General features: G+C 61.9%; 60 protein-coding genes and 4 tRNA genes (1 of these 64 running past the window's edge). 22 read left to right on the top strand and 42 right to left on the bottom strand.

Annotated features, from left to right (window positions below; genetic code table 11):
- From nuoE to AC1RLZ_RS26345, 9 genes are all read right to left on the bottom strand, one after another.
- Window positions 1-226, bottom strand: partial view of an NADH-quinone oxidoreductase subunit NuoE gene (gene nuoE / locus AC1RLZ_RS26385; protein ID WP_493191037.1) — the 5' portion only. It extends 572 nt beyond the left edge of the window; 226 of the gene's 798 nt are visible here — the first part of the coding sequence; its start codon is at window positions 224-226; its stop codon lies off the left edge, out of view.
- A gap of 10 nt (window positions 227-236) precedes the next feature.
- Complete coding sequence (locus AC1RLZ_RS26380; RefSeq protein WP_493191036.1) at window positions 237-1,205, bottom strand: FkbM family methyltransferase; 969 nt, start codon at window positions 1,203-1,205, stop codon at window positions 237-239.
- Window positions 1,202-2,395 (bottom strand): NADH-quinone oxidoreductase subunit D, encoded by a 1,194-nt coding sequence (locus tag AC1RLZ_RS26375; protein ID WP_371423624.1) that lies wholly within the window; start codon window positions 2,393-2,395, stop codon window positions 1,202-1,204. The genes AC1RLZ_RS26380 and AC1RLZ_RS26375 overlap by 4 nt, the downstream gene beginning before the upstream one ends.
- Window positions 2,396-2,444: 49 nt before the next feature.
- Entirely contained in the window at window positions 2,445-2,825 is a 381-nt protein-coding gene (locus AC1RLZ_RS26370) for a four helix bundle protein (protein ID WP_493191035.1), read from the bottom strand.
- 37 nt (window positions 2,826-2,862) lie between these two features.
- Window positions 2,863-3,468, bottom strand: a complete 606-nt coding sequence (locus AC1RLZ_RS26365; protein WP_371423626.1) for an NADH-quinone oxidoreductase subunit C — start codon at window positions 3,466-3,468, stop codon at window positions 2,863-2,865.
- 41 nt (window positions 3,469-3,509) lie between these two features.
- Window positions 3,510-4,097, bottom strand: a complete 588-nt coding sequence (locus AC1RLZ_RS26360; protein ID WP_089264564.1) for a NuoB/complex I 20 kDa subunit family protein — start codon at window positions 4,095-4,097, stop codon at window positions 3,510-3,512.
- Window positions 4,088-4,453 (bottom strand): NADH-quinone oxidoreductase subunit A, encoded by a 366-nt coding sequence (locus AC1RLZ_RS26355; RefSeq protein ID WP_068730894.1) that lies wholly within the window; start codon window positions 4,451-4,453, stop codon window positions 4,088-4,090. The genes AC1RLZ_RS26360 and AC1RLZ_RS26355 overlap by 10 nt, the downstream gene beginning before the upstream one ends.
- Window positions 4,454-4,684: 231 nt before the next feature.
- Window positions 4,685-4,894: a hypothetical protein gene (locus tag AC1RLZ_RS26350; RefSeq protein ID WP_493191034.1), complete on the bottom strand. Its 210-nt coding sequence runs from the start codon at window positions 4,892-4,894 to the stop codon at window positions 4,685-4,687.
- Window positions 4,882-5,073, bottom strand: coding sequence for a hypothetical protein (locus tag AC1RLZ_RS26345; RefSeq protein ID WP_493191033.1), 192 nt, complete (start codon window positions 5,071-5,073; stop codon window positions 4,882-4,884). Before AC1RLZ_RS26345 ends, AC1RLZ_RS26350 begins: the two co-directional genes overlap by 13 nt.
- Before the next feature lie 75 nt (window positions 5,074-5,148).
- On the opposite strand from AC1RLZ_RS26345, the gene AC1RLZ_RS26340 reads away from it, so the two are divergent.
- Window positions 5,149-5,424: a DUF3072 domain-containing protein gene (locus AC1RLZ_RS26340; RefSeq protein ID WP_371423629.1), complete on the top strand. Its 276-nt coding sequence runs from the start codon at window positions 5,149-5,151 to the stop codon at window positions 5,422-5,424.
- Between the two features lie 99 nt (window positions 5,425-5,523).
- Here the strand turns inward: AC1RLZ_RS26340 and AC1RLZ_RS26335 are convergent.
- Window positions 5,524-5,600 (bottom strand) — tRNA-Asp (locus AC1RLZ_RS26335).
- Window positions 5,601-5,854: 254 nt separating this feature from the next.
- Between AC1RLZ_RS26335 and AC1RLZ_RS26330 the strand changes: the two genes are divergently transcribed.
- The 5 genes from AC1RLZ_RS26330 (at window position 5,855) to AC1RLZ_RS26310 (ending at window position 9,373) form a co-directional block, all read left to right on the top strand.
- The gene (locus AC1RLZ_RS26330) at window positions 5,855-6,175 is read left to right on the top strand and encodes an HU family DNA-binding protein (RefSeq protein WP_371423630.1); all 321 of its coding nucleotides are present in this window, start codon (window positions 5,855-5,857) and stop codon (window positions 6,173-6,175) included.
- A gap of 98 nt (window positions 6,176-6,273) precedes the next feature.
- Window positions 6,274-7,533, top strand: coding sequence for a peptidase T (pepT, locus tag AC1RLZ_RS26325; RefSeq protein ID WP_493191032.1), 1,260 nt, complete (start codon window positions 6,274-6,276; stop codon window positions 7,531-7,533).
- Window positions 7,534-7,756: 223 nt separating this feature from the next.
- Window positions 7,757-8,491 carry a helix-turn-helix transcriptional regulator gene (locus AC1RLZ_RS26320; RefSeq protein ID WP_493191031.1) on the top strand — a complete coding sequence of 245 codons (735 nt, stop codon included), beginning with the start codon at window positions 7,757-7,759 and terminating at the stop codon, window positions 8,489-8,491.
- A gap of 82 nt (window positions 8,492-8,573) precedes the next feature.
- A complete protein-coding gene (locus tag AC1RLZ_RS26315) occupies window positions 8,574-9,188 on the top strand; it encodes an acyl-homoserine-lactone synthase (protein WP_371423635.1) in 615 nt (204 codons plus the stop codon).
- The gene (locus AC1RLZ_RS26310) at window positions 9,188-9,373 is read left to right on the top strand and encodes a hypothetical protein (protein WP_371423636.1); all 186 of its coding nucleotides are present in this window, start codon (window positions 9,188-9,190) and stop codon (window positions 9,371-9,373) included. The genes AC1RLZ_RS26315 and AC1RLZ_RS26310 overlap by 1 nt, the downstream gene beginning before the upstream one ends.
- Window positions 9,374-9,407: 34 nt before the next feature.
- Here AC1RLZ_RS26310 and AC1RLZ_RS26305 read toward each other — a convergent pair.
- From AC1RLZ_RS26305 to AC1RLZ_RS26270, 8 genes are all read right to left on the bottom strand, one after another.
- Window positions 9,408-9,484 (bottom strand) — tRNA-Val (locus AC1RLZ_RS26305).
- A 65-nt stretch (window positions 9,485-9,549) separates the two neighbouring features.
- Window positions 9,550-9,966 carry a GFA family protein gene (locus AC1RLZ_RS26300; RefSeq protein ID WP_493191030.1) on the bottom strand — a complete coding sequence of 139 codons (417 nt, stop codon included), beginning with the start codon at window positions 9,964-9,966 and terminating at the stop codon, window positions 9,550-9,552.
- A 21-nt stretch (window positions 9,967-9,987) separates the two neighbouring features.
- Window positions 9,988-10,263, bottom strand: coding sequence for a hypothetical protein (locus AC1RLZ_RS26295; protein WP_493191029.1), 276 nt, complete (start codon window positions 10,261-10,263; stop codon window positions 9,988-9,990).
- 104 nt (window positions 10,264-10,367) lie between these two features.
- Window positions 10,368-12,794, bottom strand: a complete 2,427-nt coding sequence (gene lon / locus AC1RLZ_RS26290) for an endopeptidase La (protein WP_371423639.1) — start codon at window positions 12,792-12,794, stop codon at window positions 10,368-10,370.
- A 306-nt stretch (window positions 12,795-13,100) separates the two neighbouring features.
- Window positions 13,101-14,375 (bottom strand): ATP-dependent Clp protease ATP-binding subunit ClpX, encoded by a 1,275-nt coding sequence (clpX, locus tag AC1RLZ_RS26285; protein WP_089264575.1) that lies wholly within the window; start codon window positions 14,373-14,375, stop codon window positions 13,101-13,103.
- Window positions 14,376-14,822: 447 nt separating this feature from the next.
- Window positions 14,823-15,458, bottom strand: a complete 636-nt coding sequence (locus AC1RLZ_RS26280; protein WP_371423641.1) for an ATP-dependent Clp protease proteolytic subunit — start codon at window positions 15,456-15,458, stop codon at window positions 14,823-14,825.
- A gap of 408 nt (window positions 15,459-15,866) precedes the next feature.
- The gene (gene tig, locus AC1RLZ_RS26275; protein WP_371423642.1) at window positions 15,867-17,216 is read right to left on the bottom strand and encodes a trigger factor; all 1,350 of its coding nucleotides are present in this window, start codon (window positions 17,214-17,216) and stop codon (window positions 15,867-15,869) included.
- A 170-nt stretch (window positions 17,217-17,386) separates the two neighbouring features.
- Window positions 17,387-17,471, bottom strand: a tRNA-Leu gene (locus AC1RLZ_RS26270).
- Window positions 17,472-17,624: 153 nt separating this feature from the next.
- Here AC1RLZ_RS26270 and AC1RLZ_RS26265 point away from each other — a divergent pair.
- On the top strand, window positions 17,625-18,938 hold the full coding sequence (locus AC1RLZ_RS26265) for a multicopper oxidase domain-containing protein (protein WP_493191028.1): 1,314 nt from the start codon (window positions 17,625-17,627) through the stop codon (window positions 18,936-18,938).
- A gap of 68 nt (window positions 18,939-19,006) precedes the next feature.
- Here AC1RLZ_RS26265 and AC1RLZ_RS26260 read toward each other — a convergent pair whose 3' ends face one another.
- Window positions 19,007-20,503, bottom strand: coding sequence for an NAD(P)H-hydrate dehydratase (locus AC1RLZ_RS26260; RefSeq protein ID WP_493191027.1), 1,497 nt, complete (start codon window positions 20,501-20,503; stop codon window positions 19,007-19,009).
- 429 nt (window positions 20,504-20,932) lie between these two features.
- Here AC1RLZ_RS26260 and AC1RLZ_RS26255 point away from each other — a divergent pair, with 429 nt between their 5' ends.
- On the top strand, window positions 20,933-21,271 hold the full coding sequence (locus AC1RLZ_RS26255) for a P-II family nitrogen regulator (RefSeq protein ID WP_143573288.1): 339 nt from the start codon (window positions 20,933-20,935) through the stop codon (window positions 21,269-21,271).
- A 215-nt stretch (window positions 21,272-21,486) separates the two neighbouring features.
- Complete coding sequence (gene glnA / locus AC1RLZ_RS26250; protein WP_493191026.1) at window positions 21,487-22,896, top strand: type I glutamate--ammonia ligase; 1,410 nt, start codon at window positions 21,487-21,489, stop codon at window positions 22,894-22,896.
- Between the two features lie 66 nt (window positions 22,897-22,962).
- On the opposite strand, the gene AC1RLZ_RS26245 is transcribed toward glnA, so the two are convergent.
- A complete protein-coding gene (locus AC1RLZ_RS26245; protein WP_493191025.1) occupies window positions 22,963-23,649 on the bottom strand; it encodes a hypothetical protein in 687 nt (228 codons plus the stop codon).
- Between the two features lie 123 nt (window positions 23,650-23,772).
- Between AC1RLZ_RS26245 and AC1RLZ_RS26240 the strand changes: the two genes are divergently transcribed.
- Window positions 23,773-24,912 carry an AI-2E family transporter gene (locus AC1RLZ_RS26240; RefSeq protein WP_493191024.1) on the top strand — a complete coding sequence of 380 codons (1,140 nt, stop codon included), beginning with the start codon at window positions 23,773-23,775 and terminating at the stop codon, window positions 24,910-24,912.
- 140 nt (window positions 24,913-25,052) lie between these two features.
- Here the strand turns inward: AC1RLZ_RS26240 and AC1RLZ_RS26235 are convergent, their stop codons facing one another.
- The 6 genes from AC1RLZ_RS26235 to AC1RLZ_RS26210 form a co-directional block, all read right to left on the bottom strand.
- On the bottom strand, window positions 25,053-25,349 hold the full coding sequence (locus AC1RLZ_RS26235; RefSeq protein ID WP_092142187.1) for an antibiotic biosynthesis monooxygenase family protein: 297 nt from the start codon (window positions 25,347-25,349) through the stop codon (window positions 25,053-25,055).
- Between the two features lie 78 nt (window positions 25,350-25,427).
- Window positions 25,428-25,664, bottom strand: coding sequence for a hypothetical protein (locus AC1RLZ_RS26230; protein ID WP_493191023.1), 237 nt, complete (start codon window positions 25,662-25,664; stop codon window positions 25,428-25,430).
- A gap of 36 nt (window positions 25,665-25,700) precedes the next feature.
- Window positions 25,701-26,945, bottom strand: coding sequence for a GGDEF domain-containing protein (locus AC1RLZ_RS26225; protein ID WP_493191022.1), 1,245 nt, complete (start codon window positions 26,943-26,945; stop codon window positions 25,701-25,703).
- A gap of 245 nt (window positions 26,946-27,190) precedes the next feature.
- A complete protein-coding gene (gene rpsI / locus AC1RLZ_RS26220) occupies window positions 27,191-27,667 on the bottom strand; it encodes a 30S ribosomal protein S9 (RefSeq protein WP_371423650.1) in 477 nt (158 codons plus the stop codon).
- Window positions 27,667-28,131 (bottom strand): 50S ribosomal protein L13, encoded by a 465-nt coding sequence (gene rplM, locus AC1RLZ_RS26215; protein ID WP_371423651.1) that lies wholly within the window; start codon window positions 28,129-28,131, stop codon window positions 27,667-27,669. The genes rpsI and rplM overlap by 1 nt, the downstream gene beginning before the upstream one ends.
- 151 nt (window positions 28,132-28,282) lie before the next feature.
- Window positions 28,283-28,714: a PaaI family thioesterase gene (locus AC1RLZ_RS26210; protein WP_371423652.1), complete on the bottom strand. Its 432-nt coding sequence runs from the start codon at window positions 28,712-28,714 to the stop codon at window positions 28,283-28,285.
- Between the two features lie 76 nt (window positions 28,715-28,790).
- Here AC1RLZ_RS26210 and AC1RLZ_RS26205 point away from each other — a divergent pair, with 76 nt between their 5' ends.
- The 3 genes from AC1RLZ_RS26205 (at window position 28,791) to AC1RLZ_RS26195 (ending at window position 31,776) form a co-directional block, all read left to right on the top strand.
- On the top strand, window positions 28,791-29,612 hold the full coding sequence (locus AC1RLZ_RS26205; protein ID WP_493191021.1) for an enoyl-CoA hydratase: 822 nt from the start codon (window positions 28,791-28,793) through the stop codon (window positions 29,610-29,612).
- 125 nt (window positions 29,613-29,737) lie between these two features.
- Window positions 29,738-30,334 (top strand): CoA-binding protein, encoded by a 597-nt coding sequence (locus AC1RLZ_RS26200; RefSeq protein ID WP_493191020.1) that lies wholly within the window; start codon window positions 29,738-29,740, stop codon window positions 30,332-30,334.
- Between the two features lie 161 nt (window positions 30,335-30,495).
- Window positions 30,496-31,776, top strand: coding sequence for an O-acetylhomoserine aminocarboxypropyltransferase (locus AC1RLZ_RS26195; protein ID WP_493191019.1), 1,281 nt, complete (start codon window positions 30,496-30,498; stop codon window positions 31,774-31,776).
- Window positions 31,777-31,838: 62 nt separating this feature from the next.
- Here the strand turns inward: AC1RLZ_RS26195 and AC1RLZ_RS26190 are convergent, their stop codons facing one another.
- Window positions 31,839-32,648 (bottom strand): FTR1 family iron permease, encoded by an 810-nt coding sequence (locus AC1RLZ_RS26190; protein WP_493191018.1) that lies wholly within the window; start codon window positions 32,646-32,648, stop codon window positions 31,839-31,841.
- Between the two features lie 219 nt (window positions 32,649-32,867).
- Here AC1RLZ_RS26190 and AC1RLZ_RS26185 point away from each other — a divergent pair, with 219 nt between their 5' ends.
- Complete coding sequence (locus tag AC1RLZ_RS26185) at window positions 32,868-33,680, top strand: class I SAM-dependent methyltransferase (RefSeq protein ID WP_493191017.1); 813 nt, start codon at window positions 32,868-32,870, stop codon at window positions 33,678-33,680.
- Window positions 33,681-33,706: 26 nt separating this feature from the next.
- Here the strand turns inward: AC1RLZ_RS26185 and AC1RLZ_RS26180 are convergent, their stop codons facing one another.
- Complete coding sequence (locus AC1RLZ_RS26180; protein WP_493191016.1) at window positions 33,707-34,798, bottom strand: COX15/CtaA family protein; 1,092 nt, start codon at window positions 34,796-34,798, stop codon at window positions 33,707-33,709.
- 153 nt (window positions 34,799-34,951) lie between these two features.
- On the opposite strand from AC1RLZ_RS26180, the gene AC1RLZ_RS26175 reads away from it, so the two are divergent.
- Window positions 34,952-35,173 carry a DUF2842 domain-containing protein gene (locus AC1RLZ_RS26175; protein WP_493191015.1) on the top strand — a complete coding sequence of 74 codons (222 nt, stop codon included), beginning with the start codon at window positions 34,952-34,954 and terminating at the stop codon, window positions 35,171-35,173.
- Window positions 35,174-35,276: 103 nt separating this feature from the next.
- Here the strand turns inward: AC1RLZ_RS26175 and AC1RLZ_RS26170 are convergent, their stop codons facing one another.
- Window positions 35,277-36,314, bottom strand: a complete 1,038-nt coding sequence (locus tag AC1RLZ_RS26170; protein WP_493191014.1) for a polysaccharide deacetylase family protein — start codon at window positions 36,312-36,314, stop codon at window positions 35,277-35,279.
- A 127-nt stretch (window positions 36,315-36,441) separates the two neighbouring features.
- Between AC1RLZ_RS26170 and AC1RLZ_RS26165 the strand changes: the two genes are divergently transcribed.
- Window positions 36,442-37,623, top strand: a complete 1,182-nt coding sequence (locus AC1RLZ_RS26165) for a GNAT family N-acetyltransferase (RefSeq protein ID WP_493191013.1) — start codon at window positions 36,442-36,444, stop codon at window positions 37,621-37,623.
- A 52-nt stretch (window positions 37,624-37,675) separates the two neighbouring features.
- On the opposite strand, the gene AC1RLZ_RS26160 is transcribed toward AC1RLZ_RS26165, so the two are convergent.
- Complete coding sequence (locus tag AC1RLZ_RS26160; RefSeq protein WP_493191012.1) at window positions 37,676-39,997, bottom strand: GumC family protein; 2,322 nt, start codon at window positions 39,995-39,997, stop codon at window positions 37,676-37,678.
- 231 nt (window positions 39,998-40,228) lie between these two features.
- Between AC1RLZ_RS26160 and AC1RLZ_RS26155 the strand changes: the two genes are divergently transcribed.
- From AC1RLZ_RS26155 to AC1RLZ_RS26145, 3 genes are all read left to right on the top strand, one after another.
- A complete protein-coding gene (locus AC1RLZ_RS26155) occupies window positions 40,229-41,362 on the top strand; it encodes a glycosyltransferase family 4 protein (RefSeq protein WP_493191011.1) in 1,134 nt (377 codons plus the stop codon).
- 108 nt (window positions 41,363-41,470) lie between these two features.
- Entirely contained in the window at window positions 41,471-43,009 is a 1,539-nt protein-coding gene (locus AC1RLZ_RS26150) for an undecaprenyl-phosphate glucose phosphotransferase (protein WP_493191010.1), read from the top strand.
- Window positions 43,010-43,114: 105 nt separating this feature from the next.
- Complete coding sequence (locus AC1RLZ_RS26145; protein ID WP_493191009.1) at window positions 43,115-44,377, top strand: O-antigen ligase family protein; 1,263 nt, start codon at window positions 43,115-43,117, stop codon at window positions 44,375-44,377.
- Between the two features lie 70 nt (window positions 44,378-44,447).
- Here the strand turns inward: AC1RLZ_RS26145 and AC1RLZ_RS26140 are convergent, their stop codons facing one another.
- Complete coding sequence (locus AC1RLZ_RS26140; protein ID WP_493191008.1) at window positions 44,448-44,708, bottom strand: hypothetical protein; 261 nt, start codon at window positions 44,706-44,708, stop codon at window positions 44,448-44,450.
- A gap of 594 nt (window positions 44,709-45,302) precedes the next feature.
- On the opposite strand from AC1RLZ_RS26140, the gene AC1RLZ_RS26135 reads away from it, so the two are divergent.
- Window positions 45,303-45,584 carry a hypothetical protein gene (locus AC1RLZ_RS26135; RefSeq protein WP_493191007.1) on the top strand — a complete coding sequence of 94 codons (282 nt, stop codon included), beginning with the start codon at window positions 45,303-45,305 and terminating at the stop codon, window positions 45,582-45,584.
- Window positions 45,585-45,711: 127 nt separating this feature from the next.
- On the opposite strand, the gene AC1RLZ_RS26130 is transcribed toward AC1RLZ_RS26135, so the two are convergent.
- The 8 genes from AC1RLZ_RS26130 to AC1RLZ_RS26095 form a co-directional block, all read right to left on the bottom strand.
- The gene (locus tag AC1RLZ_RS26130) at window positions 45,712-45,849 is read right to left on the bottom strand and encodes a hypothetical protein (RefSeq protein ID WP_493191006.1); all 138 of its coding nucleotides are present in this window, start codon (window positions 45,847-45,849) and stop codon (window positions 45,712-45,714) included.
- Between the two features lie 441 nt (window positions 45,850-46,290).
- A tRNA-Pro gene (locus tag AC1RLZ_RS26125) sits at window positions 46,291-46,368 on the bottom strand.
- An 80-nt stretch (window positions 46,369-46,448) separates the two neighbouring features.
- Entirely contained in the window at window positions 46,449-47,279 is an 831-nt protein-coding gene (locus AC1RLZ_RS26120; protein WP_493191005.1) for a MerR family transcriptional regulator, read from the bottom strand.
- Between the two features lie 49 nt (window positions 47,280-47,328).
- Window positions 47,329-47,664 (bottom strand): integration host factor subunit alpha, encoded by a 336-nt coding sequence (locus AC1RLZ_RS26115; RefSeq protein WP_493191004.1) that lies wholly within the window; start codon window positions 47,662-47,664, stop codon window positions 47,329-47,331.
- 134 nt (window positions 47,665-47,798) lie between these two features.
- A complete protein-coding gene (locus tag AC1RLZ_RS26110) occupies window positions 47,799-48,776 on the bottom strand; it encodes a beta-ketoacyl-ACP synthase III (RefSeq protein ID WP_493191003.1) in 978 nt (325 codons plus the stop codon).
- Entirely contained in the window at window positions 48,773-49,834 is a 1,062-nt protein-coding gene (gene plsX / locus AC1RLZ_RS26105) for a phosphate acyltransferase PlsX (RefSeq protein WP_371422885.1), read from the bottom strand. Before plsX ends, AC1RLZ_RS26110 begins: the two co-directional genes overlap by 4 nt.
- Before the next feature lie 201 nt (window positions 49,835-50,035).
- The gene (locus tag AC1RLZ_RS26100; protein WP_493191002.1) at window positions 50,036-50,626 is read right to left on the bottom strand and encodes a YceD family protein; all 591 of its coding nucleotides are present in this window, start codon (window positions 50,624-50,626) and stop codon (window positions 50,036-50,038) included.
- Window positions 50,623-51,165 (bottom strand): ubiquinol-cytochrome C chaperone family protein, encoded by a 543-nt coding sequence (locus tag AC1RLZ_RS26095; RefSeq protein ID WP_371422884.1) that lies wholly within the window; start codon window positions 51,163-51,165, stop codon window positions 50,623-50,625. Before AC1RLZ_RS26095 ends, AC1RLZ_RS26100 begins: the two co-directional genes overlap by 4 nt.
- A gap of 107 nt (window positions 51,166-51,272) precedes the next feature.
- Between AC1RLZ_RS26095 and AC1RLZ_RS26090 the strand changes: the two genes are divergently transcribed.
- Window positions 51,273-51,743 carry an outer membrane protein assembly factor BamE gene (locus tag AC1RLZ_RS26090; protein WP_493191001.1) on the top strand — a complete coding sequence of 157 codons (471 nt, stop codon included), beginning with the start codon at window positions 51,273-51,275 and terminating at the stop codon, window positions 51,741-51,743.
- A gap of 168 nt (window positions 51,744-51,911) precedes the next feature.
- Window positions 51,912-52,916 (top strand): Bug family tripartite tricarboxylate transporter substrate binding protein, encoded by a 1,005-nt coding sequence (locus AC1RLZ_RS26085; protein ID WP_493191000.1) that lies wholly within the window; start codon window positions 51,912-51,914, stop codon window positions 52,914-52,916.
- Between the two features lie 74 nt (window positions 52,917-52,990).
- Here AC1RLZ_RS26085 and AC1RLZ_RS26080 read toward each other — a convergent pair whose 3' ends face one another.
- The 3 genes from AC1RLZ_RS26080 to AC1RLZ_RS26070 all read right to left on the bottom strand — a co-directional run bounded on the left by AC1RLZ_RS26080 (window position 52,991) and on the right by AC1RLZ_RS26070 (window position 54,411).
- On the bottom strand, window positions 52,991-53,233 hold the full coding sequence (locus AC1RLZ_RS26080; RefSeq protein ID WP_493190999.1) for a DUF2171 domain-containing protein: 243 nt from the start codon (window positions 53,231-53,233) through the stop codon (window positions 52,991-52,993).
- A gap of 83 nt (window positions 53,234-53,316) precedes the next feature.
- Window positions 53,317-53,472 carry a hypothetical protein gene (locus AC1RLZ_RS26075; RefSeq protein ID WP_493190998.1) on the bottom strand — a complete coding sequence of 52 codons (156 nt, stop codon included), beginning with the start codon at window positions 53,470-53,472 and terminating at the stop codon, window positions 53,317-53,319.
- Window positions 53,473-53,580: 108 nt separating this feature from the next.
- Window positions 53,581-54,411, bottom strand: a complete 831-nt coding sequence (locus AC1RLZ_RS26070) for an arylamine N-acetyltransferase family protein (protein WP_493190997.1) — start codon at window positions 54,409-54,411, stop codon at window positions 53,581-53,583.
- Window positions 54,412-54,584: the final 173 nt, after the last annotated feature.

Genomic DNA, 54,584 nt, shown 5'->3' with positions numbered 1-54,584 from the left:
CGCGGATATATGGCATTTCCAGCATGTCGGCGACGAAGCGGATGGCCGCCTCCGAGACCCAGCCGGCATTCTGTTCCTGCGCACGCCACAGGATCGCGATCACCGCCGAGGCCTGACGGCCGGGCGGATAATGCGTGATCTGCTCTTTCGCCCACGCCAGATTCTCGGGCGTGAATTCAAACGAAGCGGGCTGAACTTCTTTCGGAGCCAAACGGCGGACGGACATGTCTAGTCTCTCAATGAGTGCGGCGCGCCGCGCTCGCATTCAGGCTGTTGAAACGATCGAGCCAGAATGCACTCGATGTGCCGAACACATTGTAGCCAACGTGTGTGGACACCTTGATGCGATCCAGGATCGACAGTTCGGTCACGGTTTCAAAACGGTTGGTGGCGGGATCATGCACGATCAACTTGAGCGGCGTTTGATCCAGGATAAAGCGCGAGACCGTGTGGGCGGGGTCGTTGCCATGCTCTTCGCACATGATGACCGAGTCGCCCTGCAGCAATCGCGCGCCGCCCTTGATGGCCTCGATCTCGACGCCTTCGACGTCGAGCTTGATCAGATATTTGCCAGACATCGACACCCTGCCATCGTCGAGCAGGTTGTCGAGCGAGATCACCGGCACTTCCTCGCCGCCCGCATTGGGATCGCCGGCAATGCTGAAAGCTTCGTGCTTGGTGCCCGACAGACGTGCCGTGCCGCGCTGCGAGCCGATCGCGCATTTGATGACTTCGAACCGGTCACCGTTGATCCTGGCATTGTTGGCGAGCTTGGCGAAATTGTCGAACGACGGCTCGATGGCGATCGCCTTGTGCGAGCCGAACGGCGCGCTCGACACTAGCACCGACCAGTAGCCGTAATTCGCGCCGCAATCGAGCAGCGTGTAATCGACGCTCACCGAATCCTGAAGCAGCAATTCGAGTTCATCTTCATAGGAGAAGGTGCGGTTGAGCAGCTTGCTCCAGTAGCCGTCGCCGAACGGGAACGCGAACAGTGCATCCGCATTCAGCTTCACCACGAGATCGCGCACCGGCAGCACCGTCTTGCGCATCAGATTGGCGCACATGTTGTAGCCGCGATGCGAGAACGACGACGAGATCTTCGAGCCAACCACCAGCGCACAGGCCATCGCACGTTCCCAGAGATTCACGCTCTGGAGAACGCCGGACGCCCGGTCAAACTGGATGGGAGGCGTCAGCGTCACCGATCGACCTCTCCGAACACGATGTCGAGCGAACCGAGAATGGCCGAGACGTCGGCAAGCAGATGGCCGCGGCACATGAAGTCCATGGCCTGCAGATGCGCAAAGCCCGGCGCGCGGATCTTGCACTTGTAGGGCTTGTTGCTGCCATCGGAGACGAGATAGACGCCGAACTCACCCTTCGGCGCCTCGACGGCGGCGTAGACTTCGCCTTCCGGAACACGAAAACCTTCGGTGTAGAGCTTGAAGTGATGGATCAGCGATTCCATCGAGCGCTTCATCTCGCCGCGACGCGGCGGGAAGATCTTGTTGTCTTCGACAGCGACAGCGCCCTGCCCGTCCGCCGCGCGCATCTTGGCGATGCACTGCTTCATGATCTTGGTCGACTGCCGCATCTCTTCGACACGGATGCAGTAACGATCGTAGCAGTCGCCGTTCTTGCCGACCGGAACGTCGAAGTCCATTTCGGCGTAGCATTCATAAGGCTGCGCCTTGCGCAGGTCCCAGGCGGCGCCGGAGCCGCGCACCATCACGCCGGAGAATCCCCACTTCCAGGCGTCTTCCAGCGAGACCACGCCGATATCGACGTTGCGCTGCTTGAAGATGCGGTTGCCGGTGAGCAGCGTCTCGAGATCGTCGAGCACCTGCGGGAAGGCATCGCACCAGGCGTCGATGTCGTTGATCAGCTTCGGCGGCAGGTCCTGATGCACCCCGCCGATACGGAAGAACGCGGCATGCATGCGCGAGCCCGAGGCACGCTCGTAGAACACCATCAGCTTCTCGCGCTCTTCGAACCCCCACAGCGGCGGGGTGAGCGCGCCGACGTCCATCGCCTGCGTGGTGATGTTGAGAAGATGCGACAGGATACGGCCGATTTCCGAATACAGCACGCGGATCAACTGGCCGCGGCGCGGCACGGTGATGCCGAGCAGCTTTTCGGCGGCCAGACAGAACGCGTGCTCCTGATTCATCGGCGCGACGTAATCGAGCCGGTCGAAATACGGGATCGCCTGCAGATAGGTCTTCTGCTCGATCAGCTTCTCGGTGCCGCGGTGAAGCAGGCCGATATGCGGATCGACGCGCTCGACGACTTCACCGTCGAGCTCCAGCACAAGACGAAGCACGCCGTGCGCCGCCGGATGCTGCGGTCCGAAGTTGATCGTGAAATTGCGAACGTTGGGTTGGTCGGTCATCGGGCGCTCCGCGCCAAGGCGAATAGCGAATGGCGAATGGCGAATGGCATTATCTGGCAGCCTTGTCCTGCAAAGACCGTATCAAGGCCCGCAGCATTTTGCCCAAGCTGTCGCACTGGGCGAGGGTTGTTTGCGAAGTGGCCAATGGAAGAATCCCGACGCGCTCCGCCAAAATCAGATGTGTCTCGAGTTCTTTCAGAGATCCCTGCGAGATGCGGAGATACTGAACGAAGCTGCCGGTATTGTCCCGGCCGTGTCCCTCGGCGATATTGGCAGGGATCGAGCCAGCCGAACGCCTGATCTGCGATGTCAGTCCGAACAGCTCGTCGCGCGGAAACGCCTGCGTCAGACGATAGCACGCCTCGGCTACGGCCATGGCATCCTGCCATACCCGCAAATCCCGATACGAACTGATCGTCGACTCGCTCAACGTTCATCCCTATTCGCCACTCGCTACTCGCCATTCGCTAATTCGCCTTCTCGTCACCGGGCAACACGGGGTAATCCGCGCCTTCCCAAGGCGAGAGAAAATCGAATTTACGGAATTCCTGGTTGAGCCGGACCGGCTCGTAAACCACCCGCTTCTCCTGGTCGTCGTAGCGAACCTCGACGAAACCGGTCAGCGGGAAGTCCTTGCGCAGCGGATGACCGTCGAAACCGTAGTCGGTCAGCAGCCGGCGCATGTCGGGATGGCCGACGAAGATCACGCCATAGAGGTCATAGGCTTCACGCTCGAACCAGTCGGCGCCGGGAAACACCGAAATGATCGACGGCACCTGCGTCGTTTCGGATGCCAGAGCCTTCAGGCGAATGCGGGTGTTCAGCACCGGCGACATCAGGTGATAGACGACGTCGAAGCGCTTCTCGCGACCGGGATAATCGACTGCCGTCGCATCGGTGAAACTGACGAAGCGGCAGCGCGGATCGTCGCGCAGGAATTGCGCGACTTCGACGATCTTCGATGTCTCCACCGCGATCGTCAGCTGGCCGAACGCCACCTCATGCGCGAGCGCGGCACCAGGAAGGGCGCCGACAATCGTCTGACCCAGTGTGTCGAGCCTCACATCGTCCATGACAAAGCCTTAAGCGTTCGCGAGTCTTAGCGTTCTTGGTCTTAACGTTCGATCGTGCCGGTGCGGCGGATCTTCTTCTGCAGCAGCAGCACGCCGTAGAGCAGCGCTTCTGCGGTGGGCGGGCAGCCCGGCACATAGATATCGATCGGAACGATACGGTCGCAGCCGCGAACCACCGAATAGGAATAGTGGTAGTAGCCGCCGCCATTGGCACAGGAGCCCATCGAGATGACGTAGCGCGGCTCGGGCATCTGGTCATAGACCTTGCGCAGCGCCGGAGCCATCTTGTTGGTCAGCGTGCCGGCGACGATCATCACGTCGGACTGGCGCGGCGACGCACGCGGCGCGAAACCGAAGCGCTCAACGTCGTAACGCGGCATCGAGACCTGCATCATTTCGACTGCGCAGCAGGCGAGACCGAAGGTCATCCACATCAGCGAGCCGGTGCGCGCCCAGGTGATCAGATCGTCGGTCGCGGCGACGAAGAAGCCCTTGTCGGACAGCTCGGCATTGACCTCGAGAAAATACGGATCGTTCGCGCCGACCGGCTTGCCGGTGGACGGATCGATAATGCCTTTCGGCGCCTGCGCGATGGCGGGAGCCGAGGCTATGACTGGGCTCAATCCCATTCGAGCGCGCCTTTCTTCCATTCGTAGGCGAAACCGATGGTGAGCACGCCGAGAAACACGATCATCGACCAGAAGCCGGTTGCGCCAAGCTTGCCGAAGGCCACTGCCCACGGAAACAGAAAGGCGACTTCCAGATCGAAGATGATGAAGAGAATCGCCACCAGATAGAACCGCACATCGAATTTCATGCGTGCGTCGTCAAAAGCGTTGAATCCGCATTCATAGGCGGACAGCTTTTCCGGATCCGGCTGCTGGTAGGCGACGAGAAATGGCGCGATCAGCAAGGCCAGACCGATAACGGATGCGATGCCGATGAAGACCACAAGTGGGAGATAATTATGCAAGATGCCGTTCATCGGCGAGCCTTACCCCTGCGGCCCTGACTTTGCCACAGATTCGAACATTGGAATGGTTCTGAGGCTTAGCGCAGCGCAACAAGCCATGCAAGACAAGGGATGTTGACAGTTTCATGCCCTGCCATGCGCGGCGCGACGATTGAAACGCAACCTTGCCGATGCATCGCCGGCCGCGACAAACCCGCCGCAGATTCCCAAAAATCCGGCATGACTTCTCAATGACCGGGACCGTCAAACCTCGCCTGTCGGCGGGTCGGACCTGGCGCTCCTTCCCGGCAGCATCAAGCCCTCCAGTTCGGCGCGTTTCCGCACCAGCAGCAACTCCGCGGCGGCGTTGTCCATGCCCGCCTGTCGCAACAGGCGGATCGCCGCGCCGAGCTCCGCGATCTGCGCCCGCAATGTGATGATCCTGAGCCGCGGCGGCTCGCTCACGCCGGACATACCAGCGCCTCACGCTCCGCAATGAGCGCCAGCAGATCGGCCTGCATCCGCCGCAGGCGCCCGGAGGCATTGGCGCAGTCCAGTCCGGCATTGGTCAGCAGCCGGATATCCGACTGCGCCGCCTTCATCTGGTAGCGCAGCCGGGCGATTCTGAAATTCAGGTTGGCGAGCTTGGTCATTTGCGATATAGAACAAAAAGAGAACAAATTGACAAGCCACTGTTTCGACCCAGATCGGATTTTTTGGAGGTTCCCATGACCCTTGCTTTAAAGACCCTGGCTTTGAAGACTCCGGCCTTGAACACCCAAAGCGAGGTCGCCGTTCCCGCGATGGCGGCATCGGTATCGTCGTATGAGAGCCTGCCGGATCGCCTCTCCGGCCCGATGACCCGCGGCCAGGCGCTGACGCTGAAATCGCTGGCGATCGAGGCCTATCAGCCCAGACAATTCGAAAAGGACCTGACGCGCGCGGAAGCCGCGCGGCGGATCGAGGCGTTGAAGCAGGAAATCGCGTTGGCAGATTCGTTCTGAGCGCCGGCACGTCAAATGCTGCGCGAGACGTCTGCAGTTCTGTTGGGGAAACCTGTGGGGTGACCGCGGATGGACCTAAATCCGCCATTCCCGATGGAATGGCGCGAGAGACGGGACTCGAACCCGCGACCTCTGCCGTGACAGGGCAGCGCTCTAACCAACTGAGCTACTCCCGCGTGGATCGTCTGCAATCCCGCAGTGGGGCTGGACATAAAGGGACGTCCTTTTGAAGTCAAGGACGTTGCAGAACCATTCCCGAGAACATCACAGAACAACGTCGCTGCAGGCCGCGCGAGAAGGCCGTTTTAAGGCCGGAAATGCAAATAAGCCCCTGTTTGCAGGCAAAACAGCGGGGCGGCATCGCTTCGAATCGTTTAAGCCCTGCTGCGTCACAGGTTTAAGACCGACACCAACGAGAAGGGCCAGATTCATGGCAAAAGCTGCAACCACCGCCGTCGCGAAAGCGGCCACTCCTCCCACCGTCACGCTGAAGCATCTCGCCGCGGCCCTGGCTGAAGATCACGAGCTGTCGAAGAAGAAGGCCGAAGAAATCCTCGGCGACATGGTGGAACGCATCACCAACCACCTCAAGAATGGCGAGCGTATCCGAATCGTCGGCCTCGGCATCCTTCAGGTTCGCACGCGTGCCGCCCGCACGGGCCGCAATCCTGCGACGGGTGAGCAGATCGAGATCAAGGCGAGCAAGAAGGTCGCGTTCCGCCCGGCCAAGGAACTCAAGGAAGCCGTCTGATCGATCGACTGAACTGACCTCATTCCGGGCCGCGTCCTCGTGACGGCCCGGAATGAAACTTCTAAGCTGTCAGGACTTCTGCAATCAGATGGTGCCCTTTGACAGCAACTCCCCCCTTCGATTTCGCCCATGACGTGACTGCGCGTTTCCTGCGCTACGTAGTGATCGACACCCAGTCCGATCCCGCCTCCCCCACCTGCCCGTCGACCGACAAGCAGAAGGATCTCGGCCGGCTGCTTGCGTCCGAACTGCGTGATCTGGGGCTCAGGGACGCGCATCTCGACGAGCACGGCTACGTCTATGCGACGATCCCGGCGACATCGGACAAGAAAGTGCCGGTGATATGCTTCTGCTCGCATATGGACACCTCGCCCGACTGCAGCGGCAAGGACGTCAAGCCGCAGATCGTCAAGAACTATCGGGGCGGCGATATCGTGCTGCCGGCGGACAAGACACAGGTCATCCGCGTCGCCGACAATCCGGCGCTAAAGGACCAGATCGGCCATGACATCATCACCACCGACGGCACCACTTTGCTGGGTGCGGACAACAAGGCTGGCCTCGCCGAGATCATGGATGCAGCGCGCTTCCTGATCGCCAATCCTGACATCAAGCACGGCACCATCAAGATCCTGTTCACGCCCGACGAAGAGATCGGCCGCGGCGTCGACAAGGTCGACCTGGCAAAACTCGGCGCCGACTTCGCCTACACCGTGGATGGCGAGACCGCCGGCCATATCGAGGACGAAACCTTCTCGGCCGATGGTGCCGTCATCACCATCGAAGGCGTCAGCGCGCATCCCGGCTTTGCCAAGGGCAAGATGGAGCACGCCATCAAGATTGCGGCTGCGATCGTCGAGCGGTTGCCGAAGGACACCTGTTCGCCGGAGACCACCGACGGCAAGCAAGGTTTCCTGCATCCGATCGGCATATCGGGCGCGCTTGAAAAGGCGACGCTCAGTCTCATCGTGCGCGATTTCACCGATGATGGCCTCGCGGAGAAGGAAGCGCTGCTGCAATCCATCGTCGATGACGTGATGACGGCCTATCCGCACTCGACAGCGACGCTCGAGATCAAGCCGCAATATCGCAACATGAAGCAGGTGATCGACCGCTATCCGCACATGGTCGAATACGCCGTGGAAGCGATCCAGCGCGCCGGGCTCAAACCCGTCCGCAGCAGCATCCGCGGCGGCACCGACGGATCGCGGCTGTCCTTCATGGGCCTGCCCTGTCCCAACATCTTCGCCGGCGAACACGCCTTCCATGGCCGTACCGAATGGGTCAGCGTCCAGGACATGGAAAAGGCCGTGCAGACCATCGTGCATCTGGCGATGATCTGGGAAGAGCGGGCGTAATGGTAACAAAGAACCGCTCGTCTCACTGCGTAAAGGAGCGAGGGCCAAGCATTCCAGTAATGGCGCAACTGTGTATAGTTCTGTCGTCAAACGAATGGCGGATTGCGCGCCGTGACGGCGACGATATCCTCCGCCAGTACATTTTATAAATTATCACGCCATAATTCTCGCAAGAATAACTTCCCAATACATAGCTCCATTTCAGCTGATATGCAGGCGCGCCATGGGGTCATTCAAGGGCAAGCATTTTCAGACCGCATTGTCGGCGATCGAAGGCATCGCCGATGCCGCCTCCATGTCTGCGGTTGGCGATATCGTGGCCGCTACGGTCAAATCGTTCGGCTACAACCATATCTGCTTTCTGGCCTCGACCGGCGTCAACCAACCGTTCGAAGATCGCGTGTTGCTGAAAGTATGGCCCAAGCCGTGGGCCGAACAATATAGCGCGTCGAATTTCTATGCCTGCGATCCCGTTGCGCCGCGGATCCGCCGGCAACCCGAGCTGTTCACCTGGTCCGACATCCGGCTCGACGAGATCAGCCCGAAATCACGGAGCATCATGGAAATCGCATCCGTCGATTACGGATTGAAGTTCGGCCTCTGCGCACCCGTGCACGGCATGAACGGCTATCAGGCCGGCCTGTCACTGGCGGGCTGCGAAGTCGAAAATACCGAGGACGCGCACGGCGCCATCGAGCTTGTCACCATGTATGCGTTCAACCGCTTTGCGACGCTTCGCTCTCACCAGCGCGCGAAGTCGATCGCGCTCACCTTGCGGGAGCGCGAGGTCGTCAGCTGGGTCGCTGCCGGAAAGACCGCCTGGGACACGAGCGTCATTCTCGGTATCTCCGAGGATACGGTGAACAAGACCGTCACCGCCGCCATGCACAAGTTGAATGCGCATACGCGCGCGCAGGCCGTGGCCGAAGCAATCAGACAAGGCCTGATCGCTTTCTGAATTGTCAATCCCCTGCCCACGGAATACCGCGACCAAACTCATCATGAGACTCCTCCACGCAGACCAGCGTGGGGAGATTTTCGTGATCGAGGTCATTCACAGCGGTAATGCCGGGCAGTTCGGCGACCTCCTGGACAAGCAATTTCGGCTACGGCACGAGGTCTTCGTCGGCGAGCGCGGCTGGACCGCCCTCGATGTCGATGGCATCTACGAGAAGGACCAGTATGACGATGATGCTGCCATCTATCTGGTCGCGGCCAACGACGCTGGCGCTGTTGCCGGCGGCTTCCGGCTCTATCCAACCGTGTTGCCTCACATGCTCAGCGAGCAATTTCCGCAGCTGCTCGATGGCGCACTGATCCAGCGTCGCGATGTGCTGGAGCTGACGCGCTTTGCCATGCGCAAATCCGAACGCCGCAGCCGTCACTATTTCGAACTGCTGCTGGCGATCCAGGAGTATGGCCTTATGGAGGGCCTGTCCGGTTTTACCTCGGTCATCAATCCCTTGCGCATCCCGATTCTTCAGGGCTTCGGACTGGAGATCGAGCCACTGGGATTACCCACCATGATCGATGGCGAGGCCACCATCGCCGTGATGTTTCATGTCAGTGAAAAGTGTTTTGCCCGCGTCAGAAAGGGCGTTGCCATCGAAGACAGCGTCTTTGCGTTGCCTCAGACATCCCGGCGGATCGCCTGATGCCGATGTCTCCCAGTCAGCTCCAGGTCATTCAGGGCGGCAAAGACGCCGACGAGCTCATTGCCACGATGCTGCAAGCCCTGCGGCTGGCGAACGCGTGCGGGTCCGAGACGACCTACGATCTGCTGCGCATGGCGCTGTTGAACGAAGGCGTTCAACTCGCCAAGGTGCTTGCGGCGCGATAGACGAAACACGCGGAGGATATGGGCTTAGGGAAGATGGTAGGCGGCGAGAGATTCGAACTCCCGACCCTCTCGGTGTAAACGAGATGCTCTAACCAGCTGAGCTAGCCGCCCTCACGGCCTCTCTTTAACGCCGGGATTTCCCCGCGGCAAGGCGTTCTGCGTGGATCGTCTCGCCCTTACGGATCGTTCGATCCCTTCGGCCGCGCCGGCAGTTCCGCAAGATCATGAATCCAGGGCGCGGCTGACCGGCACCAGATCTGACGTCTAGGCGGAAGTTCGGCGCGCTGGCGGATACTGCCCCAGCGAATGCCCCACTCATTGTCGTCCGCCGCTTCGCCGCTGGCGAACATCGGCGAGCCGCATTCCCCGCAAAAGTGTTGCAGGCGGTTGAGGCCGTTGTCGCCGCGCTTGATATAGATCTTCGGCGCACCGCCCGTCATTTCGATCGTGTCCACCGGCGTCAGCACCGTCACGCGATAGGCCGAGCCGGTCATGGTCTGGCAATCCGTGCAATGGCAAATCGACACCCGCTGCGGATCGATCGTCGCGCGATAACTGATGAAGCCGCAGTGGCATTGGCCATCGATCTGCATCCAGCGCCTCCCTCTTCGCTCTCAACGTTGCAAGCCGATCGCCGGCGACGCCTGAAGATCCTGCCGTGGCATGACGGGCAGATCGTTGTCCGGCCGCTGGCTCCCGAGAAAATTCGCGCGATCCCTGTTCCTGAACTCCGAACGATGGCCGTCGAATTCCCGCGACGAACGATAGCCGCGCTCGCGGTCCGGTCCAAAGCGCTTGTCCAGCGGTTCACTCATCACGGCATCTGCCGCAATGAGCGAGATCACGGCTGTGAGGATCAATGTCTTCATCAGGGAGGCCTCTGCGGTCATTCTAGCATCGGCCACCGATGGTCGAAAGCAGTCGGCCTGCGATGGCCCGCAAACAAAAGCGGCGCCCCGAAGGGCGCCGCTGATAGTCGTCGAGAATGCTGGCCTCAGTGCGCCGTAAGGCCGCTGCCAGCCTCTTCCGCGCCATCGGCCTTCACCGGCAGCTTGGTGTCCTCTTCCCAGACGATCGCCTTCGGCGCCCGCACCAGGGCGTTGGCGATCACCTCGTCCATCCGGGCGACCGGGATGATGTTCAAGCCGCCCTTGATGGCGTCGGAAATCTCGGTGAGGTCCTTGGCATTGTCCTCGGGGATCAGCACCGTCTTGATGCCGCCGCGGGCCGCTGCCAACAACTTCTCCTTCAGACCGCCGATCGGCAGGATCCTGCCGCGCAGCGTGATCTCGCCGGTCATGGCGACATCGTGACGGATCGGAATGCCCGTGAGCACGGACACGATCGTCGTCGCCATCGCCACGCCTGCGGACGGACCGTCCTTCGGCGTTGCACCCTCGGGCACGTGGACGTGGATGTCGCGCCGCTCGAACAGCGGCGGCTCGATCCCGAAGTTGATCGCGCGCGAGCGGACATAGGACGCCGCCGCCGAGATCGATTCCTTCATCACGTCGCGCAGGTTGCCGGTGACGGTCATGCGGCCCTTGCCGGGCATCATGACGCCTTCAATGGTGAGCAATTCACCACCGACATCCGTCCATGCCAGACCGGTGACGACACCGACCTGATCGTCGCTCTCGATCTCGCCGTAGCGATACTTCGCCACGCCGAGGAATTCCTCGAGATTCTTGTCGGTGACCTTCACCACCTTCTTCTTCGAGAGCATCAGCTCCTTCACGGCCTTGCGGGCCAGTGTGGAGAGCTCGCGCTCCAGATTACGCACGCCCGCTTCGCGGGTGTAGCGGCGGATCATCAGCAACAATGCGTCGTTGTCGATCGACCATTCCTTGGCATCCAGACCGTGCTTCGAGAGCGCGATCGGAATGAGATGCTTGCGGGCGATCTCGACCTTCTCGTTCTCGGTGTAGCCGGCGATCCGGATGATCTCCATACGATCCATCAGCGGCCCCGGGATATTCAGGGTATTCGCCGTAGTGATGAACATCACGCTCGACAGATCGTAGTCGACCTCCAGGTAGTGATCGGCAAAGGTGCCGTTCTGCTCAGGGTCGAGGACCTCGAGCAGTGCCGACGACGGATCGCCGCGGAAATCGGCGCCCATCTTGTCGATCTCGTCCAGCAGGAAGAGCGGATTCGTCGTCTTGGCCTTGCGCATCGACTGGATGATCTTGCCGGGCATCGAACCGATATAGGTCCGGCGATGTCCGCGGATCTCCGCTTCGTCACGCACGCCGCCGAGCGACACGCGCACGAACTCACGTCCGGTTGCCTTCGCGATCGACTTGCCGAGCGAGGTCTTGCCGACGCCGGGAGGTCCGACGAGGCACAGGATCGGGCCCGACAGCTTGTTGGCGCGCGTCTGCACCGCGAGGTACTCGACGATGCGGTCCTTGACCTTCTCGAGCCCGTAGTGATCGTCATCCAGCACGGCCTGCGCCGCGGCGAGGTCCTTCTTGACCTTGGACTTCTTGCCCCACGGAATCGACAGCAGCCAGTCGAGATAGTTGCGCACGACGGTCGCTTCCGCGGACATCGGCGACATCTGGCGCAGCTTCTTCAGCTCATGCTGCGCCTTCTCGCGGGCTTCCTTCGACAGCTTGGTCTTGGCGATCTTCTCTTCGATGTCGGCCAGCTCGTCGCGACCTTCGTCGTCGCCGAGCTCCTTCTGGATCGCCTTCATCTGCTCGTTGAGATAGTACTCGCGCTGCGTCTTCTCCATCTGGCGCTTGACGCGCGAGCGGATGCGCTTCTCGACCTGCAGCACCGAGATCTCGCTCTCCATCAGGCCGAGCACCTTCTCGAGGCGCGCGGTGACGGATAGCGTTTCCAGGATGCCCTGGCGATCTGCGATCTTCACGGCGAGATGCGACGCGACGGTGTCGCCGAGCTTGGCGAAATCAGTGATCGCCTGCACGACGCCGACGACTTCGGCGGAGATCTTCTTGTTGAGCTTCACATAGCTCTCGAAGTCCGAGACCACCGAACGCGACAACGCTTCCGCCTCGACGCTCTTCGCATCGGTATCGGCCAGCGCGACTGCAGTCGCTTCGTAATATTCGGTACGATCGGAATACTTCTCGACCTTGGCGCGCTCGAGCCCTTCCACCAGGACCTTCACGGTGCCGTCGGGAAGCTTCAAAAGCTGCAGCACGCTGGCGAGTGTACCGATCTCGTAAATCGAGTCCGGCGATGGATCATCGTCCGACGCATTCTTCTGCGTGGCGAGCATGATGAGCGCATCGTTCTTCATCACCTCTTCGAGCGCGCGGATCGATTTCTCGCGGCCGACGAAGAGAGGCACGATCATGTGCGGGAAGACGACGATATCGCGCAGCGGCAATACCGGATAGGAGTGGCTTTCGCCGTGAACAATGGTTGGCCGGGGTTTGGAGGCAGTCATGGCCTATTCCTTTTGCTGTGCCCCCTTGCAAGCAGTCCGCCCGATGGCGCAACCGCACAAGGTGCCGATTTTCCGTCTTTGCTCGGCCGTTTCAGGCTCTACGTGTCCGGATCGTTATGGCGAATCTTGAGGGAGAATTTGTGTTCGCCGAGAACATTAGGTGGCTATGGGCCCGGGGGGTGTCAAGTCGCGGGAATACCCATGAACAAGGGCATTTATAGAGCGTAGCGACAACAAAAAACGGCTGCCGATCGCCTCGGCAGCCGCCTATTGAACTTAAGTCGAGCGTCTTAAACGCGCGCCGGATCAGGCGCTCGCGCTGCTCTCCGCGGTCCGGTCCGAACGGTCGGCGTAGATGTAGAGCGGGCGTGCCGTCCCATCCACAACCTCCTTGGAGATGACGACTTCCTCGACACCTTCCAGACCGGGCAGATCGAACATGGTTTCGAGCAGAATGCTCTCCAGGATCGACCGCAGACCACGTGCACCGGTCTTGCGTTCGATAGCCCGGCGGGCCACCGCACCCAGCGCCTCGTCGGCGAAGGTCAGCTCGATGTTTTCCATCTCGAACAGGCGCTGGTACTGCTTGACCAGCGCGTTCTTCGGCTCGATCAGAATCTTCTTCAGCGAGGTCTCGTCGAGATCCTCGAGTGTCGCGACCACTGGCAGACGGCCGACGAATTCGGGGATCAGACCGTACTTCAGCAGATCTTCCGGCTCGACGTGACGGAAGATCTCACCGGTGCGGCGATCTTCCGGCGCGAGAACCTGAGCGGCGAAGCCGATCGACGTGGTCCGTCCGCGCGACGAGATGATCTTTTCGAGGCCCGAAAACGCGCCGCCGCAGATGAACAGGATGTTCGTCGTATCCACCTGCAGGAATTCCTGCTGCGGATGCTTGCGGCCGCCCTGCGGAGGCACGGAGGCGACGGTGCCTTCCATGATCTTCAGCAGTGCCTGCTGCACGCCCTCGCCCGACACGTCACGGGTGATCGACGGGTTGTCGGACTTGCGCGAGATCTTGTCGATTTCGTCGATATAGACGATGCCGCGCTGTGCCCGCTCGACATTGTAGTCGGCAGCCTGCAGCAGCTTCAGGATGATGTTCTCGACGTCCTCGCCGACGTAACCGGCTTCGGTCAGCGTCGTCGCATCGGCCATCGTGAACGGCACGTCCAGAATACGGGCGAGCGTCTGCGCGAGCAGCGTCTTGCCCGAACCGGTCGGACCGATCAGCAGGATGTTCGACTTCGCGAGCTCAACGTCGTTGTGCTTGGTCTGGTGGTTGAGGCGCTTGTAGTGATTATGCACCGCGACCGAGAGAACCTTCTTCGCATGGAACTGACCGATGACGTAGTCATCGAGCACCTTGCAGATTTCCTTCGGCGTCGGAATGCCGTCGCGCGACTTGACCAGCGAGGACTTGTTCTCTTCACGGATGATGTCCATGCAGAGCTCGACGCATTCGTCACAGATGAAAACGGTAGGACCCGCGATCAATTTGCGAACTTCATGCTGGCTCTTGCCGCAGAACGAACAATACAGCGTGTTCTTGGAGTCGCTGGTACCGACCTTACTCATTCCTATCTCCGTCCGCCGTTCGATCTTGTCTGCCGGTCGCCCAGTTACGGGACACCACCCGTAGATAGAGCAAAATCCGTACCAAAAAAGACCTAGTTCCAGAATGCCGCACGAATCACGGCTAACTCGACTCTCCCGCGATACTAACCGATCCGCATCAGCGAACCATGCTGACAGCCGATGATCAAGAATTCGCTAATCGGCACCATCTCCTGGCGCGTGACAATAGCGTGATTTACGGCATTTACGCGAGGGCGCCCGGAAAATTGGGGAACGTTGCGTGAATGACACCACCCGACCAGCACGAAAGCGGAACTCTCGCGTCTGCTGGCGTCGGCACATAGTACCAATTCGGGAAAAGCTTGATCGATATGGCTGGTTTGGGACAGGCGGCGCGCGGGCGCCGTCTGTCTCGGTTGTCGATATGTTCGCCGAATGCGGCGTCGTTTAGGCCGGCTTTGCCGGGCTCGATTCTTCAGCGCGCTTGTCGATGACCTTGTCGATCAGCCCGAAATCCTTCGCCTGATCCGCCGTCATGAAGTTATCGCGCTCGAGCGCGTTGTGGATGTCCTCGTAAGGACGTCCCGTGTGCTTCACATAGATCTCGTTGAGCCGGCGCTTCAGGCTCTCGACTTCCTTGGCATGGATCAGGATGTCGGTGGCCTGGCCCTGGAAGCCGCCTGACGGCTGATGAACCATGATGCGGGCGTTCGGCAGCGCGAAGCGCATGTCCTTCTCGCCTGCTGTCAGCAGCAGCGAGCCCATCGACGCGGCCTGACCGACGCACAGCGTCGACACCGGCGGACGGATGAACTGCATCGTGTCGTAGATCGCCAGACCCGACGTCACCACGCCACCGGGCGAGTTGATGTACATCGAGATTTCCTTCTTCGGATTCTCGGCTTCGAGAAACAGAAGCTGGGCAACGGTCAGCGTCGACATGCCATCCTCGACCGGACCGGTCACGAAGATGATGCGCTCCTTCAACAGGCGCGAAAAGATATCGTAAGCCCGTTCACCGCGGTTGGTCTGTTCGACCACCATCGGGACGAGGTTCATGTAGGTTTCTACCGGATCGCGCATTGATCACCCGAAAGGTTGGAGGAGACACACGTCCATCGGCAAGACTGGAACCGGTTACGGTTTGCCGGGAGAAGACGAACGTCCCGTGATGCAGGAACAACAAACAGAGCCCACAGATATGGACCAATCGAGCAGCAACAAGACCACCGGTCCACATGCCGCCCTGAACCTCAGTTCAAGCCGATTCGGACGGCCACCGCAAAGCGCTGGAGCCCTTTTGGAACCTGTTTCGAGCGGTATCCTTAACGTCAAAACGCCGGCTGGAGGACCCGGCCGGCGTTCTGATTAGAAGTTTCTAAACCGAACGGTCGCGCGCAGGATGGGTAGAGCGTCTTCGCGAAACCCATCAATCACGCACACTGGAAGCGATGGGTTTCGCTACGCTCAACCCATCCGACGTCTCCAGGCTTAAGCCGCCTTCTCGTCCTCGTCCTTGTAGAGGTCGTCCTTGGACACCTTCTTCTCGGTCACATTGGCGAGTTCAAGGATGAAGTCGACGACCTTGTCCTCGTAGATCGGTGCACGAAGCTGGGCCAAGGCTTGGGGATTGCTGCGGTAAAAGTCCCAAACTTCCTTCTCGCGACCCGGCATCGAACGGGCGCGCTCGATCACGGCGCGGCTGACCTCGTCATCGCTGACGGTGATCTTGTTCTTCTCGCCGATCTCCGAGAGCACGAGACCGAGACGCACGCGGCGGTCGGCGATCTTACGATACTCTTCCTGGGCGGCTTCCTCGGTGGTGTTCTCGTCGGCGAAGGTCTTGCCCGACGATGCCATCTCCTGCTGGATCGAATTCCACATCAGCTTGAACTCTTCGTCGACCAGCGACGGAGGCGCATCGAACTTGTGGGTCTCGTCGAGACGGTCGAGCAGCAGACGCTTGACGCGCTGGCGGGTCGCGCCGGCGAATTCCGCAACCAGACGCTCGCGCGCGGCTTCCTTCAGCTTGTCGAGGGACTCGAGGCCGAGGGTCTTGGCGAACTCGTCGTCAATCACGGTATCGACCGGTGATTCAACCTTGGTCGCAGTGGTCTCGAACTCCGCGGCCTTGCCGGCCAGCGTCTCGCTGGCATAGTTGGTCGGGAACGACACCTTGAGGGTGCGGGTCTCGCCGGCGGCGATGCCGATCAGCTGCTCCTCGAAGCCCGGGATGAAGGTGTTGGAGCCGATCGCAACCGGGATGTCCTCGCCCGTGCCGCCATCGAAAGCGACGCCGTCGATGGTGCCCTTGAAGTTGACGGTGACGCGGTCGCCCGACTCGGCCTTGCCGGCCTTCTCGGTGAACGAACGATTCTGGTCGGCGACGCGCTTGATGGCTTCATCGACGTCTGCATCGGTCACTTCGGCCACCGGCTTCTCGACGGTGAAGCTCTTGAAGTCGGCGAGCGCGATCGGCGGCACGACTTCGATGGCGACGGTGTAATTCAGGTCCGACTTGCCCGACAGGATGTCTTCGACTTCCTTCTGCTCGGTCGGCATCGTGATCTTCGGCTCGGACGCGAGCTTGAAGCCGCGCTCGGTGAAGATCTGCGTGTTGGTGTCGCGGATCAATTCATCGACGGTCTCGGCGGCAACCGAGCGACCATAGAGACGCTTCAGGTGACCGACGGGAACCTTGCCCGGACGGAAGCCGTTGAGCTTGACCTTGCCCTTCATGTCATCGAGGCGCGCATCGACCTTGGCTTCGATGTCGGCAGCCGGCACGTTGACCGAAAACTCGCGCTTCAATCCCTCGGAGAGGGTTTCATTCACCTGCATGGCGTCAATCTTCTTCCCGCTTGGTCCGGCTCGAGGGCCCGACATTGTAAAATTCGTCCGACGCGCGACCGGAAAGCCTGCGTCGATGGTTCGGCGGACCCATTCACGTGAAGGGCTTGCCTCCGCGGAAACGTGTCCGGAAATCGTCATGGTCAAACGCTATGTGCGCTTGGTGCGGGCGGAGGGACTCGAACCCCCACAACTTTCGTCACTGGAACCTAAATCCAGCGCGTCTACCAATTCCGCCACGCCCGCTAAAAACATCATGTCCGGCCGCGATGTCGCGAGCGGCGGGCTTATAACATGGGGACAGTGGTTCGCAGCAAAAAAATGGTCACATAGCGGCTTACTTGCCGCAGCCCCGGCAACTGGACTTTAGCGCGGCAAAATGGTCGGGATTTGGACATGATGAACCGCTTTCTCCCCCTCACGCGCCGGACCCTGCTCGCGGGCGCCGGGAGCGCCTTGATCGCCCCGATTCTGCCCCGGGCCACCCTCGCCCAGGCCGTCACTGCGCTGGAACTGCAGGCCAAGGCCGGCCCGTTCACGGTGAAGCCCGGCACCTCCACTGAGGCCTGGACGCTGTATTCGGCCCAGAAGGGTCCGCTGCGCTTCAACCGCGGCGACGAGATCTCCGTTCATCTCGCCAATCAGCTACCTGCCCCTATCGCACTGAACTGCCGGGGCATTAACGGCGTGTCCGGGATTGCGCCGCTGCTCGACCGCAAGCCGGTCGCAGCCGGCGGCAAGGACGCGTTCAAGCTGCAGATGGGCAGTGCCGGAACGTCGTATCTGGACATGCGTCTGCTCGGCGACAGTCAGGCGCTGCCGTCCCAGGTCCGCAGCCTGGTTGTCCAGGAGAGCGATCCGGTCGCGGTGGACCGCGACGAGGTGCTGCTGATCGAGGACTTCCGCCTCAAGCCGGACGGCAGCCTGTTCGCCCCCGGCACGGACCCGAAAGACGCGGTCGCGTTGTTCCTGATCAACCGGAAACCCACGCTGGAGTTGACGGCGCGACTTAATGAACGGCTCAGACTCCGTCTCATCAATGGCTGCCAACGCAATGTGGTTGCTCTGAAATTTGACGATCATGAGGTGCGCGTCATGGCCATCGACGGGCAGCCGTCGGAGCCGTTCCCAGCCCGCAACAATCAGGTGGTGCTGGCGCCCGGAACCCGGGTCGACGTCTTCATCGATACCGTCAGGCCGGCGGGATCGACCTCGGCGATCCTGCTCCATGACGGCAAGGCAGCCCGACCGATCGGCCGGATCACCATGTCCAATGACCCTCCGCTGCGCGCCGCGCCGCTGCCGGCAGCGGCACCGCTGCCATCCAACGGATTGCCCGCGCAACTGGACTTCAAGGGCGCCCTGCGCGTCGACATGACGCTGAGCGCCGTCAGTCCCGAATGGGTGAAGCCGGCCGATCTGTCCGCCAGCACACCGCCGGCCTTCCGGACCAAGCCCGGCCGCGCTGTGGTGCTGGCGCTGACCAACCGGGCCACCAGCCCGATGGTGCTCCAGATCCACGGCCATCACGTCCGCCTGCTCGACCGGCTCGATGACGGCTGGAAGCCGTTCTGGCTCGACACCCTGGCGCTGGACGCCGGCCAGACCCAGCGCATCGCCTTTGCCGCCAACAATGTCGGGCGCTGGCTGATGGAGGCTTTCATGGCCGACTGGGCCGCCCCGCGGCAGGTCCGCTGGTACAGCGTCGACTGACAGCGCGTTTTCAAGCGAAGTGGACACCGGTTCGCGTCAAGAAAACGCGACCAAACAGGACTCTTGGCTCAGTACTGGATACCGAGCTGGTCATAGAGCCGGCGGAACACCGCCGGCAGCACTTCGGTCAGATCCTCGGCGATCAGCCCCGGCCCGGCCTCGCTGCCCGCCTCGCCATGCATCCACACGCCGATACAGGCCGCCTCATAGGCCGGAACGCCCTGCGCCAGCAACGCACCGATGATGCCGGCCAGCACGTCGCCGGACCCGGCAGTTGCCAGCCAGGGCGGCGCATTGGCTGATATGGCGGCGCGGCCGTCCGGCGACGCCACGACCGTATCCGGCCCTTTCAACAGGACGATAGAACCGGACTCTTTCGCAGCCAGACGAACACGCTCAAGCTTAGACACTGCTGGATGTTCCCGATCTATCTTACTGAAGATGCGCGAGAATTCACCCTCATGGGGTGTCAGCACGACACCCGCTTCGGGATTGCCCTTGATCAAGCCGAACAGCCGATCGGGCGCCTCGGCAAAACTGGTCAGTGCATCCGCGTCGAGCACCGCGTGACGCCTTGCAGCCAGGATGGCCTCCACGAACATGCGCGTCCGCTCGCCCACACCGGCGCCCGGCCCGATCACGCAGGCGGACACCTTGCTGCCGATCAGCGCGGCGAACTCCGCCGCCGTATCTACCGGCCGTACCATCACCGCAGTCAGCGCCGTGGCATTGACGGCGAGCGCATCGCGCGGCGACGCCACCGTCACCAGGCCTGCCCCGCCGCGCAAAGCGGCCCGGGCGGACAGCCGGGCGGCGCCTGTGGACGCGATGTCGCCGGAGACAACCACGGCATGACCCCGCGAGAATTTGTGACTGTTGATCTTCGGCACCGGAAAGGCGTCGGCCCACAGATCGGGATTGTTCTCGGAGGTCTGCGGACGGATTTCGTCCAGCACGTCCTCATCGATGCCGATATCGATCACCCGCAGCCGGCCACAATGCACCCGGCCCGGCACCAGCAGATGGCCCGGCTTGGGCCTGAAGAACGTCACGGTCTCGGTCGCCCTGATCGCGCCGCCCATCACGCCCCCTGAATCGCCATTGATGCCGCTCGGCAGATCGACGGCCAGCACCGGAACGCCGGCTGCATTGATGGCGTCAATCATGATCAAGGGATCGCCCTTGACCGGACGATTGAGCCCGGCGCCAAACAGTGCGTCGATGATCAGTGCCGGTTGGCCGATCAGGGAGGGATCGCAGGGCAGCACGTCGCCCTTCCATCCCTTGGCCGCCAGCGCCGCGTCGCCCTTCAGCGTCGCCCGGTCGCATAGCAGGATCACCGAAACGTCCCGCCCCTGCGCCGCGAGCTCGGCCGCCGCGACGAAACCGTCGCCGCCATTGTTGCCGCGCCCGGCCACGATCAGGATCGGCCCCTCTTCAGCGAGTTCGCCGGCCACGTCTGCTACGGCTCGCCCGGCTGCGCGCATCAGCTTGAAGCCTGGCGTCCCGGCTGCAATCGTCAGTTGATCGGCACGCGCCATCTCGTCGGTCGTCAGAATATTCATATCGCTTCCTACCACGCCTTTTTGGAAGGCACTCCCGTCACGCGCGAACGCTGCAGGGCAAAACTGCACAACGCGCGATCAATTTGATCATTCTCTAGGCAAAAGTAGTTGAATACTCTTGATGCAAACCTCTTCAGGTGCGATGTAATAACCTGATAATGCTCCAAAAATAGCCGAGGAGCGAACTTGGCATGGACCCTGCTTTTAAGGAAGCCAGCTTCGGGTCCGTCGCGCTCACCGGCAAATGTTGAAAGACACCTGTTTAAGAGACAGGGGGTGGCCGACCGTCTACCGCATCAGGCGAGATTTCGTCGATGCGGCGTGGCGGCAGCGCAATAACGCCCGAAATTGGGTATCGAACAGTGTGCGCAAAACGCGCAATGATCAAAGCTATGTGCGGCCTGATTAGAAGTGCCGAGGAGACGTTCAGTGAAAAAGATCGAAGCCATCATCAAGCCGTTCAAGCTGGACGAGGTCAAAGAGGCTCTTCAGGAAGTCGGGTTGCAGGGCATTACGGTCACGGAAGCCAAGGGCTTCGGTCGTCAGAAGGGCCACGCCGAGCTCTATCGCGGCGCTGAATACATCGTCGACTTTCTACCCAAGGTGAAGATCGAGATCGTGATCTCCGACGACCTCGTCGAAAAGGCGATCGACGCCATCCGTCGCGCCGCGCAAACCGGCCGCATCGGCGACGGTAAGATCTTTGTGTCGAACATCGAGGAAGCCGTGCGCATCCGTACCGGCGAGTCCGGACTCGACGCGATCTGACGGCAGGACCCGCGTCGCAGGACCCGACGGACTGGACGCTCTCCAAGCCGGGTGCTATCCGACATTCAACGCTTCAAGGCGTCACCAAAAGGGCTGCTTCGGCAGCCTTCTCTTGTTGACGGTTTGTTTTGTTGAAAACATGCCGTTGTGACCTGATCGTCACGACAGATTGTTACGTCCCGGAAATCGGCCCGCAAATAAAGGTAGGGAGCCCCATGACGACCGCCAAAGAAGTCCTTCAGTCCATCAAGGACAATGACGTCAAGTACGTCGACCTGCGTTTCACCGATCCCCGCGGCAAGTGGCAGCACGTGACCTTCGACGTCTCGATGGTCGATGAAGAGATGTTTGCCGAAGGCACCATGTTCGACGGCTCCTCGATCGCCGGCTGGAAGGCGATCAACGAGTCCGACATGATGCTGATGCTCGATCCGGCAACGGCGACCATCGACCCGTTCTTCGCAGAGACCACCATGGTCATCACCTGCGACATTCTCGAGCCCTCCACCGGCGAGCCCTATAACCGCGACCCGCGCGGCATCGCCAAGAAGGCCGAAGCCATGGTCAAGTCCATGGGTGTCGGCGACACCGTGTTCGTCGGCCCTGAGGCCGAATTCTTCGTGTTCGACGACGTGCGTTTCTCGGCCAATCCGTACAACACGGGCTTCAAGCTGGACTCGTCGGAACTGCCGACCAATTCCGACACCGAATATGAAGGCGGCAATCTCGGCCACCGCATCCGCACCAAGGGCGGTTACTTCCCCGTCCCGCCGCAGGACTCGGTGCAGGACATGCGCTCGGAAATGCTCGGCGCCATGGCCCGCATGGGCGTCAAGGTCGAGAAGCATCACCACGAAGTGGCGTCGGCCCAGCACGAACTCGGCATGAAGTTCGACACGCTGACCTACATGGCCGACCAGATGCAGATCTATAAGTATTGCATCCATCAGGTCGCGCACATCTACGGCAAGACCGCCACCTTCATGCCGAAGCCGATCTTCGGCGACAACGGCTCGGGCATGCATGTGCACCAGTCGATCTGGAAGGACGGCAAGCCGACTTTCGCCGGCAACAAATATGCCGATCTCTCCGAGACCTGCCTCCACTACATCGGCGGCATCATCAAGCATGCCAAGGCGATCAACGCCTTCACCAACCCGTCGACCAACTCCTACAAGCGCCTGGTCCCCGGCTACGAAGCCCCGGTGCTGCTCGCCTATTCGGCGCGCAACCGTTCGGCCTCCTGCCGCATACCCTACACCACCAACCCGAAGGCCAAGCGCGTCGAAGTCCGCTTCCCGGATCCGATGGCCAATCCGTATCTCGCTTTCGCCGCGATGCTGACGGCCGGTCTCGACGGCATCAAGAACAAGATCGATCCGGGTCCGGCCATGGACAAGGACCTCTACGACCTGCCGAAGGAAGAGCTGAAGCAGATCCCGACGGTGTGCGGCTCGCTCCGCGAAGCCCTCGAGAACCTCGACAAGGATCGCGGCTTCCTCAAGAACGGCGGCGTGTTCGACGACGACTTCATCGACAGCTACATCGAACTGAAGATGACCGAAGTGATGCGTTTTGAAATGACGCCGCACCCGGTCGAATTCGACATGTACTACTCGCTGTAAGCCTTCGGGCCTCACAGCCAGAACCGATAAGGGCGCTCCGGAAACGGAGCGCCTTTTTCGTGGCCGCTATTTGCGCGTGAATGCGCGCGATGCCTCAAGCAGATCGGAGAAGCCGACCGCAGTGACCGCGCGCGCCGCCTCCGCTTCGCTGTCCGCCCATGGCAGCTTTGCGGTGACGCTGCGCGTGACCGGGGCGCCGAGAACGCCACCGAAATCGACCGGCCAGAATCCATTGGGCACGGTCTCCACCGTGACACCGCGCAAGCGCACGCCGGCGCCGAGCGACGACAGGTCATCCGGCTGCATCCTGCGCATGGTCGACGCGTCCCGGGGGTCTGTGAAACTCGCCAGCACCGGCATCAATTCGCCGGCGACCGGAACGGCGCCGGTCTGGCTGCTGACGTCGCGAAAGGCGATCTTGCGTCCGGCTGCCTGATAGGCCCGCATCGCCACGAAATTGGCGCCGTCGAAATCCGCGCTGCCCTTGTCGTCATGCAGCATCAGCGCGGCAAGGTTCCTGCCGCCGCCGAGATCCAACACCACCGCATCGCCCCGTGACGTCACCTTGCCGCCCGGCTGGTAGCCCCGATAGGGATGCACGGAGACGACATGCGAGGCAGACTTCACGCCATCCGGCGTCTCGACCTCCATGGTCAGCCGATATTTGTGCGCGGGCCGGTTGATCCGGATCTGGTCCCCGATCACCAGGGCTGCGAGCAATCCGACCGGACCGACCCATTTCAGCATGTTCATTGTTATTGGCCTCCCCCGATCGGCCATGCACGATCGCGACGGAGACGTCAAAGCGGCGATATGTCTTGATCCCCGATGCAATTGACGGAACAGTGAAAGTCCAATCGATCCAGGGGATTCACCGTGCCCGCAGAAGCCAATGTCCAGACGCGTAGCGACCTTGCGTGGGCGATCACGGCGGGCGGAATCGCCACGGTGTCCTTCGCGATCCTCATAGGCTTCGCCTGGTACTTCTCGGGAACGCTATTCCTGATCTTTGCAGGCGTCCTGCTCGGCGTAGCCCTCAATGCGCTGACGGGATTATTCGGGCGCTTCATGGGCGGCCCGCATCCAATGCGGCTCGCAATGGTCTGCATCGTGCTCGCCGGCATGCTGGTCGGCGTGATGTATCTCGGCGGATCCACCATCGCCAATCAGGCGAAGACGCTGTCCGGCACCCTCAAGTCACAGGTCGTCAACGTAAAGACCTATCTCGAGCAGCACGGCGTCGACACCAGCTATTTCGATTTCAACAGCATCACGTCGGATACGCCTGCCGAGCCCGGCACGTCGCCCGCCACCTCAACGCCGAAATCCGGCAGCGGCCTTCCGAGCGCCGGCGCCATCGCATCATCAGGCGGCGCCATCGTCAGCCAGACACTGAAAATCCTGCTCGGTACCGTCGGCGCGGTCGGCAACTTCTTCATCGTGCTGTTTTTGGGATTATCGTTTGCCGCACAGCCCAGCGTTTACCGCAAAGGGCTGTTGCACCTGACCCCGCCGAAACGTCGCGGGCCGATGACGGTCATCGTCGATCGCATCAGCGACACACTGCAGCGCTGGCTGATCGCGCAGATGATCACCATGGTCGTCGTCGGCGCCATCACCTGGATCGGGCTGAAGCTGATCGGGATTCCCAGCGCCTTCATTCTCGGCGTTCAGGCCGGCCTGCTCGCCTTCATTCCCACCGTCGGCGCCCTGCTCGGCGGCCTGATCGTGGTGCTCGCCAGCCTCGCCTCGGGCTGGGTCGCCGCCGCATCAGCCTTTGCGCTGTTCATGGGCGTGCATGCGCTGGAGAGCTACATCCTGACGCCCATCCTGCAGCGGCAGGCGCTGGACATTCCGCCGGCCACGCTGTTCGCATTCCAGATCCTGCTCGGCGTGGTATTCGGCGTCTGGGGCCTCGCACTGGCGCTGCCGGTGCTGGCGATCGTCAAGGTCGTCATCGACTTCATGCGTGAAGAGGACGAAGCCTCTGCGCAGGATCAGGCGATGGCGGCGTAACCTGATCCCTCATCCCGAGGAGCGCGCCGAAGGCGCGCGTCTCGAAGGATGGCCACAGGCTTCGAGCCAAGTCAGCTCATGGTTCGAGGCGGCGCTGAAGAAGCGCCTCCTCACCATGAGGGCCTGAGTTTGGGTTACCCCTACGTGGTCAGTACGGTTTCGGTGTGCTCGACATAAGGCGGCGTTTCGAAATACGGGCCCACCAGCGCGCGCCATTCGGCGAAATCGGGCGAACCACGGAAATCGACGGTGTGGTTTTCAAGCGTTTCCCACTTGGCGACAAGACGGTAGCGCGACGGCATCTCGACCGACTTGTGCAGCTCAAAACCCTTGCCGCCCTTGGCGCGGAGGAACAGCGGCTTCGCCTTGGCGACGGCCGCCTCGAAATCCTTCTCGGTGCCCGGCTTGACGTCGATCTGTGCGATTTCAGTGATCATGGTTTCCCGACCCTTTGTTTTGCGGTCGGTGTCTTTACCGCAAAGTCGGGGTTCGGTGAAGGCGGCGCGAAGACGTGATCAGACGAACAGCAAGACCGTGCCGACGACCATGACGCAGCAGCCGATGAAAGCGATCACCGGCAGTTTGCTGTGTTGCGCGCCATAGCGCCCCTGCGCACGACGCTCGGTGATCAGCGCGGTCTCGTATTCGTCCGAACTCGAAAACATGCAGGCAAAGCCCGCACGGGCCGAAGCAGCAGCCGCTTCAAGCGACATCAGGGCTGTAGTCGAGGTCGAGTCACGCGAGGTCATCATGCGATGACCATAGGGATCGAATGGTAAACGGATCCTTTATCGCACGCCGCTTGCCGTCATCGTGACCGCAGCCCGCACGACGCTCGGCTTCGCCGTTTGCCCGATCACCGCAGCGCGGCGCCCCTGCTCCAGCGACAGCGGTTCTTCTTCCGCGGCCTGCACGCGGTTACGTCCGCTGCGCTTGGCCTGGTAGAGCGCAGTGTCCGCGGCAGCCAGCAGGACGTCGAGTTCAGTGCCGGCCGGTCCGCCAGCGACGCCGATACTCACGGTGGTCGCCACCGGCGCCTCGTCGACCTGGATGCCGCAGGTCGCAAACGCCTCGCGCACGCGCTCGGCCGCCTGCATCGCCTCGTCCAGGCTGCAGGGCAACATCGCTGCAAACTCCTCGCCGCCGATGCGGCCCGACAGATCGGTGATCCGCAGTGTATGGGTGATGACCGTGGCGAACAGTTTCAGCACCTCGTCGCCGGCGGGATGGCCGAAACGATCGTTGATCGACTTGAAGTGGTCGATGTCGAAGATCATGACCGTGACCGGCCGCCCGGCTTTCGCCTCGCGCTCGATCATCCGCGCCGTAGCCTCGGAGAAGCCGCGGCGGTTGAACAGGCCGGTGAGCGGATCGCAGGAGGCGGCGACCTTATGCGCCGTCACCGCGCGCTCGGAGACCAGCATGAAGATCAGGAACACCGTGCCGACCGCATAGAGCACGAGCTCGATGGCGAAGGCCGTGACCCAGATGCTGCTGCCGAAACTACTGTGATCCGGATGCAGGAAATCGCCGAGCAGGATCGGCAGCATCAGGACGAAGCCGTGCAGCATCGGCACCAGGATGGTCGGCCAGCGCCGTTGCACCGCCTTGCGACGTTCGTTCCACAACTCATGCGCCGTCAGCATCGCATAAAGCGCCACGATGCCGGCGCCGATGGTCATGCGCAGCGAGGCGGCCTCGGCCGGCAGCGTGACGATGACAGCGATCCAGGCGACAGCGCCGAGAAACAGGCCGGCCCAGCTGGGGCTGCGGCCATGGAACACGCGTGCGGCGTTCCACACCATGCCGCAAGCGACAAAGCCCACGGCATTGAATGCCAGCGACAGCATCTCACCCAGGAGCGACGAGGCAAGTGTCCACAATGCGACCGATACGGCGCCGAGCAGGTAAGCCACCCCCCACCAGTTGAGGGCCGCAATTTTCTCCTGCCGTCCGAAAAACAGCAGCATCCCGCCCAACATCGCTGCAACCAGGGTCGCGACCAGATAGAGCGTGGAAGAATCGAGCGACATGTTCGAGCACCGGCAATTGTTGCGAGATTTCCAAACCATCATGATTCGGACTGGCCTCTTCGCCATCATCGAACATAGGAGTGTACCGATTGGAAATCCGTTTGCGCGCCCGCACAAGTTTTCTCGAAAAACTGCGTCAATCTGTCAGTATCCGGCGGTGGACCAGAACGCAAAAAGGGCGCCCGAAGGCGCCCTTTTCAAAATTGTATTCACCGCATTTGCAGCAAATTTTATCGAAGCAGAAATTAGCGCTTCGAGAACTGGAAGGACTTGCGGGCTTTCGCCTTGCCGTACTTCTTGCGCTCGACGACACGCGAGTCGCGGGTCAGGAAGCCGCCCTTCTTGAGGACGCCGCGCAGATCCGGTTCGAAGTTCGTCAGAGCCTTGGAGATGCCGTGACGCACGGCACCGGCCTGGCCGGACAGACCACCGCCGGCAACGGTGCAGATCACGTCGTACTGGCCAGCACGGGCTGCAGCGACCAGCGGCTGCTGGATGAGCATGCGCAGCACCGGACGTGCGAAGTACACTTCGACTTCACGGGTGTTGACGACGACCTTGCCGGCGCCCGGCTTGATCCAGACGCGGGCAACCGCGTCCTTGCGCTTGCCGGTGGCATAGGCGCGGCCCTGCTTGTCGACCTTCTTCTCGTAACGCGGCGCGTCCGGTGCGGACACCTTCAGCGACGACAGCTGGTCGAGAGACTGCATGGTATCGGACATTATGCGGCCCTCTTGTTCTTGCGGTTCAACGCGCCAACGTCGAGCGCTTCTGGTTGCTGGGCCTCATGCGGATGCTCGGCGCCGGCGTAAACACGCAGATTGCCGAACTGGACGCGACCGAGCGGACCGCGCGGGATCATGCGCTCGACAGCCTTCTCGACAACGCGCTCCGGGAAACGACCTTCGAGGATCGACTTCGCAGTCTTTTCCTTGATGCCGCCGATGAAGCCGGTGTGGTTGTAATAGACCTTGTCTTCACGCTTGCGACCGGTGAACACCACCTTGTCCGCGTTGACGATGATGACATGGTCGCCGCAATCGACATGCGGGGTATAGGTCGGGAGGTGCTTGCCGCGCAGCCGCATTGCGACCAGCGTGGCCAGCCGGCCCACCACGAGACCAGTGGCGTCGATGACGATCCACTTCTTCGTGATCTCGGCGGGCTTTGCCGAAAACGTCTTCATTGTGAATATCCATGAAAAGGGGATATCGGCGGTGATCCGCCGAACTGAGGGCGTTTCTAGATAGACAACCGGATTCCGTCAATGCCAAAGATGGCTAAATTCGCCAGCTAAATCATCGCGTTATAATTATGGTTCTATAATACCCTTGGAATTACCCAACGTTCGGAATGGAATAGGTCGACGTCACATGGGCGATCGGATCGGCCGAAGTGCCTGATAACAGGGTCACTTCCCCTACTGCGAGGCGTTTTCCGAGCTTCAAGAGCTTGGCGGCCGCCAGCACATCCTGCCCCGGCAGGCCCTTGCGCAGGAAATTGATGTTCAGGCTGGTGGTCACCGCGAGGCCCACGGGGCCGATCGCCGATAGCAGCACGACATACATGGCGAAATCGGCCAGAGCCATCAGGGTCGGGCCCGACACAGTTCCGCCCGGGCGCAGCATGCGCTCGCCATAGGTCTGGCGCAGCAGGCACGTGGTACCGTCAGCGCTTTCAATCGCAATATCGCCGGCGCCAAAGGCCTGCGGGAACTCGCGTTTCAGAAACGACTCGAGTTCAGCCACGCTCATTTTCGCAGTCGCCATGTCTCTACCCTGCTCTCGCTTGTGCCGTCCTGTTACAATATGGTGACGGTCCTGCCCAGCGATGGAATCTCAAGTCATGGTTCAACCAGCACGCGCGGAAACAGCGCAACCATCCATTCTCCTGCGTGAGACGGTCGGCAACATCGGCGTATTGACGCTGAACCGCCCGGCCGCCCGCAACAGCCTGTCCGAAGGCCTGATCGGCGAGTTGCACGCCGCCTTGGACGACATTGCCAGTGACAAAGCCGTGCGTGCCGTGGTGATCGCCGCCAACGGCTCGGTCTTCTCCGCCGGGCACGACCTGAAAGAACTCACCGCGCGCCGCGCCGATGCCGACCGCGGCCGCGCCTATTTCGCGCATATGATGACCATCTGCAGCGCCATGATGCAGGCCGTCGTGCGGCTGCCGAAGCCGGTGATCGCAGCGGTGCAAGGCGTTGCCACTGCCGCAGGCTGCCAGCTCGTGGCGAGCTGCGATCTCGCCATCGCCTCCGAGCAAGCCAAATTCGCGACGCCCGGCGTCGATATCGGCCTGTTCTGCTCGACCCCCATGGTGGCGCTGTCGCGCAACGTATCGCGCAAGCAGGCGATGGAGATGCTGCTCACCGGCGAGCCCATCTCGGCAGAACGCGCGCGCGAGATCGGCCTGGTCAATCGCGTCGTCCCCGCCGGCACCGAACGCGATGCAGCGATCGCACTGGCGCAGCAGATCGCGCGCAAGTCGGCGCATACGGTGAAGATCGGCAAGGAAGCGTTCTATCGCCAGGCCGAGATGAACCTCGCGGATGCCTATCGCTTCGCCGCCGAAGTGATGACCGAGAACATGATGGCGCGCGACGCTGAGGAAGGGATCGGCGCGTTCATCGCAAAGCGCGAGCCGAAGTGGGAAGATCGATGATCGCAGGATGGGTAGAGCGCAGGCGTCTGGCGCCGTAGCGAAACCCATCAGCCATCTCGCATGTGGATTTGATGGGGTTCGCTGCGCTCTACCCATCCTACGGCTCTGCAGTTTGGAAATTCGGAATGAACCACGACAGCTACAACGACGCCTATATCCGCGAGATCCTCAACACCGTCAAAACCGTCGCGATGGTCGGTGCCTCCCCGCAAAACGTGCGGCCGAGCTATTTCGTGTTCAAGTATCTCGCCGAACGCGGCTACGACATGATCCCGATCAATCCGGGCCAGGTCGGCAAGAGCCTGCTGAACAAGCCGTTCGTCGCATCGCTGCAGGAGATCGGCCGCCCGATCGACATGATCGACATTTTCCGCAGCGCCGAGCATGTGATGCCGATCGTCGATATCGCGCTGACGCTCAATCCGCTGCCCAAGGTCGTCTGGCTGCAGCTCGGCGTGCGCCACGATGAAGCTGCCGCCAAGCTCGAGGCCGCGGGCATCAAGGTGGTGATGAACCGCTGCCCGAAGATTGAATATGGCCGGCTGTCGTCGGAGATTCAGTGGATGGGTGTCAATTCACGCACGCTCAGCTCCAGGCGCGCACCGATCCCAACCCAGGGCATGCGGCTGTCGCTCAATCGCAGCAGCGTCGGCGGTGGCAGCACCACTGCGGCCGATCGCGCCGCGCAGGAAAACAACAAAGACAAGAACGACACCGCCTGATCGCAGGTTTCGCGATTTTATTTCCCTTGAAATGACACAGCGCAGCATGGCTGTTGCGAAGTCGGGGCAAAATGCCGCCTCGCCTTGACGGCGGCGCTGCGCGCCATCAGGTTGGCGCCAACAAACCGACTATTCGACAGGGCAAGCGCTAAGGAGACAAGATGAACGATCGTATTCCAGGCTTCGGCACCCTCGCCGTCCATGCCGGGGCGCAGCCCGACCCGACCACCGGCGCGCGTGCGACGCCGATCTACCAGACCACATCCTTCGTCTTCAACGACAGCGATCATGCGGCCTCGCTGTTCGGCCTGCAGTCGTTCGGCAATATCTATACCCGCATCACCAATCCGACGACCGCCGTGCTCGAGGAACGCGTCGCAGCACTCGAAGGTGGCACTGCAGCCCTCGCCGTCGCCTCCGGCCATGCTGCGCAGGTGGTGGTGTTTCAACAGTTGCTGAAGCCCGGCGACGAATTCATCGCCTCGCGAAAGCTCTATGGCGGCTCGATCAACCAGTTCAGCCACGCTTTCAAGAGCTTCGGCTGGAACGTGGTGTGGGCCGACAGCGATGATATCGCGACATTCGAACGGGCAGTGACGCCGCAGACCAAGGCGATCTTCATCGAGTCCATTGCCAATCCCGGTGGTTCGATCACCGATATCGAGGCGATCTCGGCCGTGGCCCGCAAAGCGGGCGTACCGCTGATCGTCGATAACACGCTGGCGACGCCCTATCTGATCCGCCCCATCGACCACGGCGCCGACATTGTCGTGCACTCGCTGACCAAGTTTCTCGGCGGCCACGGCAATTCGCTCGGCGGCATCATTGTCGATGCCGGCACCTTCGACTGGTCGAAGGACAACAAGTATCCGATGCTGTCAGAGCCGCGTCCGGAATATCACGGCATCAAGCTGCAGGAGACGTTCGGCAACTTCGCTTTCGCCATCGCCTGCCGCGTGCTTGGCCTCCGCGACCTCGGCCCGGCACTATCGCCGTTCAACGCCTTCATGCTCCTGACCGGCATCGAAACGCTGCCGCTGCGCATGGCGCGCCATTGCGAAAACGCCAAGTCCATCGCCGAATGGCTGTCGGCGCATCCGAAAGTGGCCGCAGTGAACTATGCCGGCCTGTCGGATAACCGCTATCACGCCCTCGCCCGCAAATACGCGCCGAAGGGCGCAGGCGCCGTGTTCACCTTCAGCCTGAAGGGTGGCTATGACGCCGGCGTGAGTCTTGTGTCGAACCTGAAGCTGTTCTCGCATCTGGCCAATGTCGGCGATACCCGCTCGCTGGTGATCCACCCGGCCTCGACCACCCACAGCCAGCTCGACGACGACGCCAAGACGCGCTCCGGCGCCGGCCCGGACGTGGTGCGCCTGTCCATCGGCATCGAGGACAAGGAAGATCTGATCGCGGATCTCGAACAGGCGCTGAACGCGTAAGTTCTTCCCTCGCCCCGCCAGGCGAAGCAAAGCTTCGCTAGGCGGGGAGAGATTACGAAGCGCTAGGCCCGACCGCGCATCGCTTTCGCTTCGCGGATCAGACGCGCGTTGCGCTGGAACACCGAATAGGTCGCCAGCGCGAACAGCACCACCAGCAACTGGATCGATAGCGCTTCCAGCGTCGGATTGAAGCCGATCGCCGTCAGGAATGCGCTGCCCGGCGCGTCGGTGACCGGAATCATCGCCTGTTCCTGGAATTCCTGGATGGCTTCGCCGATGAACTTGATGCCCATCACGAACAGGAAGGCCGAGGTGATGATGAACAGCGGCCGCAGCGGAATCCGCCGGGCGATCATGTTGATGAAGTAAAACAGCACGACGAGGCCGGCCGTCGCCGCCGCCAGACCGCCGAACAATGCGATGCTCCAGCCGCCTTCGGTGGTGGCCAGTGTGTTGATGAACAACACGGTCTCGGCGCCTTCGCGAAACACCGCGAGGAATGCCAGCATTGCGACGGCGAGACCCGTATCCTGCGCCAAGGCATGATCCGCCTTCGCCGCCAGATAATCCTGCCAGCCGCGCGGATCCTGCTTCACCATCAGCCAGCCGCTGACATAGAGCATCAACCCCGCGGCAAACAGGATGACGATGGCCTCGAAGACATCGCTGTGATCGCCGGAATTGAACACCGCGAACGCCCAGGCCGCGATCAGGCTGGCGAGGATCGCCGCCAGCGCACCCATATAGAGTGCGGTCACGCGGTGGCCGCCGCCGGACTTGCGGAGATAGCCGGCCAGCGCCGCAATCACGAGCATGGCCTCGAGCCCCTCGCGCAGCAGAATGACGGCAGCCTGAATGAATGCGGACGACATGACCCAACCCTGTGTGGTGCTGTGCCGTATCTATTGCGCGGCGCGCATCAGCGAAAGCCGCGCCGCCACACGACTGCGTCAACTCCGTTACAATCGTTCTAGGGTGCGGACGTGTTGGTGCGCCGCCGGCCACAACCTCTGAATCCGTCGAAAATGCCCCGCAGCCAACAATCATGTGGTAGTCATTGGAGCAGCAAACGTGATGACGGGTGACAGGCCATGTTGGAAACCGACAAGGTGTTCGCCGGCCGGATTCCGGAAAATTACGACCGCTATATGGTGCCGTTGATTTTCGAGCCATATGCCGCGGATCTTGCACGACGCGCAGCGTCCTTGTCACCAGCCGCCGTTCTGGAAACCGCCGCGGGCAGCGGGGTTGTCACCCGCGCCCTGGCGCCGGAATTGCCCCAGGGCGCAAGCTATGTCGTAACCGACCTGAACCAGCCGATGATCGACTACGCGGCGTCGCGACAACCTCCCGACACGCGCATCACATGGCAGCAGGCGGATGCTCTGGCGTTGCCGTTTGAAAATTCAGCCTTCGATCTCGTTTGCTGCCAGTTCGGCGCGATGTTCTTTCCCGACCGCACATCTGGCTACCGCGAAGCGAGGCGCGTCCTGAAGCCCGGAGGACATTTTTTATTCAGCGTCTGGGATCGCATCGAGGAGAATGTATTTGCGGATGATGTGACGAATGCGCTCGCAAGGATTTTTCCGGGCGATCCGCCGCGCTTTCTGGCACGCACGCCGCACGGCTATCACGATACGGCGCTGATCCGTCGCGAGCTGGAGGGCGCAGGTTTCTCCCATGTGGTGATCGAGACGAGGGCCGAACAAAGCCGTGCATCATCGCCTCGCCTTCCGGCCGTTGCCTATTGCCAGGGAACTCTTCTTCGCACCGAAATCGAGGCCAGGGATGCAGGAAGCCTGGAATCCGCAACCGACTATGTCGCGTCCGCGATTGCCGACAGACATGGCCGCGCCGAGATTGCAGCCAAGATTCAGGCGCACGTCATCATGGCTGTAGCCTGAATATCAGGATGTCTCGTGCGCGGTGGTCAGGCAGCCTTGCCGACCGCGAGGTCGAGCTGACGGTCCGTCAACGCCGCCCCGCGCGGCTTCATCCGCTCCACCTGCAGGATCGCCAGGGTCAGTACCACGATGGCGACCGCCTGATGGGTCAGCGCCAGATCGATGGGCACCTGATGCAGCAGCGTGAGAATGCCGAGCGCCGCCTGCACCATGATCGAAGCCGCCAGCCACAGCGCGCCGTTGACAACCTGTGCCCCTGCCCGCGCGCGGATCGCATCGACCACATGCCAGATCGCCAGTGCGAACAACACATAGGCGGTCATGCGATGCTGGAACTGAACCGTCAGCGTGTTGTCGAACATGTTGCGCCACCACGGGTCCTCGAAGAACAACCGTGAGGCGGACGGGATCAGCGCGCCGTCGATCTCCGGCCAGGTGTTGAACACGCGGCCGGCGCGCAGCCCCGCGACCAGCGCGCCGAAATAGAGCTGCAGGAAGGTCAGCCCCAGCAGCACCCAACTTGTGACCCGCAACCGGCTAGCCGCCAGCACCGGCGCATGATCGCTCAATCGCCGCAGCGTCCAGACGATGGCGGCGAAGATGATCAGCGCCAGCATCAGATGCGCGGCGAGACGATATTGCGAGACCTCGATGCGCTTGGTCAGGCCCGACGCCACCATCCACCAGCCGACGGCACCCTGCAGGCCACCGAGGCCGAAGATCACCCACAGCCGCTTCTTCAATTCCGAAGTCAGGATGCCGCGCCACAGGAACCAGAGGAACGGCAGCAGGAACACCATGCCGATGACGCGGCCGAGCAGACGATGGCTCCATTCCCACCAGAAGATGGTCTTGAACTCATGAAGCGTCATGCCGGCATTGAGTTCGCGATATTGCGGGATCTGCTTGTAGGCCTCGAAGGCCGCGATCCAGTGCGATTCATCCAGCGGCGGGATCGCGCCCGTCACCGGCTTCCACTCCACGATCGACAGGCCGGATTCGGTGAGCCGCGTCGCGCCGCCGACCAGCACCATCGCCACGATCATGGCGGCCACGGCGATCAGCCACCAGCGCACCGGGCGTAATTCCTTGTGGCGGGTTCGGGACGGAGCGGTCATTGCAAGGGTCTCGGGAACAGCGGCGAAATCAGCGCCAAAATCAGCGCTTTGAATGAAATTTCGAGCCCCTTATAGTCCGCCCGCAGAGGCCTGCAAAGTTGGGCACTTTGCCTAACCCGATGCCAGGCCGACTTTGGACCGCACATTTCCGTCATGACCATCCGCACACGCAAATTCTTCGGAACCATCTTTCTGCTGATCCTCGTGGTCGTGTGGTCACTGCTCGGCATGACCGTGGCGCAGACGCCGTGGCTGGCCAATAATGGCTGGCTGCAGGCCGCCTTTTACGTGATCGCCGGCCTCGGCTGGGTTCTGCCGGCGATGCCGATCATCAGCTGGATGGGCAAGGCCGATCCAGAGCAGGACGTCAGCTGACATCGTAGGATGGGTAGGGTGCAGGCGCGGAGTGCCGGAACGAAACCCATCATGTCGCGCAAGGCGATAGGTTTCGCGAAGACGCTCTACCATCCGACGACGGCTAGCGCCGCGCCCCCGCGCCGAGCATCACGCCGGATACCATCACCCGCAAGGCGCGCAGCGATTGCCGCCGGCCGTCCCAGGCCAGCCGCGGCAGCGCATAGACATCCGATGGGCCATTGGCCTTGACGACACCGGGGACCGACGTCACGGCACTGGCAAAGCCCGCCTGCGCCGTCATGGCGACGTGACGCCTGTCGAACGAGGTCTCATCGCCGAACGGATAAGCGAAGTGCCGGGGTTCATATGGCAGCGCGGATGTCGCGACTGCCTGCCCCATCGCGATCTCGCGCAGCGCCTCCGCATCGGCGAGATGGGCCAGGACGGGATAATTCACCGTGCTGCTGCCGATGGTCGCCTTCGGGTTCGACACAAAAGTCGCCACGTCGTCCCAGCTCAACGCCGCATGGCGTGACAGCGACGCGAGATCGACCGCGTAGCGCCCGCAGAGATCATCCGTCGCAACGGCCAGTTCGTGCGGCGGCAGTGTCCGCATCCAGCTATCGAGATAGAAATAGGCGCGATACTTGTCGGCGACCGAAGCCGTTTCGAAATGCCGCTGCCCGTGATCGACGATCAGGCTGATCCGGTCATGCGTCGCGATCGCCTGCTCCAGCGCCAGCCACCACATGGCGCCAAGCCCGTCGGCAAAGGCGCTCGGCAGATAGACCGCGAATGGCACCTCATGCGCGGCCAATAGCGGATAGGCGAAATCGACGAAATCGCGCGTGCCGCCATCGAATGTCAACGCGACAAAGCGGCGTCCCGCACGCGGCGCGCTGGCGCGGCGACAGGCTTCGTCCATGCCGACGATATCGAGCGGCCAGCGCTTCAGCGCGCGAATGGCGCGATCGAGAAAACCCGGCGTGATCTCGTGGGATCTCAGCGGCTGGAAGGCGTCCTGCCGGGGCGGTCGCACGCGTTCGAATTTGAGGATGATACCGGCGCCGCCATGCGTGCGCTCCAGCAGGCGATGCAAGCCACCGAGATAGGCGGCTTCAAAGCCGAGCGCCGCGCCCCAACCGCTCTTGTATGACACCGCAGTTTCCCCCAAGCGGCGTCATGCCTCTCGCCAGTCGCCTATTGTCATTACTGTTTGTTGACATTTCTTTGCAAAGGTCGGCCCAAATCTGAAAATCTAAACAAAATCTGAAACAGGCATCGCGATGACCATGGCTGCTGTGATGGAAACACCTGTGGCAATGGCAGCCGTGAGCCGCATCGCACGCGTCGATGTCATCAGCGATTTCAGCGCAGCCGAGCCGGTGTGGCGCAGCCTCGAGACGCGCGAACAGCTCTCCACCCCCTATCAGCGTTTTGACTTTCAATCTGCCTGGCAGACCCATATCGGCGCGCAGGAAGGCCTGCGACCATTCATTGTTGTCGCCTATGATGCCGCGCAGCAGCCACTGCTGCTGCTGCCGCTCGCGGTCAGCCGCGAGAACGGCATGCGCGTCGCCGGCTATCTCGGCGGCAAGCACGTCACTTTCAACATGCCGCTGTTCCGGCGCGACTTCGCGGCGCAAGCCACGAAAGCCGATATCGACGCGCTGCTGCGGGGTATCCAGCAACACTCCGAGACCGTCGACGTTCTCGCGCTGGTCCGTCAGCCCAAAAGCTGGATCGGCATCAACAATCCGCTCGCGCTGCTGCCTAGCCAGGCCTCCACCAATGATTGCCCTGTGCTGAAGATGGTGCTCGGAGAAGCGCCGACTGATCGCGTCAGCAGCTCATTCCGGAAGCGACTGAAGACCAAGGAAGGCAAATACCGCAACCTGCCCGGCTATCGCTACCTGCATGCGACATCCGAATCCGAGATCAAGCGCGTGCTCGACGCTTTCTTCGCCATCAAGCCGCTGCGCATGGCCGAGCAGAACCTGCCCAACGTATTCGCCGAGCCCGGCGTCGAAGCCTTTATCCGCCAGGCCTGCACGACGCCGCGCGCGGATGGCTACACCATCGATATCCACGCGCTGGTCTGCGACGAGGAAGTAATCGCGATGTTCGCCGGTGTCGCCGACGACAACCGCTTCTCGATGATGTTCAACACCTACACCATGTCGGAGAATGCGAAATACAGCCCCGGCCTGATCCTGATGCGCAGCATCATCGATGCCTATGCCGAGCGCGGCGTGACCTCGCTGGATCTTGGCATCGGCGGCGACGACTACAAGCGGATGTTCTGCAAGGACGACGAACCGATCTTCGACAGTTTCGTGCCGCTCACGACACGCGGCAAGCTTGGCGCCATGGGCCTGTCATCCTTCGCCCATGCCAAGCGGATCGTGAAGCAGACCCCGGCTTTGCTGCAGATGGCACAGATGCTGCGCCACGCATTTCAGCGGTAGGAGACGCGGTCTTTCTTACCTCTCCCCGCTTGCGGGCGAGGTAACGTAAGTATCACGCCGCAAACACGCGGCCGCCGGGCCCGACCGGATCGCTCGCCGGCGGCGCAGAGCGCAGCATCTTCACATCGGCGAAACCGACGGCCTTGAGCTGCTCGGCCATCATCTCGCGCGCGTCCATGCTCATGGTCGCTTCCGGCACCACCACGGCGCGCGCGTGGTCGGTCAGAAGCCCCGCCGGCAGATCGGCTGCCGTGCCGGCATCCAGCAGCACGTGGTCATAGACGCGCAGCAGCGCATCGAGCGCCATGGTCAGGCGCGGCGACTGCAGCAGTGAACGGTCGGCGCCGGCGCGGCCGGCCGCCACCATATGCAGGCCGGACATCCGGTCCTTGGTGATGACCTGTCCGAACGAGGCCTCGCCCAGCATCAGCTCGGCCAGTCCGGGGGCACGCGGATCGTTCGATACAGCTTCAAGCGTCGGTGACGACGACGAGGCCAGATCCACCAGCACGACTTTCGCGTCGCGCGACAGGATGCGCGACAGCGTCAGCGCGGTGAGCGCGATATTGTCATTGTGGCCGGTGCCGAGAATTGTGATCTTGCGCGCCGATTTGCCGGCCGCACGAAACTCCTGCGCCAGCTGTTCGATTTCGCTCACGCCAGCCGCCAATTCGGGATGGGTGTCACGCACCGCCGGCTGCGGCGCGGCAACGGGCGCGGGCTCCGGCACGATGGGCGGTGCCACGATGGTCTGCGGCTCGGGCGCAGCAACAGGCACGTCATTCACGAACGGCTTGAACACCGGCTCGGTGACGCGGGCCTGCGCGGTCTGGACCATCGGCGCCGCGCCGCGCGGTGCCGTCATGCGCAGCAGCTCAGAGGTGACGATCCCACCCGCGGTGAGCATCAGCGTCGCCAGTGTTGCGATCAGTACGATCGGCAGCTTCTTCGGATAGGCGGGCGTGTTGGACACGATGGCGCGGGAGATGATGCGGCCATCGGTCGGTGCCGCATCGATGTTCTCGCGCGTCGTCGCCTCGCGATATTTCGCCAGATAGGATTCCAGGAGATCGCGCTGCGCCTTGGCTTCACGCTCCAGCGCACGCAACTGCACATCCTGACCGTTGCTGGATGAGGCCTGGCGCTTCAATTGCTCGAGATTGTTGGTGAGGCCATCGACACGTCCGCTGGCAATGCGGGCATCGTTCTCGAAGGTCCGCGACAGCTTGGCGGCCTCGTCACGCAACTGTTTGTCGAGATCGCCGAGCTGGGCGCGCAATTCCTTGATGCGCGGGTGATTGTCGAGCAGCGTCGAGGACTGTTCGGCGAGCTGCGCGCGCAACGTCACGCGCTGTTCGGACAGCCGGCGGATCAGGTCGGAATTCAGCACTTCGGAGAATTCGATCGGCTTGCCGGTCTGCAGCATGTCCTTGATCAGCCGCGCCTTGGATTCGGCATCCGACTTCAGCGACCGCGCATTGTTGAGCTGGCTGTTGATCTCGCCGAGCTGCTGGTTCGACAGCGAGGTGTTGTTGGTGCCGATGAACAGGCTCGACTTGGAGCGGAAATCCTCGGCGCGCGATTCCGCGTCGTTGACCTTCTTGCGCAGGTCGTCGATCTCGCCGGACAGCCACTGCCCGGCAGCCTTGGCCTGATTCTGCCGGGCGTTCTGCTGCATGACCAGATAGCCGTCGGCAATTGAATTGGCGACGCGCGCGGCAAGCTCGGGATCGCGCGACATGAATTCGACGACGATGACGCGCGACTTGTCGACCGCATAGGCGGTCAGACGCTCGTAATAGGCATCGAGCACGCGCTCTTCCGGCGTCATGGAAAACGGATCACGGCCGATGCCCAGCAGGCCCAGCAGCGACTTCCACGGCTGGGCGCCCTGCAGCACCGGATCGAATTCGGGGCGCTCGGCCAGTTTGTTCTTCTTGATAATCTCGCGGGCGAGATCGCGCGACAGCACGAGCTGCACCTGGCTGGTCACGGCTTCTGCATCGAGCGATGTCCGCTCTTCGTTGCGCTCGCCATTCGGCCGCAGGAAGATGTTTTCACGACCGTCGATGAGAATGCGCGCTTCGGATTTGTAGCGCGGCGTGATCACGTTGACGATCACGAGCGAGCCGACGAGCGCCAGCAGCGTCGGGACGACAATCCACATCCTCCTGCGCAGCAATGCCTGCCATAGCGCGCGCAGATCGAGATCGCCGAGATCAGGTGCCGACGCAGCGATCACACGCTCTGAATTTGCCCCGGAATTTTTCTCGGGCTTTTCGGGAGCCGGAACCGGCTTGGGCGCCGGGGGGACCTTGATGGCCCGCTCGACCGAGGCATCGCCCTTGCCTGCACGCCAGAATGCCAAACGCATTGCCTACCCCACCAAAACGCCACTGCGTCTACTCAACGGAATCGATTAAATACGATTAAGGTTGCCGCGCGGTTAATTGGCAGGCTGATACCGGACGTCGCAGCGGCATCCAGCGTCCACACGGTTTCTTAACGACGAAGCCTCTTATTAGATTCAATTGCTTCAGGGATTTTCCGATGCGCGCGGGGCGCCAGGCAACCCCCTCCTCATCAGCGAACGCCGATTCTGATCATGAGCGCACCTTCGGACAAGCCGCTTCGCATTCTGCATGCCGTCCGCGCGCCGGTCGGCGGCATCTTTCGCCACATCATCGATGTCGCCAACGGCCAGGCCGATCGCGGCCATGACGTCGGCATCGTCGCCGACAGCCTCACCGGCGGCGACCGCGCGCACGATGCCTTGGCCGAGATCGCGCCGCGCCTGAAACTGGGCACCTATCGCTTGCCGATCCATCGCGAGCCGCATCCGGGCGATGCGCTGGTGTGGATGCAGTTCATGCGCCTCGTCAGCCGGTTGAAACCTGACGTATTGCACGGCCATGGCGCCAAGGCCGGCGCCTTCGTGCGGCTGAAGGCAAAGTCGAACACCGTCATCCGTATCTACACGCCGCATGGCGGTTCACTGCATTACCCACAAAACACCGCGAAAGGCGCGTTCTACAGCCGCCTCGAACGCGCGCTGATGAACCGCACCGAACTGTTCCTGTTCGAGAGCGCTTTCGCCCGCGACACCTATCAGCGCATGATCGGCACGCCGTCAGGCCTAGTGAAATGCGTGTTCAACGGCGTGACCTCGGGCGAATTCGATCCCGTCGCGCCCGCCGATGACGCCACCGACATCTGCTATGTCGGCGAATTCCGCCGCATCAAGGGTGCGGATCTGCTGGTCGATGCAGTCGCGCGCCTGCGTGCCGATGGCCAGCCCGTCACCCTGACATTGGGCGGAGACGGCGAAGAGACCAACGCGCTGAAGGCACAGATCCAGCGCCTTGGCCTTGGCGACGCGGTGCGCTTCATCGGTCATGTCAAACCGCGCTATGGCTTCTCCAAGGGACGCCTGCTGGTGGTTCCATCGCGCGGCGACTCGATGCCCTATGTGGTGATCGAGGCTGCGGCCGCGGGCATTCCGATGATCGCCGCCAATGTGGGCGGCATTCCGGAAATCTTCGGATCCCACACATCGGCCCTGTTCCCGTCGAACAATGTCGACGCCATGGCCGCGGCGATCAAAACTGCTCTTGATGACATCGCCGCTGCGCGCGCCCGCGCACAAATACTCCGTGAGCGTATCGCGGAACACTTCTCCCAGGACGCGATGGTCGCGGGAGTCATAGAAGGTTACCGCAGCGCATTTGCGAAACGTTAACTCTCCTTAACCTGTAACCAAATCTTCCGATTTGTCCGCTAATTCTCACGAAAAGCGGTAGGCTTGGCGTGCGACATCGCATGCCAGCGCAACAACGGACATCTCACCTTGGACCCGATCAACGCACGCTCAATGATTGACGCGGCCGGGACGAACGCGCCCAGCGAACGCCGGTTCGAACGTCGTCGACGCCTCACGCCGGAGGCGCTCGCCGTTGCCGATCAGAAGGTCCGCACCGCCTATTCACCGGTCGTCATCACCGGCGTCGTACGCGTCGTCGATTTCCTGATGCTCAGCATCGTCGGCATTGTGCTCAACCTGCTCTATGTCGCGCCAGTCGCAGGCGTCAGATGGGAATACCTCGCCGCGATCGTCGCGATGGCGGCGGCTGCCGTGGTGTGTTTCCAGTCGGCCGATATCTATCAGGTGCAGGTCTTCCGCGGCCACATCAAGCAGCTCACGCGCATGATGTCGGCATGGGCCTTCGTGTTCCTGCTGTTCATCGGCGTCTCGTTCTTCGCCAAGGTCGGCGGCGCGGTGTCGCGTGTCTGGCTGTCCTCGTTCTTCTTCATCGGCCTGTTCGCCCTGATCGCGGAACGCGCCGTCGTGCGTGCGCTGATCAAGCGCTGGGCGCATCAGGGGCGGCTCGACCGCCGCACCATCATTGTCGGCGCCGACGCAAATGGCGAGACGCTGATCAGGGATCTCAATGCCCAGGAGGATTCCGACATCCAGATCCTCGGCGTGTTCGACGATCGTAACGACAAGCGCGCGATGGATACGATCGCGGGGGCACCGAAGCTCGGCAAGGTCGATGACATCATCGAATTCGCGCGGCGCACCCGCGTCGATCTCGTGCTGTTCGCGCTGCCGATCTCGGCCGAGACGCGCATCCTGGAAATGCTGAAGAAGCTGTGGGTGCTACCGGTGGATATCCGCCTGTCCGCGCATACCAACAAGCTGCGCTTCCGCCCGCGGTCCTATTCCTATCTCGGCAAGGTGCCGACCCTCGACGTGTTCGAGGCGCCGATCACCGACTGGGATCTGGTGATGAAGTGGCTGTTCGACCATATCGTCGGCGGCCTGATCCTGATCGCCGCGCTGCCTTTCATGGCGCTGGTCGCCATTGCCATCAAGCTGGACAGCCCCGGCCCGGTGCTGTTCCGGCAGAAGCGCTTCGGCTTCAACAATGAACGCATCGACGTGTTCAAGTTTCGCTCGCTGTATCACGACCAGGCCGACCCGCTGGCCAAGACCGTCGTCACCAAGGGTGACAAGCGCGTCACGCGCGTCGGCCGATTCATCCGCAAATCGTCCATCGATGAATTGCCGCAGCTCTTCAACGTGGTGCTCAAGAACAACCTGTCGCTGGTCGGCCCCCGCCCCCACGCCGTTCAGCAGAGGGTGCAGAGCCAGCTGCTGGACGAGGCCGTTGACGGCTATTTCGCCCGCCACCGCGTTAAGCCCGGGATCACCGGCTGGGCGCAGGTCAATGGCTGGCGCGGCGAAGTCGACAGCGAGGAGAAACTGCAGAAGCGCGTCGAGTTCGATCTCTATTACATCGAGAACTGGTCAGTGCTGTTCGACGTCTACATCATGCTGAAAACGCCGGTTTCAATGCTGACGAAGAACGAGAACGCGTACTAATACGACGTACTTCGACGCCGCCCGCGCCGCGGAATGACAGCCTTGGCCGAAGTCCTCCACGACCTACACCACTCGTCAACCCTGCCTGCGTAGAGTGATGCCACGATGAGCATTCACGCCTCGGCCGATCATTACATCGCCTCGCCCGCGGCGCCTCCCGCCGTGGTGACGCTGCAGCGCGCGCTGCTGTGGGCGATGGGTTTTGGCGGCGCCATCGTCTTCATCGAGCCGAGCCCCTTCGAGATCGCGACGCTGACGGCGATGGTCGTGTTCTTCGCGTCGGGCCTGCGCATGCGGCTGGTGTTCGTGCCGCTGCTGATCCTGCTGTTCCTGGTCAATATCGGATACACGATCTGCGCGGCCTACCTGATGGACAAGACGCCGGTCGTGAACTGGATCTTCACGTCGTGGTACATGGCCATCATGGCGATCTTCGTCGCGCTGGTGATGTCCGAGGACACGCTGGCGCGTATCGATCTGCTGCGCCGCGGCCTGATCGTCGGCGCGCTCGTCGCGTCGCTGGCAGGCATTCTTGGCTATCTGAATCTGATCCCCGGCGCCGGGATGTTCACCCTCTATGGCCGCGCTGCAGGCACGTTCAAGGATCCGAACGTGCTCGGCGCATTCCTTGTCCTGCCGGCGTTGTTCTGCCTGCAGAGCGTTGTCAGCGACGGCTTCCGCCGCTCGCTTCGCAGCGCCGTTGCGCTCGGCATCATTGCACTCGCCGTGCTGCTCGCCTTCTCCCGCGCCGCCTGGGGCATGCTGGCGCTGACATCGGCTTTCATGCTGCTGCTGATGGTGCTCACCAGCCAGTCCAACCGTCAGCGCTCGCGCATCATCATCATGGCACTGGCAGCCGTGGCTGTCGTGGCGCTGGTGATCGTGATCCTGCTGCAGTTCGACTTCATCGCCGACATGTTCAAGCAACGCGCCTCGTTCGATCAGAAATATGACGAAGGCCGCTTCGGCCGGTTCGGTCGCCATATTCTCGGCGCGCAAATGGCACTCGATCTGCCTTTCGGAATCGGCCCGCTGCAATTCACGCGCTTCTTTCCGGAAGACACTCACAATTCCTATCTCAACGCCTTCATGTCCGGCGGATGGATCTCGGGCGTGTGCTATCCCGCGCTGGTGTTCATCACCGCTTTGCTCGGCTTCCGCTATATCTTCATGCGCGTGCCGTGGCAGCGCGCCTATCTGGCGGTCTTTTCGGCCTATCTCGGCACGGTCGGCGAAGCCTTCATCATCGACACCGACCACTGGCGCCATTTCTGGATGATGCTTGGCATCATGTGGGGCATGTTCGTCGCCACGCAGCAATACATGGCGACGGCGCGATTGCGTGCAGCGTCCGCCCGGCCAGACTGAGGCTGACAAACTCGCAAACGAAAACAGCCCCGCTTGCGCGAGGCTGCCTCGTTAACACGACCGATTGCTGTTAGCGAACGATCACGGTCTTGGTGCGCGAACCGCGGCGATCCCAGCCGTGATTGCGGTGACCGTAGTCGCGACGCCCGTAGTCGCGGCGCCCATAGGCCCGACCTTCGCGATAGCCATGGCCGCGATGATAGCCACGATCATGATGGCCGTAGCTACCGCCGCCGATCTGCACATTGATGCCCTGCGCAGACGCGGGGCCTGCAGGCGCTGCGACATAGAGAACGGCCGCAGCCGCCAGCAAAGCCAGTTTCTTGATCATGACAATTTGTCCTTTTCTTTAAAAGTATCGCGGGACAAGTCGATACCCTCCCGATGGTTCCACGGCAATTCTCTCGGTGCGGCGGAACGACGCGATTCTTGCGAACACCGCGTGATCAAAAGGAACGCGCGTGGAATTTTCCCGTTCTATTGGCATGACACGGCAGACAAAGAACCGCGATTTCGACAAGCAGCCGAAGCCTGATCAAAAGGTTTCGCCGGCCGGCCCGCACGATAAGCCTGAGCTGACAGACGCGCACAAGACGCCCGGAAGCGGCGTTCTGCCTGACAGCGATCAGAAGGAGGTCGAAGGCCCGACGGGGTGAGTCAGTCATCACAACGTCACGCATGCCAGTTAGTCATTTATTAACCTTCTCGACTCACTGTGGAGTCAAGGAAGCGCGGACCGGATGTACGTCTGCGTTTGATGGCTCGGAGTTCGCTCCGGGCCATTATCTTTTCCGGGCCACTTTTGCGGAGACCTCACGCAATTGGTTCCTGGAAGAGCGCAGAATTTCCTCGCGATATTGCGCGCCTTGGAACCGAACCTTCCAAACACCGACACGTTGCCTCCTCGACACGAAGGAGATGCAACATGAAAAAGACAGCTCTTATCCTCGCGACCGTTGCCGCGGTCGGCGCGGCGTCGATCGCATCGAAACCCGCTGAGGCGCGCGGTGGTCGCGGCGCCGCGATTGGTCTCGGCATCGCCGCCGGCGCATTGGCGGCCGGTGCGTATGGCGCTTACGGTCCTGGTTATGGATATGGCTACGGCCCGCGCCACTACGGCCCGCGTTACGCCTATGGTCCGCGTTACGGTTACGGCGGCGGCTACTATGGCAGCCCACGTTATTATCGCAGCTACGGCTACTACTAGCCGCAGCTAGCTGAATCGAAAAAGCCCGGAGCATTGCTCCGGGCTTTTTTTCGTTACCATCATTCGGTGTTCGCGCGCATCGCTGCTGCGTCGTTACACACCGTATGTGCTTCAGTTATGCAGTGGCCTAGATACCAAACAGCCAGACAGCCGTGACGGTCGCAACCACCGCTAACCCGCTGATGGTCCAGCCACCGTAGTAGCCGATATCATCGTCATGCCGAATCTCCGACGGACCATCTGCGGTATGCCAGTGACTTGCCATGCGAGCCTCCTGTTTTCAGGATAATCGGTTCGATGACGAAGGGTTCCATTGGCACAAGAACGACACACAATGCCCCTTGGTCGCCCTTCCAAAGGCGACATCTGTGGCCGTCGGCGGTCTGTGGCCAGAGGATCACGGTGGCAAGGAATCATTAACCAGTGCGCCCGGGGCAATTGACGGAGCCCGGCGCCGGGAGAAGTCTCATGTTTTCAGCGTAGAGTAGATATTATGCTAGAGATTATTGTCCTCGGCTTCCTTGTTTGTGCAGCAGCCTATGTCGGGCTTCTCTGGTTCGCCGGACGGAAAGACGACGTGATTCACGGTGATTTCGTCGACCCGAGGTCGTGAGGCCTGCGTCGCGAGACCCAGGTCGAGGCTGCCCAATCCAGGCGGCACCGCTCGCTTGCGAGACGTCCAATATCTTGAAATCATTTGGAAAAATGGTCGGAGCGAGAGGATTCGAACCTCCGACCCCTAGTCTCCCAGACTAGTGCGCTAACCGGGCTGCGCTACGCTCCGATGGGGCATCGTGTAGCTTCGATCCGTCCGAGGCGCAAGAAGGCTGAGCGGATTGAAACGGATTGGTTGTGGGACGGCGACTAGCCGTCCTTCATGGCCGTATCGAGCGCCAGACGGGCGGCGAGCAACTGCTCGAGCACGGCTTCCAGCCGCTCGCGATCGAGCCGCCGCTGCGGGCTCGGCCTTGCGCTCGGGGCCACGGCAGGTCTTGCGCTCTGCGTCGGAGCCGACATCACCGGTTCGGGCCGCGCCGCAACAGGATTTGCCAATACGGGGTTTGCCCGCGACGGCGGCCGCTGCAACTGCGGCTCCACGCGCGGCGACGCCGATGTCATTGGAGGTTCGCGGCGGGCACCGGCATCCGGCGCCCGGCGCGCGGCAACGGGAGCAGCAGCAACCTCCTCCTCGGCTTCTTCCTCAGCCTCGTCTTCAGCCTCTTCGCCGTCGTCCTCGTGGCCCTCTTCTTCCTCGTCCTCGGCTGCTTCGGCGTCAGCCTCGTCTTCGGCCTCTTCCTCGATTTCCTCGTCGCGTTCAGCCTCGCTCCCGGCCTCTTCTTCCTCGTGATCCTCTTCGACCACGGGACGCTTCGCCTGGACGCGCGGCGCGGCGGCAGATACCGGCGCGAAGCTCGGCGCAGCGTGGCCGTCGACCAGCCCCTGCACCGACTTGATGCCGTTCTCTTTCAGGATTCGTTGCACACCGCGGATGGTATAGCCCTCGCCGTAGAGCAACCGGCGGATGCCGCGCAGCAGATCGACATCGTCCGGGCGATAATATCGCCGGCCGCCGGATCGCTTCATCGGTTTGATTTGAGTGAACCGCGTTTCCCAGAACCGCAGAACATGCTGCGGTATATCGAGATCGTCAGCGACCTCGCTTATGGTTCGAAACGCATCCGGCGCTTTGTCCAAGTGCAGGATCCCTGTGGTTCGCCCAGTGTTTATCTAATCGGTGTTTCAGCTAGTCGTCGTGATCTTTGCCGTTGCCTGTAGAAGTGCTGTCGCCATTGATCCGCTGTTTCAGGATCGCAGACGGCTTGAATACCATCACCCGCCGCGGCGAGATCGGTACTTCCGTGCCAGTCTTCGGATTGCGGCCGATGCGCTCGCCTTTTTTGCGCACCATGAATGAGCCGAACGAGGACAGCTTCACTGTCTCGCCCTTCTCCAGACAATCCGTAATTTCTTTCAAAACCAGTTCAACAAACGCGGACGACTCCGTGCGTGAGAGACCTACCTTTTGGTAGACCGCCTCACACAGATCGACGCGTGTGACTGTTTTTCCCGTGCCCGTCATCGCCTGCCCCACAAACTCTCGGCGAACCAAATTCGCGTCAGAAATTAGGAGGTTAACGCGCTCCGGTCAACAGTCACCATCGATGCAAAGGCATGGAAAATCATGACAATTTGAGATGTTGTCGATCTGCATCATCACCAGCGAATGAGTGCAGACCCCCAGGTGAAGCCGCCGCCCATGGCTTCGAGCAAGACGAGATCGCCCTTCTTGATACGGCCGTCATTGACCGCCACGGACAGTGCGAGCGGAATCGACGCGGCCGATGTGTTGCCGTGAAGGTCCACGGTCAGCACCACCTTTTGCGGTGCAATATGTAATTTATGCGCCGACGCATCGATAATGCGTTTGTTGGCCTGATGCGGCACGAACCAGTCGATAGTCTCGGCGCTGGCGCCGGTGGCCTTGAAGGCATCGACAATCACGTCGGTGATCATGCCCACCGCATGTTTGAAGACCTCGCGGCCTTCCATGCGCAGGTAACCCACCGTCTGGGTCGAGGACGGACCGCCATCGACATACAGCTTTTCCTTGTGCCGGCCGTCGGAGCGCAGATGCGTGGTCAGCACGCCGCGATCGCTGACGTCGCCGGGCTGGGTCTGGGCTTCCAGCACCACCGCACCGGCGCCGTCGCCGAACAGCACGCAGGTTCCGCGATCGGTCCAGTCGAGAATGCGCGAGAAGGTTTCCGCGCCGATGACCAGCGCGCGCTTGCCGGCGCCGGTGCGCAGCAGGCTGTCGGCGGTGGTCAGCCCAAAGATGAAGCCGGAACACACCGCCTGCAGGTCGAACGCCGCGCCATGGGTGATGCCGAGCGCGTTCTGCACCGCAACGGCGGTTGCCGGGAACGTATTGTCCGGGGTCGAGGTCGCCAGCACGATCAGATCGATCGACTGCGCATCGACGCCGGCATTGGCCAGCGCCGCCTGCGCGGCCTTGATCGCCAGATGCGAGGTGAACTCGCCATCGGCAGCGATGTGGCGCTGCTTGATGCCGGTACGCTGGACGATCCACTCGTCCGATGTGTCGACCTTGGATGCCAGTTCGGCATTGGTCAGGATCCGCTCCGGCAGGTAAGAGCCGCAGCCGAGCACAACCGAACGTATCGCAGTCACGAGACAGCCTCCTGCGCGGCCGGGCTCGCAGGGAGCGCGTCGCCGTCGCGGTTGAGCATTTGATTGATCTTGGTGAGAAGGTCGTAGCGGACCATGTCGTAGCCGACATCCACCGCATAGGCGAAGCCATCGGCATTGGTGCCACCGTGGCTTTTCACGACGATGCCGCGCAGGCCGAGAAACACCGCGCCGTTGGATTTGTTGGGATCGACCTTGTCGCGCACCGCCTTGAAGGCGTTCTTGGCGAACAGATAGCCGATGCGCGAGCGCCAGGTGCGGGCCATGGCATTGCGCAGATATTCGGCGAACTGGCGCGCGGTGCCCTCCGCCGCCTTCAGCGCGATATTGCCGCTGAAGCCTTCGGTGACGATCACATCGGCGTCGCCGCGGCCGATACCGTCGCCCTCGACGAAGCCGACGAATTCGAGCTGCGGCAGATTGGCGGTGCGCAGCAGTTCGGCCGCATCACGGATCTCGTCGCCGCCCTTGATTTCCTCGACGCCGATATTGAGCAGGCCGACCGTCGGCCGCGCCAGATCGAACAGCGCACTGGCCATGGCGCTGCCCATCACGGCAAGCGTCTTCAGATGCTGGGCGTCGCCGCCGATGGTGGCGCCGAGATCGAGCACCACCGAGTCGCCACGCGTGGTCGGCCAGATCGCGGCCAGACCGGGGCGTTCGATGCCGTCCAGCATGCGCAGGCAGAACCGCGCCATCGCCATCAGCGCACCGGTATTGCCGGCGGAGACCGCCACATCGGCCTCGCCCTTCTTGACCGCCTCGATCGCCAGCCACATGGACGACACCTTGCGGCCACGGCGCAGCGCCTGGCTCGGCTTGTCATGCATGCTGACGGCGACGTCGGTATGGATCACCTTGGATACGGCCTTCAGTGCCGGATGATTGGCGAGTTCTTTCTCGATCAGCGCGCTGTCACCAAACAGCAGGAACTCACTGTCGGGATGCCGGGTCAACGAAATGGCGGCGCCGGGAATGACCACCGATGCGCCGATATCGCCACCCATGGCGTCTAGCGCGATGCGAACCTTTTTCGGCATGGACGTTCCGGAAACCTGTCTCTTGCGGCCTGTGACGCTCGTGGCCGCGGACGAAGCCTGCCGCATTCGGCGGCAGACGGCGAAGTTATGGCATTAACCCGATTTCGGCCGGGGACAATAGCGTTTCCGTGACCCGATACAACATCTTGACCGGGCGCTTTTGTCCCGCCAGCCGCTGCGAGCGTGGAATCGAGCCTGGGCTCAGCCCTTCCCGGGCTTCTTGGATTTCGGTTTCTCGGGCTCTGTTTTCAGTGCTTTCAGGGCCGCAAACGGGTGTTCTTCGGGATCCGGAGCCTCAATCACGGGCTCGAACACGGCATCCGGCTTACGGGGATACGGATCCAGCCCCAGAAACAGGGCGTCCGTGGCCAGTTTGCCGAGGTCGATAATGCCGTTTTCGATCGGCTCCGGCGGATCCGGGGTCTCCTCGTCGCTCTCGATATCCTCGTCCACCGATTCGGCCAGTTCGCGAATCTGCGACGGCGGCGCGAAAATCACGTCGATCTCTTCCTCGAAATCCGCAGCCACCGGATCCAGCGTCACCACGCAGGTCTGCTCGACCTTGCCCCAGATGCGGCCGGTGACATGCACCGTGCCGCCCTTCACGGGGGTCAGCAGCAATTCGCCCTTGGCAGCGCCCACGCTGACGAGGCCGCCCAGCGCGGCGATTCCCTTGCGCTGCTCGGGGGTGGCCTCGATGTCGCGCGCCAGCCCCGTATCGGGGATCTGGATCACGGCGATCGGCACGCTCCAGGGCGGCGTGAGATCCACGGTACGGTCGGGTCTGTTCATGTCGTTACCAAGGTTTCCGCAGGCGACGGGAAGTGCCACGCGCCTGATGTCAGTGTCGTTGTATCGAGCGTGCCCAGATGGGCATTCGCCGCTTCGACATAAACAGCGAGACGCCGGGCGTTCTCGATATTCATGCCATAATAGATATTCTTCGACAGCGCCGCCGCCAGAGGCTCCCTGCCCGCGCCCAGCGCTGCGTCATAGGCCCCTGTCCGGCCGTAAAACGCATCGCCGAATTCCCGCATCTTTTTCGCCACCTTCACGTCGCTGGTGCCGAGTTCGCGCAGATTGTCGTCCATGTCGCTGCAGAACCTGTCGAAAAGCCCCTGCGACAATTCATCCTTCGGATTCATCCGGCGCAGCACCAGCCACAGGTGCAGCAGCAACATATCGAAACGCCCGTTTACCGTATCCGGTGCCCCCAAGTCCCGATAAAACAAGGGTTCTCGCGCCTGCGCCACGATCATGCCATAGATGGCTTCAATGGTGCCGCGCAACGGCGCCGGGGGCTTTCTGAAGTGACTGAACGGCCAGACCATCTTGGGTTCCTCAGGCGGGCCCCTCGGGCGCGCGCATGTTGCATTCAGAGGTTCTGCCCGGTACGTCAACGCCTTCCGGGATGCAAGAGGATGGGACCCCCTCCGCTATGACAATTTCGACCTCCACCAGCGCGAAGGCGCGGCTGACACGTGGCTGGCGCGGCATGCGCGCAGCACTCGCGGTCGCGGCCCTGTGCGTCACGCTGGGCGCCTGCGCCGAGCAATTCCAGAAGGGCTATATCCTGCCGCCCGGTGCGCTGGAGCAGATTCCGATCGGCGCCAGCCAGGATCAGGTGCTGATCGTGATGGGCACGCCCTCCACCGTCGCCACGCTATCAGGTGAAGTGTTCTATTACATCTCGCAGCGCGCCGAACGCGCCGTCGCGTTCATGCCGCAGAAAGTCACCGACCAGCGCGTTATTGCGATCTATTTCGACAAGAACCGCAAGGTGATCCGGCTCGCCAATTACGGCCTGCAGGACGGCAAGATTTTCGACTTCATCAGCCGCACCACGCCGACCTCCGGCCAGGAAATGAGCTACCTCACGCCGCTGTTCAAGCTGATCAGCTTCCGCTGATCGCTGCACAAGTTGGCGACGTCTGATTGCAAGCCCCGCGGCACACGCCGCGGGGCTTTTTCCGTGTGGTGCGGCCTCGCGTCAAAGGTCGGCTTGCCCGCCGCCATCCGCCTCACTACGATTTCGGCAAGACCAAAAACCAATACGACACCATCGAGGGAAGAAATCATGACCAGACTCATCAGCCGCCGCACCGTACTGACCGGCGCGGCCGCGATCACCAGCGCCGCGATCCTGCCGCGCGCCAGCCTTGGCGCCGGCGAATGGAAGCCCACCGAAACCGTCCGCATTATCGTGCCTGCCGCAGCCGGCGGCTCGACCGACGTGATGGGCCGCATGCTCGCCGCGCATCTGCAGCCGGTCTGGGGGCAGTCAGTGGTGGTGGAGAATCGCTCGGGCGGCGGCGGCACCATCGGCGTCGCCGAAGTCGCGCGGCAGAAGGGCGACGGCCATACGATCCTGGTCGGCAATCCCGGCCCCAACGCCATTGCCTACAGCATCTTCAGGAACCTGACCTACAAGAGCGACCAGTTGCAGCCGGTCAGCAACATGATCAAGCTGCCCAACATCGTCTGCGCGCATCCGAGCCTGACGATCAAGACGATCCCGGAGCTGATCGCCTATATCAAGGCCAATCCGGACAAGCTGAATTACGGCTCGTCCGGCGTCGGCCAGAGCCCGCATCTGACCGGCGCATGGTGGCTGCAGCTCACCGGGCTGAAGATGCAGCACGTGCCGTTCCGCGGCGCGGGTCCCGCTCTGCAGGCGGCGCTTGCCGGCGACATCCAGATCCTGTTCGACAATCTCTATCCGTCGCTGCCGCAAGTGCTCGACGGCAAGCTCAACGCGCTCGCGGTGACCACGACCGAACGCAATGCGCAGTGCCCGAACGTGCCGGCGATGCGCGAGACCGCGCCTGAACTCGCGAATTTCGATGTGTCGACATGGTTCGGCGTGTTCTATCCGAAGAGCACCCCCACCGCCGCCGTCGACTCACTCAACAGCCAGATCAAGACCCTGCTGGCGACCGATGCCGCGAAGAAGACCATCATGGCGATGGGCGCCGTGCCCGATTACGGCACCCCTGCGCAGTATCAGACCTTCATCGAGGCCGAGACGGCCAAGTTCAAGACCATCATCGACAAGGAAGGTCTGCAGATGGAGGTGAAGTGAGGCACGCCTCATCTCGCTCGAACATCGCGATATAAACGAAAGCCCCGCGGCTCACACCGCGGGGCTTTTTCGTTCTACTTCTCTTCTTCCATGGCAAAGGCGACGTCGCCATTGGCCGACAGCCGTACCTTGTCACCCTCGACCTCCGCGACCAGCCCGCCGTCGATAAAGTGGTGGTGACCCCTGTGGCTGCCCTCGCCGCTGTCCTTCTTGGTCAGCTTGATGCGGTTGCCCTCGACCTTGTCGACGGTGCCGACATGGACGCCATCGGCACCGATGATTTCCATATGTTCCTTGATCTTGCTGAGCGCGCTCATGTCGTGTCCTTCCGATGTGGGGAACACTGAACGTCCGGCTTCGCGATAGGTTCAATCGCAAAGCAGTGAGATCGGCGCCCCGATCATGCGCCCTTGTTCATCTTCTTGATCTTGGCGTCCTGCGCCTCGATCACCAGCGTCAATTCCATGATCGCCTTGGACAGCAATTCGGTGGCTTCCTTCTGGTCCTGCGACTTGGCGGCGCGTAGCGCGTAATTCTTGGCGGATGACAGCGACATGTGACGGCCCTCGTGATGATCGCAAGCGGATTAGCCGAAGGTGTCATCCGTCGCAACGGGATCGGAACTTCAGATGGCGCGGAGCCACTGCCCCCGCCACTGTTGCAATCAGGAGCGTTCGGCATTGCCGCTGATGATCGCGAAAATCTCGTCGGCGGATGCCGGCGGCGCGACGTTGAAGGTCTCGTCGAGGACCTGTTGCAACTCCGCGGCGCTGCCGAGCACGCGCTCGGACACCGGTTCGCCATCCCGTCCCTCGACGGTCAGATGGCGGTTGACCAGTCTGGTGCGCCGGTCGCCGCTGACACGCTCCATCACCAGCGTCGAGGTGAAGGGCACGAACGGGCTGGTCGATGTGTACCAGTTGCCGAGCTCGTAATCCGCTGGAAGCTGAGGCGTCAGGTCGAACACATACATGGTCCGCCAGCCGCCTGGCCGCTTCGCGCTCAACCACAACAGGCCATCGGCCTCGGTCAGTCGATAGGTGCCTATCGCGGTCTGTTGCTCGATATCGACAGCCAGCCGCAAGGGTGCGTCAAGCACGCAGGCGCCAAAGCCGACATCGGCGAGATATGGCCCGTCCGGTAGATCGACCCTCAGGAGCATATGCGTCCTCGGACCAAGCGGACTGTCCGGCGGCGCATTCCAGCGCACCCGGCCCCCAAGTCCGGTGACCTTGAAGCCGACCTCGATGAGCGCAGCCCGCAGCAGCGCGTTCAATTCGTAGCAATAGCCACCGCGTCGGCTATCCACGAGCTTCTGCTGCACCGACGCCATATCCAGCTTGACCGGAATACCCAGCAACGGATTGAGGCCCTCAAATGGAAGCGCATCGACCTGAGCGGCATGAATGGCGGTTAGGGTTGCCAGATTCGGAGCAACCGGTCCGTCAAAGCCGATCCGCGCGAGATAGCGATCAAGCCGAAAACCATCCGTCATCATCATTCCTTCAATCGAGCCCTTCTGACATACCTCATCGGGCCCCCGGAATGACAGTGCGGGGCGGCAAGACAACGCCAAACATTTTTTCCTATATCTATTGACAACATCCCCATCTTGATTATTTTCCCCTTCGTCCTGCCCCACCGAGAGGGGCGATCGCGATCGTCACG

This window comes from Tardiphaga sp. GW822-FHT04G09 (genome assembly GCF_058800725.1).
The sequence above is the reverse complement of the archived record's forward strand: the minus strand, read 5'-3'. Positions and strand labels throughout refer to the sequence as shown.

Bases quoted from the DNA above. Each gene is read 5' to 3' on its own strand.
- AC1RLZ_RS26375 (WP_371423624.1), bottom strand. From the start codon at position 2,395: ATGACCGACCAACCCAACGTTCGCAATTTCACGATCAACTTCGGACCG.
- AC1RLZ_RS26365 (WP_371423626.1), bottom strand. From the start codon at position 3,468: ATGGACGATGTGAGGCTCGACACACTGGGTCAGACGATTGTCGGCGCC.
- AC1RLZ_RS26360 (WP_089264564.1), bottom strand. From the start codon at position 4,097: ATGGGATTGAGCCCAGTCATAGCCTCGGCTCCCGCCATCGCGCAGGCG.
- AC1RLZ_RS26355 (WP_068730894.1), bottom strand. From the start codon at position 4,453: ATGAACGGCATCTTGCATAATTATCTCCCACTTGTGGTCTTCATCGGC.
- AC1RLZ_RS26350 (WP_493191034.1), bottom strand. From the start codon at position 4,894: ATGTCCGGCGTGAGCGAGCCGCCGCGGCTCAGGATCATCACATTGCGG.
- AC1RLZ_RS26345 (WP_493191033.1), bottom strand. From the start codon at position 5,073: ATGACCAAGCTCGCCAACCTGAATTTCAGAATCGCCCGGCTGCGCTAC.
- AC1RLZ_RS26340 (WP_371423629.1), top strand. From the start codon at position 5,149: ATGACCCTTGCTTTAAAGACCCTGGCTTTGAAGACTCCGGCCTTGAAC.
- AC1RLZ_RS26330 (WP_371423630.1), top strand. From the start codon at position 5,855: ATGGCAAAAGCTGCAACCACCGCCGTCGCGAAAGCGGCCACTCCTCCC.
- AC1RLZ_RS26320 (WP_493191031.1), top strand. From the start codon at position 7,757: ATGGGGTCATTCAAGGGCAAGCATTTTCAGACCGCATTGTCGGCGATC.
- AC1RLZ_RS26310 (WP_371423636.1), top strand. From the start codon at position 9,188: ATGCCGATGTCTCCCAGTCAGCTCCAGGTCATTCAGGGCGGCAAAGAC.
- AC1RLZ_RS26300 (WP_493191030.1), bottom strand. From the start codon at position 9,966: ATGCAGATCGATGGCCAATGCCACTGCGGCTTCATCAGTTATCGCGCG.
- AC1RLZ_RS26295 (WP_493191029.1), bottom strand. From the start codon at position 10,263: ATGACCGCAGAGGCCTCCCTGATGAAGACATTGATCCTCACAGCCGTG.
- lon (WP_371423639.1), bottom strand. From the start codon at position 12,794: ATGACTGCCTCCAAACCCCGGCCAACCATTGTTCACGGCGAAAGCCAC.
- clpX (WP_089264575.1), bottom strand. From the start codon at position 14,375: ATGAGTAAGGTCGGTACCAGCGACTCCAAGAACACGCTGTATTGTTCG.
- AC1RLZ_RS26280 (WP_371423641.1), bottom strand. From the start codon at position 15,458: ATGCGCGATCCGGTAGAAACCTACATGAACCTCGTCCCGATGGTGGTC.
- tig (WP_371423642.1), bottom strand. From the start codon at position 17,216: ATGCAGGTGAATGAAACCCTCTCCGAGGGATTGAAGCGCGAGTTTTCG.
- AC1RLZ_RS26265 (WP_493191028.1), top strand. From the start codon at position 17,625: ATGAACCGCTTTCTCCCCCTCACGCGCCGGACCCTGCTCGCGGGCGCC.
- AC1RLZ_RS26260 (WP_493191027.1), bottom strand. From the start codon at position 20,503: ATGAATATTCTGACGACCGACGAGATGGCGCGTGCCGATCAACTGACG.
- glnA (WP_493191026.1), top strand. From the start codon at position 21,487: ATGACGACCGCCAAAGAAGTCCTTCAGTCCATCAAGGACAATGACGTC.
- AC1RLZ_RS26245 (WP_493191025.1), bottom strand. From the start codon at position 23,649: ATGAACATGCTGAAATGGGTCGGTCCGGTCGGATTGCTCGCAGCCCTG.
- AC1RLZ_RS26235 (WP_092142187.1), bottom strand. From the start codon at position 25,349: ATGATCACTGAAATCGCACAGATCGACGTCAAGCCGGGCACCGAGAAG.
- AC1RLZ_RS26230 (WP_493191023.1), bottom strand. From the start codon at position 25,664: ATGATGACCTCGCGTGACTCGACCTCGACTACAGCCCTGATGTCGCTT.
- AC1RLZ_RS26225 (WP_493191022.1), bottom strand. From the start codon at position 26,945: ATGTCGCTCGATTCTTCCACGCTCTATCTGGTCGCGACCCTGGTTGCA.
- rpsI (WP_371423650.1), bottom strand. From the start codon at position 27,667: ATGTCCGATACCATGCAGTCTCTCGACCAGCTGTCGTCGCTGAAGGTG.
- rplM (WP_371423651.1), bottom strand. From the start codon at position 28,131: ATGAAGACGTTTTCGGCAAAGCCCGCCGAGATCACGAAGAAGTGGATC.
- AC1RLZ_RS26210 (WP_371423652.1), bottom strand. From the start codon at position 28,714: ATGGCGACTGCGAAAATGAGCGTGGCTGAACTCGAGTCGTTTCTGAAA.
- AC1RLZ_RS26205 (WP_493191021.1), top strand. From the start codon at position 28,791: ATGGTTCAACCAGCACGCGCGGAAACAGCGCAACCATCCATTCTCCTG.
- AC1RLZ_RS26200 (WP_493191020.1), top strand. From the start codon at position 29,738: ATGAACCACGACAGCTACAACGACGCCTATATCCGCGAGATCCTCAAC.
- AC1RLZ_RS26195 (WP_493191019.1), top strand. From the start codon at position 30,496: ATGAACGATCGTATTCCAGGCTTCGGCACCCTCGCCGTCCATGCCGGG.
- AC1RLZ_RS26190 (WP_493191018.1), bottom strand. From the start codon at position 32,648: ATGTCGTCCGCATTCATTCAGGCTGCCGTCATTCTGCTGCGCGAGGGG.
- AC1RLZ_RS26185 (WP_493191017.1), top strand. From the start codon at position 32,868: ATGTTGGAAACCGACAAGGTGTTCGCCGGCCGGATTCCGGAAAATTAC.
- AC1RLZ_RS26180 (WP_493191016.1), bottom strand. From the start codon at position 34,798: ATGACCGCTCCGTCCCGAACCCGCCACAAGGAATTACGCCCGGTGCGC.
- AC1RLZ_RS26175 (WP_493191015.1), top strand. From the start codon at position 34,952: ATGACCATCCGCACACGCAAATTCTTCGGAACCATCTTTCTGCTGATC.
- AC1RLZ_RS26165 (WP_493191013.1), top strand. From the start codon at position 36,442: ATGACCATGGCTGCTGTGATGGAAACACCTGTGGCAATGGCAGCCGTG.
- AC1RLZ_RS26160 (WP_493191012.1), bottom strand. From the start codon at position 39,997: ATGCGTTTGGCATTCTGGCGTGCAGGCAAGGGCGATGCCTCGGTCGAG.
- AC1RLZ_RS26155 (WP_493191011.1), top strand. From the start codon at position 40,229: ATGAGCGCACCTTCGGACAAGCCGCTTCGCATTCTGCATGCCGTCCGC.
- AC1RLZ_RS26145 (WP_493191009.1), top strand. From the start codon at position 43,115: ATGAGCATTCACGCCTCGGCCGATCATTACATCGCCTCGCCCGCGGCG.
- AC1RLZ_RS26140 (WP_493191008.1), bottom strand. From the start codon at position 44,708: ATGATCAAGAAACTGGCTTTGCTGGCGGCTGCGGCCGTTCTCTATGTC.
- AC1RLZ_RS26135 (WP_493191007.1), top strand. From the start codon at position 45,303: ATGAAAAAGACAGCTCTTATCCTCGCGACCGTTGCCGCGGTCGGCGCG.
- AC1RLZ_RS26130 (WP_493191006.1), bottom strand. From the start codon at position 45,849: ATGGCAAGTCACTGGCATACCGCAGATGGTCCGTCGGAGATTCGGCAT.
- AC1RLZ_RS26115 (WP_493191004.1), bottom strand. From the start codon at position 47,664: ATGACGGGCACGGGAAAAACAGTCACACGCGTCGATCTGTGTGAGGCG.
- plsX (WP_371422885.1), bottom strand. From the start codon at position 49,834: ATGCCGAAAAAGGTTCGCATCGCGCTAGACGCCATGGGTGGCGATATC.
- AC1RLZ_RS26100 (WP_493191002.1), bottom strand. From the start codon at position 50,626: ATGAACAGACCCGACCGTACCGTGGATCTCACGCCGCCCTGGAGCGTG.
- AC1RLZ_RS26095 (WP_371422884.1), bottom strand. From the start codon at position 51,165: ATGGTCTGGCCGTTCAGTCACTTCAGAAAGCCCCCGGCGCCGTTGCGC.
- AC1RLZ_RS26090 (WP_493191001.1), top strand. From the start codon at position 51,273: ATGACAATTTCGACCTCCACCAGCGCGAAGGCGCGGCTGACACGTGGC.
- AC1RLZ_RS26085 (WP_493191000.1), top strand. From the start codon at position 51,912: ATGACCAGACTCATCAGCCGCCGCACCGTACTGACCGGCGCGGCCGCG.
- AC1RLZ_RS26080 (WP_493190999.1), bottom strand. From the start codon at position 53,233: ATGAGCGCGCTCAGCAAGATCAAGGAACATATGGAAATCATCGGTGCC.
- AC1RLZ_RS26075 (WP_493190998.1), bottom strand. From the start codon at position 53,472: ATGTCGCTGTCATCCGCCAAGAATTACGCGCTACGCGCCGCCAAGTCG.
- AC1RLZ_RS26070 (WP_493190997.1), bottom strand. From the start codon at position 54,411: ATGACGGATGGTTTTCGGCTTGATCGCTATCTCGCGCGGATCGGCTTT.